Genomic DNA, 41,922 nt, shown 5'->3' with positions numbered 1-41,922 from the left:
CTTGATTTCCGTGCGCATCTGAACGCGCAGTTTTGCATCGAGGTTGGAGAGCGGCTCGTCGAACAGAAAGACCTTGGGATTGCGTACGATGGCACGGCCCATAGCGACGCGCTGGCGCTGCCCGCCCGAGAGTTGACCGGGCCGGCGCTCCAAGAGTTCCCAAATATGTAGCGTTTCGGCCGCGCGCTGGATGCGGGCGCCAATTTCAACTTTGGCAAGCTTCTGCTGTTCGAGGCAAAAGGAGATATTCTGGCATCGTAAACTTAACGCCGCGAAGTCAGGAGCTGGGAATGGTGCTTCGGCGCGCGCGCTGGTAGGGCCGGAAGCAATCCGAGCGGCAGAGAGGCGCCTCCGGCAACGACAAGTGGGATCCGGCCGAAGAAGATGGCCGGAGTGCGTCATGTACACATGTGCACTGCAACAACGATTGCCACTTGCAATGTTTATAAAAATGTCTATCACTAAACATATTGCTAAACATGAGAATTGAGGAGTTCATGTAGGCATTCTCTGAAATTGGTGAGCTTGCACGTCGGCGGGGAGCCGGCCTTTGGTTCTGGGAGGAACTTATGCAAACGATATCGAAAGCCCTTGTCGGGCTGGCCTCGGCATTCATCATGTCGTCAGCGCTGCCCAATCTCGCAAAAGCCGACCAACTTACACTCTGCTGGGCTGCTTGGGACCCGGCGAACGCGCTTGTCGAACTCTCAAAAGATTTCACTGCCAAGACCGGCACCGAAATGAAATTCGAGTTCGTGCCCTGGACGAGCTACGCGGACCGCTTCCTCAACGAATTGAACTCCCACGGAAAGCTCTGCGACCTGATCATCGGTGACAGCCAGTGGCTCGGAGGATCGGCGGAAAACGGTCACTACGTCAAGCTCAACGACTTCTTCGACAAGGAAGGCATCAAGATGGATGACTTCGTGCCGGCGACGGTGGTGGGCTACTCGGAATGGCCGAAGAATACGCCGAACTACTGGGCGCTGCCTGCCATGGGCGACGTGGTCGGCTGGACTTACCGCAAGGACTGGTTCGAGCGGCCGGAACTGAAGAAGGAATTCAAGGAAAAGTATGGCCGGGATCTCGCCGCCCCGAAGACCTACGACGAGCTGAAGCAGATTGCCGAATTCTTCCAGAAGCGCCAAATCGACGGCAAAACCGTCTATGGGGCGTCGATCTACACCGAACGCGGCTCCGAGGGCATCACCATGGGCGTGACGAACGTGCTGTACGACTGGGGTTTCCAGTACGACAACCCGGACAAGCCCTATCAAATGGAAGGCTTCGTGAATTCGCCTGACGCGGTGAAAGGTCTGGAATTCTACAAGGCGCTCTATGATTGCTGCACTCCGCCCGGCAGCTCCAACGTCTACATGGTTGAGGCCGCCGATGCCTTCAAATCCGGCCAAGTGGCAATGCAGATGAACTTCGCCTTCACCTGGCCGGGCCTCTACAAGGACGAGAAGGTCGGCGGCGACAAGATCGGCTTCTTCCCTAACCCTGCTGAAAAGAAGCATTTCGCTCAGCTTGGCGGACAGGGTATCTCCGTCGTCTCCTATTCCGGCAAGAGGGACGCCGCTCTGCAGTACATCAAGTGGTTCGCCCAGCCTGAAGTCCAGGCCAAATGGTGGAAACTTGGCGGCTACTCCTGCCTGAAATCGGTCGTGAACGCGCCGGACTTTGCCGCCAGCCAGCCCTATGCTCAGGCGTTCCTGGACTCCATGGCAATCGTCAAGGATTTCTGGGCCGAGCCAAGCTACGCAACCCTCCTCCAGGATATGCAGAAGCGTGTTCATAACTATGTTGTGGCCGGCAACGGCACCGCTCAGGAAGCGCTTGATGGACTGGTCAAGGACTGGTCGGAAGTCTTTAAGGACGACGGCAAGATCTAGTGTCCACCTCGACGCGCAACATTCTTGCCAGAATGGCGGCCCGGATCGCCAAGACTGCCGGGCCGCCAGATGTCTCACATACGCAAAGACCAGGTGACATCTTGAACATTTCCTCTTCATCCGTGGTCGAGAATGCAGCAGACGCGACCGCAAGGGCGACGCCAACATCGGTCGCTCGCCGCGTCCGCGGCCTGTCCGATCGAGCGATCGCCTGGGTGTTCATCACCCCCACCATCATCCTTCTTCTCGCCATCAACATCTTCCCGCTCATCTGGGCTATCTATCTCTCGTTTACGAACTATCGCGCCAATCGTCCAAATGCGCCGGTCCAGAACGTCGGATTGAACAATTACGAGCGTGTCCTGACCGACCCCGACATCTGGCAGGCGATGCAGACGACGGCGCACTTCGTCTTCTGGACGATCCTGCTGCAGACGGTGATTGGCTTCACGCTCGCCTATCTCATCGACCGCAAGTTTCGCGGCCACGCGTTCTGGACGACGCTGATCCTGATCCCAATGATGCTGTCTCCGGCCGTCGTCGGCAACTTCTGGCGCTTCCTCTACGAGCCACAGATCGGCCTCTTCGCCTACGCCGTCTCTCTCGTCACCGGCATCCCGACAGCCAACATCCAGATGCTCGGCAGCGTCTCTCTGGCACCTTGGGCGATCATCATCGTCGATACCTGGATGTGGACCCCCTATGTGATGCTGATATGCCTTGCAGGTCTGCGCTCTATTCCGGACTACATTTACGAGGCTGCCGAGGTCGATCGTGCCTCTGCATGGCGTCAGTTCTGGTCGATCACCGTGCCAATGGCCCTGCCCTTCATCATGCTCGCGGTGTTGTTTCGCGGCATCGAGAACTTCAAGATGTTTGACATGGTCACGCTGTTGACCGGCGGTGGTCCGGGCTCGACCACCGAAGTCGCCTCCATCACGCTAAAGCGTGCTGCCTTCGAGAGCTGGGCAACAGGTCGGGCCTCTGCCTTTGCCATTGTCCTCTTCGTGGCCGTGTTCGGCCTCGCCAACATCTACGTCAAAGCACTCAACAGGGTGAAGCAACGATGAGCTCCGTCACGTCAGCCCATTCGGTCGTAGAGCCGAGCCCAACTAGCAAACGCGTCGCGGGCGCCATCGTGATCCTCTACACCTTGATTACCCTGGTCCCGCTCGTCTGGATTTTCCTGACCAGCATCAAGTCACCGCCGGATTCCATCAGCTATCCTCCCAAGATCGTTTTTACACCGACGCTGGAAGGCTATTGCAACCTTCTGACGACCAGGACGCGCCAGACGCCGGAATACATCGCCTCCCTGCCCGTACCGACCGGCACCTGCGATGAGGTGACCCGCAAGCGAAACATGGTGATTGCAGGCCCCTCCAACTTCCTGCCGCGTTTCGTCAATTCTCTAGTGATCGCCTTCGGCTCGACGTTCCTCGCGGTCTTTCTGGGAACGCTCGCCGCCTACGGCTTCTCCCGCTTCAGGGTGCCGCTTGCCGACGACTTGCTCTTCTTCATACTCTCGACGCGTATGATGCCGCCCATCGCCGTCGCCATCCCGATCTATCTCATGTACCGCGAGCTTGGCCTTTCCGATACGGCGCTGGGTATGATTCTGCTTTATACGGCTGTCAACGTCTCGCTTGCAGTCTGGCTGCTCAAGGGCTTCATCGACGAGATCCCGCGGGAATACGAGGAAGCCGCTATGATCGACGGTTATACCCGGCTGCAGGCTTTCTGGAAGGTTGTCCTGCCGCAGGCAACCACGGGCATCGCCGCCACCGCGATCTTCTGCCTGATTTTCGCCTGGAACGAGTATGCCTTCGCGGCCCTGCTGACATCGGGCGAAGCACAGACGGCGCCACCCTTCATTCCGACCATCATCGGCGAGGGCGGTCAGGACTGGCCGGCGGTCGCTGCGGGAACGACGATCTTCCTCATCCCGATCCTCGTCTTCACTATTCTCCTGCGCAAGCAGCTCTTGCGTGGCATTACCTTCGGAGCGATCCGCAAATGACGCATCTCATCGAAACACTGCGCCCCTCCCGCCCGAAGCGTCCCTTTTTCCTGCGCCGCGGTCCGATGGAGAACATCGCAACCACACTGATTGCGATCGGATTTCTCATGCTCTTCCAGCCGTTCCTGCTGGTTCTCTATACCTATTCGCTGGTAACGCTGCTCGCGGGCACGGCCATGTTCATCATCGTCTCGAAGTTCCCGGAGTGAGCCATGGCGGACATCAGAATCGAAAATCTCCGCAAGCAATTCGGCAGCTTCGTCGCGGTGCAGGATTCTAGCTTCGTCATCCATGACGGCGAGTTCCTGGCACTGCTCGGCCCGTCTGGCTGCGGCAAGACGACGACGCTTCGCATGATTGCCGGACTTGAACTTCCGACCAGCGGCAAGATCCATCTTGACGGCGAAGACGTCACCTTCAATCGCGCCAGTGCCCGGGACATAGCTTTCGTGTTCCAGCTTTTTGCGCTCTATCCACATATGAACGTGCGCAAGAACATCGGCTTTCCCCTGCTCTCCCAAGGCATGCCGAAGACGGAAATCCGCCAGCGTGTCGAGGAAACTGCGCGGCTGCTGCAGATCGATCATATCCTCGACCGATCCGTCTCCGGACTTGCCGGCGGCGACCGCCAGCGCGTGGCTCTCGGCCGGGCGATCGTGCGCCGTCCGAAGTGCTTCCTGATGGACGAACCCCTCGGCACGCTCGACGCTGAATTCCGCGAAGTCATGGTCCACGAACTGCGCGAACTGCACAACCGCATCCATGCGACGACGGTTTACGTGACGCATGATCAGCACGAGGCCATGGCGATGGCCGACAAGATCGCGGTCATGAACCATGGTGTCATTGAACAATTCGGCACGCCGCAGGAAATCTACAGCAAGCCAGCCACCATGTATGTCGCGGATTTCATTGGTTCGCCGCCGATGAATTTCATGCGCTTCACCTCGGGCCTTCAGACGGGAGCACGGTCGATATCGCTTCAAGGTGTCGATGTCAGCATTCCCGAGGTGCAGCAGGACTTGGCGGAAGCCGAACTGGCGCTTGGTGTCAGGCCCGAACATATTCGCTTCAGCGACGCCTCTCCTTTGCGTGGAGCGGTCTACGGCAGCGAATATCTCGGGACCAATCAGGTTGTGGCAATCGAGACGTCGAGCGGCGTCATCAAGGCCCGGGTCCCGGCAAATCGCAACTTTCGTATCGGCGAGACGGTTGGTCTTGAGTTCAACCCGGCCAAGCTCGCGCTGTTCGATTGCAAGTCGGGCCGGGCCATTGCTTCGGCACTTTATTCGGAGACACAGCATGGCTGACGTCGCTCTCAAGGGCCTCAACAAGCGTTTTGGCGATACACAGGCTCTCGCTGATTTGGACCTTTCGATCCGTGACGGTGAGTTCGTCGTCCTGCTTGGGCCAACGGGCGCCGGGAAAACAACGACACTGCGCCTCATTGCCGGCCTGGAGCGCCCCGACAGCGGCCGCATCGAGATAGGCGGCCGCAACGTCGCAGGCGAAGCTCCAGCCGACAGGGACGTCGCATTCGTCTTCCAGCAATATTCGCTCTATCCGCATATGACGGTCTACGACAACCTCGCCTTCCCGCTACGAGCGCCAGTGCGCAAGCTCAGCAGCGAGGAAATCGACCGGCGCGTGCGGGAAATTGCGCGCATGGTCAGGATCGACCATAAGCTGGAGAACCGTTCGACACGACTGTCGGGTGGCGAGATGCAGCGCGTTGCAATTGGGCGGGCGCTGGTGCGCCGTCCCGCCATCTATCTCATGGACGAGCCACTCTCGTCGCTCGATGCAAAGCTACGTGCGGAACTTCGCCTGGAACTCAAGCGGATCCAGAAGGAGCTCGGCTCGACGTTGCTCTATGTAACCCACGACCAGGTCGAAGCCATGACGATGGCGGATCGGATCGGCATTGTTGCCGGCGGAAGGCTGTTGCAGGTCGGAACACCCCGCGAAATCTATGGCAATCCTGCCAGTCTTCATGTCGCTGCCCGTCTTGGCCAGCCGCACATCAACCTATTGCCCACCGATCTTCTTCCTGGCGCCAATCCGCCCCCCGGGACCAAGACGATCGGCGCGCGAACAGAGCATCTCGATATCATCATCGACCCGAACGCCAATGCCCAAATCGACTGGATCGAACACCTGGGAGACCAGAACCACCTGCACATCCAGGTGCGTGATCACAAGCTCGTCACGCTTGCCGATCCATATCTCGCGATCAGGCCAGGTGATCGAATAAGCCTGACGCTGCGCGATCCGCTCTATTTCGACGCCAGCGGCCAGCGCCTCGGATAAGCGACGGAACGAACAAACGCACCAGCACGAAAAGACGGGTCTCACTCCATGAAACATTTCTTCAATCGCCGGGAAACCATCGTTACCGAAGCTCTGGACGGCCTGCTCCTGACAAGCAGCACCGGTCGACTTGCCCGTCTGGATACCTTTCCCGAGATCAAGGTGATCCTGCGCGCGGACTGGGATAAGTCGAAGGTTGCAATCATCTCCGGCGGCGGGGCCGGTCACGAGCCATCGCATGCCGGTTTCGTCGGCAAGGGCATGCTCACCGCGGCCGTATCCGGCGAGATCTTCGCCTCGCCCAGCGTCGATGCGGTGCTGACAGCCATTCGTGCCGTAACCGGCCCCAAGGGCGCTCTCCTGGTCGTAAAAAACTATACGGGTGACCGTCTGAACTTCGGCCTTGCCGCCGAGAAAGCGCGTGCCGAAGGATTCGATGTCGAGATGGTGATTGTCGCCGACGACATCGCAATCCCTGGCATCAACCAGCCGCGTGGCGTTGCCGGTACGCTGTTCGTGCACAAGATCGCCGGCTATCACGCCGAAGCCGGCGCCGACCTGGAGACGGTCGCAGCCCAGGCGGCGGCCGCCGCACACGACATCGTTTCGCTCGGCATGTCGCTTTCGACCTGCAGCCTGCCCGGCCAGGCGCATGAAGATCGGCTTGGCGCCGACGAAGGCGAACTCGGCCTTGGCATCCACGGCGAGCCAGGGGTGGAACGCATTGTGCTGCAGCCCGTTGCCGATCTGGTGGCCACCATGATGAACCGGTTGGCCGCCAAGATTGAGGAGGCAGAAGACTATGCGCTTCTGATCAACAACCTTGGCGCGGTGCCACCGCTCGAGATGGGCGTTATCGCCAATGCCGTGCTGTCCTCACCTCTTTCCGGCCGTGTTCAACTGATCGTCGGGCCGGGACCGATGATGACCGCGCTCAACATGAACGGCTTCTCACTTTCACTGATCCGGCTGGATGCCGCTCGCGAAGCCGCACTGAAGGCTGCGGTCCAGCCGCATGCCTGGCCGCCGGCCACCGAACGGCACGAGATCGCCATTGTTCCTGCACCGCGAGTATCCGCGCGGCATGCAGCGAGGTCGGCCAGCGACGACGATCGGAATCGTCGCTTATTGACAGCGCTTTGCGAGCATCTGATTTCCCTCGAGGCCGAGCTGAATCGCCTGGATAGCCGCGTCGGCGACGGTGACACGGGTTCCACCGTGGCGACAGGAGCGCGCAGTATTCTTTCCCGCATCGACACGCTGCCGCTGAAGGATCCTGCTGCCACCATGGCCTCGATCGGTGAGATCCTGAGTACGAGCATGGGCGGCTCGAGCGGCGTGCTGCTCTCAATCTTCTTTACGGCCGCGTCCAAGGCCATGGCGGAGAAGGCTGATTTAGCTATCGCTCTGCTTGCGGGGCTCGATCGGATGACGTTTTATGGAGGGGCTGGCGTCGGCGACCGCACGATGGTCGACGCACTGGCGCCAGCGCTCTCTGCCTTGACGTCAGGTGATGTCGCGGCAGCGGCAAGGGCTGCGGCAGCCGGCGCCGAGTCGACGAAGGCAATGCGAAAGGCAAAGGCCGGCCGCGCTTCTTACGTTGGAGAGAAGGATCTGGAGGGAGTACCGGATCCGGGTGCTGTGGCTGTCGCAAACGTATTTAAAGTTGTAGCGTCGCTGACATAGCTGGCGCTGCTGCTGGGAGGGTAAGAGGTGCACGCGGAACCAGTTCTTCTTGCGGGATTGATTGAAGTTTGCCGTGCGACGATTGCGGCAAACAGCGATCATCTCTGCGCACTGGATCGCGCAATCGGTGACGGCGATCATGGAACCAATATGCGGCGCGGCTGTGAGGCGGTTAGCGCCGAAGAGGCCGCGGTTTCAAGCCTTCCCCTGCCTGACGCGCTGGAAAGGATGGGCCTGACGCTGGTGATGAGCATAGGCGGAGCGGCCGGCCCGCTCTACGGAACGCTGCTAATGGAAATGGGACGCGAGCTTCGCAAATCGGATCAAGGACAGGACTTTTCCTCGGCGTTAAAGCAGGCCATTGATGCCGTTGCGCGTCGCGGGCGTTCGCACCCTGGAGACAAGACCCTGCTCGACGTGCTGTACCCTGTGCAAGACGCACTTGCGCACCGCTCGCCATTGACAGATATCGGGCGTCGGGCGGAGCTTTCCGCTGGATGTACCGCCGCCATGAAGGCCATGCGCGGCCGGGCAGCCTATCTTGGAGAGCGTTCGATCGGCCACGTTGATCCAGGCGCATCGAGCTGCGCTCTTCTGACAATTGCTATCTGCCGTTACCTTGAGGAGCATCGCCCGGCATGAGTGTGAAAGCCCCAAACGTCGGGATTGTGATCGTCTCCCACTCGCCGCTGGTCGCGCGAGGCACGGCCGACATGGTGCGGCAGATGGTGGGCGACAGCGTGCCGCTCGCCTGGTCGGGCGGCAATAGTCACGGAGAGCTCGGCACGGACGCGGGCGGTATCCTAACGGCCATAGAGGCGGCCTGGTCAGAGGCAGGAGTCGCCGTGTTCGTCGACCTTGGCGGGGCCGAAACCAACAGCGAGATGGCCATCGAAATGCTTGGTTTGCCGCGCGCAAAGCTCATCTCGATCTGCAATGCTCCAGTGGTGGAAGGGGCGGTCATCGCGGCTGCCGAGGCCTCCGGCGGGGCGTCGCTGGCAAAGGTTGTGGCGACAGCAGAGGAATTGTCACCCTGATGAGCAGCGGATTGCGCATAGGAAACCGGGAGGCCGAACACGTGCATGCCAGTTGCCAGACGGAGGTCGAAGTGAAGCACGGGGTAGGCTTACACGCCCGCCCCTCGGTGACGTTCACGCGGCTGGCAAAGTCGTTTCCCTGCTCGATCGAAGTCGCGGTCAATGGCAGCGACGTCTGGCTGAATGGCAAGAGTATCATCAAGATCATGGGTGCCAGGATCCGCAAGGGATCCATGCTGAAAATCCGCGCCGACGGAATCCTAGCAGAAGAGGCAATCCGGGCACTGAAGGACCTCATCGAGCGCAACTTCGATGAAGAAAAGAAACATGGCCGCACCGCTTAGATTGAAAGCTACGAGCGCCTCTCCGGGGGTCGCATCCGGGCCGGCCTATATCGGGGAACTGCCGACCGCCGCTGCCCCGTCACAATCGGCCGTTTCGGGGCACGCAGAGCTGGCAATGGCCATCGAAACCGCTATCGACCAGCTTCAGAACCTTGCCACGGGCACGGACGCAGAAGGCGGCGACATCATCGATTTTCAGCTCGAAGTGCTTCGTGATCCGACGATCGCCGAAATGGCAGCCGCACGTATCGATGCGGGCGAGAATGTCGTATTCGCGTGGGTCGGGACACTTGACGGGCACATCCGTGAACTGGAGAGTGCTGAAGAAGAACAGATGCAGGCACGCGCCGTCGATATTCTGGACATCAAAAATCGCGTGCTGGCGGCGCTGACGGGTACGCCGGTAAAGGACTTTCCAGCCGGATCTATCTATGTCGGCAAGGACATGGAGCCCAGCCGTTTCCTCGCACATGACTGGTCTGCAGGCGGCGGCATCGCGCTCTACGCCGGCAGTGCCGCGGGCCATGTCGCCCTTCTTGCCAGATCGCGGTCGGTCCCAATGGTTATCGGCGCGGGACGTTTCGTCACCGCTGGCGGCCAACATATACGCGTTGATGGCGATGCGGGCGTGATCGTCCTTCAGATGGACAAGGAGGGCGCAGCGCCAATCCAACCCGAGCTTACAGCATCAAGCACAGTGCCGGCTGAAGACAACGGGATGCTGCAGACAGCAGATGGCGCGCAAATTCTGTTGTCTATCAACCTCAACGCCCCCGACGAACTCGACGGGATCGCGGCAGCGACGGCGGCTGGCATCGGATTGATGCGCTCCGAATTCGCAGTAATGTCACTCTCGGATGCCGCAAACGAAGAAAAGCAACTCGCCATCTACCGCCGCGTCCTTGACTGGGCGGACGGCAGATCGGTGACGATCCGCATGCTTGATGTCGGTGGCGACAAGCCGCTTTCCGGCCTCACGACTTCGTCCGAATTGCGCGGCATCCGCCTTCTTCTTGCCCGGCCTGAGATTGCGCGCGTTCAAGTACGTGCGTTGTTGCGTGCAGCCATCTTCGGCAATCTGCGCGTCATGCTGCCGATGGTGACTTTTCCGTCGGAAGTCGATGATATGCGGCAGATCTTTCGAGAAGAGGCGGCCGAGCTTGCGCGCCGGGGCGTGCCGCACCGCCTGCCTTCGATTGGCATGATGGTGGAAGTGCCGGCCGCCGCGCTGATGCTCGAGCAATTCGAAGGCGCGGACTTTTTTTCATTCGGCACCAACGATCTTGCGCAGTATCTCGCCGCCTCGACTCGCGAAGATGCCGATTTCGCCGCGCACCGCGAGAAGACCGCGCAGGCTGTGCTGCGCCTGCTCGCTTATGCCGTGAAACTTGCCGGCAGCAAACCGCTCAGCATCTGCGGCGACATGGCCGGCGATCCGCACCTGACAGCTGAGCTGCTCGCCGCCGGCATCCGGCATTTTTCCATGGCGCCGGCTCAACTTCCCGCGATAAGATCGGCCATCGTCGGTTTGAATGCCGACGGGACAAAGGCAGCCGGAGAATAAGATGGCGCGCGAAGAAACCGAAGACGCCATTATCGCCTACAAGTCAATTCTGGCGCAGATCATCGACAACCGACCTTCCGGAACCCGTCAGCGGCTGGCTACGGAACTGGGTAAGCATCGTAGCTTCGTCACCCAGATAACAAGCCCGACCTATGCGACGCCTCTTCCTGCGCGGCATCTTGCGACGATCTTCCGGGTCTGTCATGTCAGCGCCGCCGAACAGGAGCGTTTTCTGGAGGCCTACCAAAATGCGCATCCCGGTAAACTGCCTGAGCTTGGCGCCTCGGAAAAACTGCGGCATCTTTCACTCATGGTCCCTGATTTCGGCGACGAGCGGCGCAACCGGCTGCTGGAGGAAGCAATCGCCGATCTGGTGCAGAAGATTGCCGCAATTTCCGGACCACCGGAGTGAACGGCGTTGCGCTTGGAGCAATTCCAGGAAAAGTGCTAGGCGGTTTTCCGTCCGGGATTGCGAAAATACAAAAAAGATAGAGCGGATCAGCGTTCCGTGAAAAGCTGATCCGCTCTGGTGCGACAAGACTGAGACGATTATCGCCTTGGGAGGGGCTTGATGAAGAAGTTCATCAACACGGCAGAAACCATGGTCGCCGAAAGCGTCGAAGGCTTTGTGCGCGCCCATGAGGAGTTCGTTGTGTTCGGCGTCGACCGCAAAATTATCCGCCGTCGCCACATGGTTCCGGGCAAGGTTGCGATCATATCCGGCGGCGGCGCGGGCCATGAGCCAATGCACATAGGCTTCGTCGGCCGCGGCATGCTCGATGCGGCTTGCGTCGGACATATTTTCACGTCTCCCACGCCGAGCCAGATCGCAAGCGCCATCGAGGAAGCGGACACCGGAGCCGGATGCGTGCTGGTGGTGAAAAACTATGACGGCGACGTCATGAATTTCGAAATGGCGGCAGAGATGGCATCCGGCCGCCACAAAATTGAAACGGTGATCGTCGGCGACGACATCGAAACGGCAAGGACAGGCGACGGGCGCGGCCGCCGTGGTATCGCCGGTACTGTGATCGTAGAGAAGCTTCTTGGCGCCGCGGCCGAACGAGGCATGACGCTCGCCGAACTGAAAGCGCTCGGCGATAATCTTGCTCCACGCATCCGATCGATGGGCGTTGCCCTTACTGGCGTGGCGGTCCCGCACACGCAGCGCACAACTTTCGCGCTCGGACCAGGCGAAATGGAAATGGGCGTCGGCATTCACGGCGAGCCGGGCCACTCGAGGGAGCCCTTCTCCAACGCCGACACGATCGTCAGGCATCTGAGTGAAACGGTCTACAATGACATCGCCCGAGCCGCCGGCAAGACGCTGCTTTTCGTCAACGGACTTGGCGGCACGCCACCAGCCGAACTCTATCTCGCCTACAACACTGCCCACCAGTTCATGGTCAACCACGGCCTGCGGATCGAGCGCTCGCTTGTTGGCACTTATGCCACGTCGCTTGACATGCAGGGCCTTTCCGTCACGCTCGCTTTCCTTAGTGACGAGGAATTTTCCTTGTGGGATTCGCCTGTTGCAACCGCCGCGTTGCGCTGGGGATGCTAGGCGCGTCCATTTTGATCGAGGTCATGGTTGCCGCGAAGTCGACCTGTCTTAGGAGGCGGATTCGCTCCGACTCCAATACGCGTGTGGTCATTTTTGAACACTCAGCTCGAGTTGCAAAGCCAGACTACGGCCAATCGACACCGATTTGTCTTCGCTGAGACCCAATCCGGGGAATTGCCGCCAAAATCCCTATCCCAAACCGCGATGCCGCAGCTTGCGCGGACATTCCGCTTGCCGAACTCGCAGGAACATGCGTCGCTTTCCATTTATTTCCGGTCTTCCTCACATTGCGTGGTTAACAGACCGTTAGTAATGACGCCGATATGGGCAGGCATGCGAACGAAATGGTCGCCCGGTCCGGGCATTAATGTGCAGAGCGTCGTATCGAGCGATGAAGGCAAATGGGTTGTGTCTGCTTGCGGGCCAGCGTCTGGCATATGCCCAGAGTGCCGACATCAAACCAGAAGTCGGCGCGGCTGGTCCTACCGCAGTCTTCAGGACCTGCCGATCCAAGGTAATGTATTGTCTTAGCTTGTGGCGTCCCGATCAGACATGAATTGCTTCTGTCAGTTAGAAGCGCATATTTGACCGATGCGCGGCAGCCAATAATTACAATGTTGGGCTAACCTTCGGAGAGTTAAAGGCAAGGAGATACTCAAATGCTTATCGCGATCGTCGACTTTATTGTCGCTCCCGAAAACCGTGACGCGGTCGTGGCGCGGTTGCTTCAAGACAGTGAGGCCATCCGTGCCATGGAGGGAAACCTCGCGTTCAGTCCCTATGTCGATCCCGTCAATGAAAAGGCGGTTCGCATTTGGCACGAGTGGCGGGATGTTGAGCATTTCCGGGCCTATACTGCGTCGGAGATATTTAAGCAGCTCGGTCTCGTGCTGCGCCCACTGATGAAGGCACCGCCTGTTAGCCGACGGATGATATCAGAAGTTCTTGAGACGATCGCCTGAGGTACATGCTGATGGGTCAAACAGCCGAAGCCTACAGCGTTGCTCGGCTGTTTCCACCGACCGACAGGGCTGAATTCCGTTTCGGCCGGCATTACTTGCTTTACTGCACGGCGGGTACAATGCGCCTCGAGGCGGAGGGCAAAGTCTGGTCATTGCCCCCATCGCGGGCGGCCATCATTGCCGCTGGGAGGAGTATTCATGTGACCTTGCCACAGGCCGTGATGGCCTGTTCTGTGCTCTTCGATCGAACCTTCATTCCCGCCCCGGCCGAGGCGCTCACTGTAATCAACATGAGCCCGCTCGCGCGCGAGCTGATCCTCGCCTGCCGCAGTTGGACTGATGTCAATAAGCCGCTCGATCCCTATGCTCGGCAACTCTTCGCGACCTTAGCCGCAGTCGCCAGCCAACTCGCCGCCACACCGTCTAATGCCGCCATGCCGCTACCGCGCTCGAGCGGCGTTGCCGCAGCCATGCGACTGACCGAGCAGCAGATGGCCGAAGCGCCGGACTTTGCCTCGATCGCGCGCGACGTGGCCTTGACCGAGCGATCACTTGCCCGGCATTTCTCCGACGAAATGGGCATGACCTGGCGGCAGGCACTGCGCCGGCTACGCATCATTCGGGCCATGGAACTTCTCGGAACGAACAATACCACTATCACTCAGGCGGCGTACACCGTCGGCTACGCGTCGCTATCGGCATTTAACGCCGCATTTCTAGAGATCAGCGGCCAGACACCGACGGCCTACCGTATCGGAATACAGGGCGCCAGCCTGCCGCACGCCTAGCTGGCGCGGTGTTGCTTTCCGCAACACTCTGACCCATATTTCCATCTGACGTTAATCCATTCAGTCGCGGAGATGCCATTGACGAATTGGCGACATCTATAACTGAGCGGGGTTACCGCGAAATGCAAAACTGGGTGAAATCGCGACGCAAATGAACAGATTACTGGCTATTACGGCTTTCCGCGATTCAGGCCGATGTCCAATACCTCGATTTTCTACGCACGGTTCGTAGTGGCCATGAGAACGTTACGACCCAAAATGTACAAATCGTGGCACAGACCTATTTCAGACCAGAGAAATTCTGGAAACTGGAAGCGTTGCCTGGATCCCCGTGCTCCACGGTAGATTCGCATGTCAATATTGCGAGCGGCGACCACGGATAATTCTATCTCGAGTAAGTCGCGCAGCAATCCGGGGCAAATCGTTCGGTACGACGCAGGCCTATAATTTCGAACAACGAGCTACAAATACGCTCCGCATAGACTAGGTGAACCGTTTGGTGCCGTGCACGCCAGATAATCACAATGCCGTCATCTCGCCATCTACCGTCGCGGGCGCCATGGGGCGACGCAATGCTTCCGCTATCGAATAGAGGGCCACGACAATCACGTTCGGAATCCAGGAGGTGTAAGCAAGCCATACCGACATTGCCGAGTAAGTGGGGTATCCCAGAGCGAACCCGAGGGGAATTTGCAGCCGCAACGTCACCGCGCCAAACGTCATCGCGTAGCTGAACCGCATCAACAGGCGATGCAGCGCGTATTGGCGTTGCACTGCGGCACGCCATGCGCCGAGCGTTGTACCGAGCCAGAGTACCGCTAGAATGCCGAAGCCAAGCCCCGCGACCGGGCCGCCGGACGCATATGGCGAGGCAGCCAATCCTCCGGTTCCTGCAACCACGCAAGCTGTGACATAGACACGACCCGACCAGCGATGTGCTTGCGGATATTTTGCGCGCAGCCCCGGAATGAACTGGAAGGGGCCGAGAAGGAGGGCTATGGGCGCGATCAGCATATGCATCAGCGCCTGGATGGGCACGTGTGCAATGACGGTGCGGATTTTTGGATCAACATCAAGCCAACGATCAACCAGCACGCCGTAGTAGCGAAGCGAATAAAGCGCGACGCCTGTGGCCAGTAATATCATGATTGCGCGAAACGATGGCGCGAAATACTTCCCAACCATGAACTTGCTCGCTATGATCTTAACGGTGTTTAATTACGATAGGACATGATTTGAACAGTGTCAAGATCAAGCCCGACCGACAGCAGGCGGCCAAGTCGGTCAGGAAGACCTATCATCACGGTGACCTGCGACGTCAGCTTATCGCCGCGGCGGAGCAAGTTATTGTGGAACGCGGCGTTGACGGCTTCACTCTGCGTGAGGCGGCGCGCCGCGTCGGCGTTTCGCCCGCCGCCCCATCACACCATTTCAAGGACGCCAAGGGACTGCTCACGGAAGTGGCGCTGCTTGGCTTCCGTGACTTCGGAGAGGCATTGGCGGCCGCTGACAAGCGAGGTGGTCAGGATCCGATGCGGCGGCTCAACGAACAAGGGATTGCTTATGTGCAGTTTGCACTCAAATTTCCGGCACGTTTTCAGCTCATGTTCCGCGTCGATAAGCACGACCACACCAATGCCGAATTCGTGCGCGTTTCCCAGGAGGCCTATTGCATACTCGAAAACGCGATCCGCGCCGCCACCGGCACCCCAGCAGATCGGCCGCTAGGCCCTGACGGCCAGGGATTACTGGTCGCCGTATGGTCGATGGTGCACGGCTACTGCCATCTCGCATTTGGCGGAGAACTTAACAATCCTGCGCGCGGGGGCGGAAATACGGACGTGATTCTCGAGTCCCTTTTGCCTTTGATGCTCAAATATCTGCCGTTGCCAATCAAGAAATGAGATCTTCGCGGTATTGATTTCCATCGCCTGGGGGCGGCCGATCGCGGTCTGCCAGAAGTCACTTTGGAGGGTTCATCCTCAATTTCTGTGGTCAACAGAGTGTTAGCGCCGCGCTTGCTATCTACGGGGATGCCAACGCAATTGAGATGGTCAGCCGGCCCAGGGGTCAAAGTTCTGGGTATCACCCTTCAAGATGAAGAAAACTGGGTTGTTTCTGCCGCTGCGAAACCTATCGGTATCTCCCTGGATCGCGGGACGCGAAGTCGGCACTGGCACGGCTGGCATAGTGTCGGAGCATTCCCGACGAACTCTCGCCGCTCAGTTGGGAGAAAGCTTACCGGGATCTATTCCTGGGACGCGGAGCAGCAAATGTCCGAAGGCTTGAGACTCTTGCGACTTGCCGGACACCTTCTTCGGGTTGCAGTATGCTCATCATTCGTTCGACCTTAGCGTACGATTTAGAGCAGTTCTTGTTCTACCCCCTAATTCAAGTTCATTCGCTGATGGCGTCGCTCAAGGGCGCCGCAGCCCCAGACGATGCCAATCAGCATGTAAAGATGGCGCCAATGGTCGGTATCGATGACGTTGCCAATGCCGACATGGCCGAGAATGACGATCCAGGCAATCATCCCGAAGGGCTGCCATGGCCTCTCTCTCAGGAGGTTGCGAAAGCCGATGTAAATAGTCCAGCAGATCATGCTAACCCAGCAGAAGAAGCCGAGCCAGCCATAGGTAGTCAGCGTCTTCAGCCAAGTATTGTGCTCGTCTTCTTCGAACATCTGACCAAAAACCAGCGGCCCTATGCCGAGCGGCCGCTCCATCGACAGCGAGAAGCCGAGACTATGGCGCTCGAAGCGGCCGAGATGTCCGCCGTCATATTCCTGCACGAGCTGTAGGCGCGTGGAAAACAGGTCGCTGACCTGCGGGAACTGCAGCGCAATGACGAGCAGCACGACCATGAGGATGATCGCCGTCAACGACATTACCAGGATGCGCAGCCGGAACTTGTTGCTGCGGTACTTCAACAGCATGCAGAAGATCAGCATCACCGAGGAGAAGGCAAACAGGCCCCATGCCGCGCGCGAGAAGGACAGGAAGATGCCGAAGGCCAGAACGAGAAGACAGACCGCCTTGATAGGCGCCTTTTTCAAATCGCCGATCAAGAGGCCGTGGATCAGATAGAGACTGGGCGCTGCGAGATAGGGTCCGAAGACGTTCGGATCCTGGAAGGCGCCCTTGGCACGGTCATAGAGGGTGAAAATGTCGAAGCCGGGAACGGCGTGGAAATAGCCGAGGATGCCGAGGCTCGCAGTGATCAGCGCCGCCGCCACCCACGAGTTGAAAATCAGCTTCAGCCGTCTTTCGCTGTCTTCGATGATGGCCGCATAGAAGATTGAGCTCAACGCGAGGAAGGTCGAGACGGCAATGTAGATCGGGCCATCGAGATGATTGCCGGCGGCAAGGTTGTGCATCTGCGTGATCGAGAGCATCCCGCCGACATTGAACGTCAGGAACAGGGCCAGAAGCGGCGCGACGCGGCGCGAGATTTTCAGGCCGAGAATGAACCATGTGCCGATGAGAAAGGCGAGCCACAGCTCGTAGGGTGCAGGCTCCGCGATGACGAAACCCGACAGGAATACCCCTATGGCGACACACGCCGTACCGATCAGCCGCCAAGCGGCGAGCTGCGGCTGCGCGACGCGGGACGGTTGGAGCTCCGTGGCGGTCAATAGGCGTTTTCCGTATTGAGCAAACGGAACGGCGTCAGAAATCTGATCCTGTTTGCTATGCAAACCTCATCCCGGCAGCCGTTGAACTCAGCGTCTACGGTAGATGCCAAGTACCGGACAATATTTCGCTTTGACAAGGGCATTATTTCATCGCTCTCACCTTGAATAGTACAGTACTCATCATTGACGATTTGAAGTTAACGAACGTTAAAACAGGTTCGAAGACTATTCCGTCCGGCGGCAGGAAGGAGCTCAGCCGGAAAACGGCTGAGCCCCAGGGCGGGAAGATTACTCAGGGATTTGCACGATTCATGCCGACGGTGAGTGGGCCGGAACTCGTCTGGGTAGCATTGCCATAATCAGTGTTCGGCGAACCGCCATTCTTGTCTCTTTGGAAAGAGGATCCGTCAAAACTGTACGAGACGATCGCGCCTGAAATCGGATAGTTGGGATCAGCCACGTTAGAGATATCGCGATAACCTCGCACGACATTGGAACTCACAAGGATAGATGAAGCGGAGTTGTTGGTCGAATACGCGATTCCCATCGGGCAATTGTTAATCAAGTTGCCTGTCGCCATGATATCCTTCGCGGCGTCGTTAACCCCAAGCCCTATAGCTGCGCCAACTGTTAGGGAAATGACGTTGTTAGTAACGATCGTGTCCGTCTCCACCGTAATACCACGCCCGGTTGTCAGTGATGTCGAACCATCGGGATAAGGAATCGCATTGTTAGTAATGTTGATGATATTATTGTTCGACACGACACATCGATCTGCGATGCCATCGCCGTAAAGTCCGGAGTTGGCGACACTTATGCCAAGTCCGGCGGTATCGATGTTGTTTCCACTGATGATGCCGCCGCTCAGATTTTCGCCGGCCCCGGGGGCTTCGATAAAGATCGCCACCTCCCGCATGTTCCAGCAGTAATTGTTGACGACATGACCGTTGTTTGCCGCGTTCAGCCGGATGGCGGAGAATTTTGTATTGAAGACATTATTTTCGCTGATCTTAACATTGCCTGCCCTATAGACTAGGATGCCATTTCCGTATTGGCCGGTGCCCCCCGAAGCGTTATCGACCCAGTTGACCGTGTTACCGGACACCACCGAACCATTGCCGCCGACCGTGCTGGCCCAAACACAAATGCCATTGTCGTTCAGTGTGCTCAACCCGTTGTTTTCAATGAAGACTTGAGAATCGATAGCAAAAATCCCAATCCCACAATTGGAGATGCGATTATCTGCTATGCGGCCACGCGCGTTGTTAACCGCCACGACCCCTGTCGCCATCGATTTCGAGACGTTACACTCAGAAAAAATGAAGTCCGTGGTGGATGATCCGTCGAAGCGGATCAGCCCCGCGATTCCGGAGCCATTGATCGTCTGGTTGCTGCCGTCGAAATTGATGCCGCGAACGACAACATCCGGAACGTTGTTGACGTTCAGCAGGTAGGGAGCGGCGGCGCTGAGCCTAACGGTTACGGTGCCTTGCTCTGCAAACAGTTCAAGGCGGTTGCCACCGCCGCTCGCAGTGTCGACGAGGATCTGCGAGGTGAGATATACGCCGGGGAGCAGTTGAAGCGGCTTTGCACTACTGCGTGCATTATTAATAGCCGTTTGCAGATTTGAAACAGCTGACCAGCCAGTGCCAGGCGAGGAAGACGACTGGCTAACAACAAGCAAATTGTCCAACGATTTTTGATAGAGGGTCATAATTTCCGTTTTCCAACTTATATTCAACCAACTCGCCTTTCAGTATCGAAAGACAAATCGGATTGTGTTGTTCAAACATGGCAAGAACGTGCCGGTTGTAGGTATTTATTCCTATTTTCTTGACAAGACACCTTTAGGATGTGCGTACTAATGTATGGGAACTACCGTGTGCGGCCGCAGACGGGCTGGAAAAAGACCCGATCAAAGGCTGAGTTTATCAAACGGCGGCGAAGACCATCTCCGAAATCGCATTCCGACGAGTGCTGCCGTGTGATTGAGCCGCATCACGTAGATGCGGCTCAATTTGCTTTGCTTCATTCCGCTCCGGAAGTACCTTTCTTCGGCCGCGATAGATAAAATCCATTGTCGAATAGCCGCGTCAAAACTGACCTGATCAGCCGTCGAGACGGCTCGTCGAAGAAGCGCCAAAGCAAATATGAAATGCATATCAAAAGCAGCACGGTCACCGCTATAACGGCTTCCGGCGAAGCTGTCGCCCCGACCTTGTTGAAGATCACGTAGCCGATGTGCTGATGCAACAGATAAAGAGGATAGCTGATGCCGCCAAGCGCGAGCATCATGCCTCCAGGCAAAAGCGAACGCTGTCGCTTTATCGCCAAGGCGACAATTGCCACAATGGCAAGACAGGAGATGGAGACGACCAGATCGCTATAGCCCACACCGTAATTTTCCCGATTCCATTGAGCCATTTCCAGGGATTGGTGCAGAGCAACCGCAACGGATAAGACAAGCAAAACGAAATTGCGAAGTGTGTAGCCTTCACGAAACACAGCATAAAAAACCAAGCCGATACAGAAAAAGCCGCTTTCGTCGGTCAGCGCGAGATGGCGCATCAAAGGATTGGCAAAGAAAGCGCGATCTATTATTGAAACAAGTAGCCAGCCAACAATAATGGCCGGATACAGCCGGCGCTTGAAGCCGCCCAATGTCATCAGAACGAAAACCCAGCCGTAAAACACGACCTCGTATGAGATCGACCAATAGGAGCCGTCTATGACCTGTTGCCCCAGCAATTCGGGCTGGACGAGCAGATTAGCGGCCCATTGCGAAACGGTCGCGTTGATTTGCGGCGCGCCAAAAATGACGACAATCAGGAAAGTCAGCGTCATGCACAACACGAACATCGGATAAATTCGCGCAAAGCGTGCGATAGCAAATTGCATCGGTGTCCGCCCTTCGGCCGAGTAGGCGATGACGAAACCGCTTATCACGAAGAACATCTGCACGCCCAGATACCCGTATTTCAACACTGATATCCAGGCTGGAAGGGTCATCTCGGTAACACCAAGCGTTTTGCCCCGAAACCCGAAATGAAAGAGCATCACCGCAAGTGCAGCCAGGAGCCTGAGTTCATCAAGTACGCCGACCCGCTCGCCGGGAGCCACATGTTGCACCTGCGTCATACCGATGTCCAAGTCATTCAGTGAGCCCTGCAGTAAAGACAATCCTAAGCTTCATCAACATTACACTCAACCGAGAGTCGGAACAAGAAGGTCACTATCCGGAGAGCGTAAACGCAAAACGTTGTGAGATTGAACAGTCTGCATTCTGAAGGGGACCGGTAATTTCCCTGGGTTCAGGCGGCACGCAGCAGAGGCGGCTTCGGCTTGCAAATTGGTGGCGCGTTCGGATTGGGATCGAGCGACATGATCGGCGATCTGCTGCATGGGCTGGATCTTCATGGCGATGTGGAACCAGTCTATGATATGGGCCGTCGGTTGCGGCATGGCGCGGGGAAACCGCTTCAGGATGTCGGCGCCGTCCGAAATCACCGTTACATCACCAAAGCCGCGATATCCGATTTCTTGGAGAGCATGAAGAGCGCGATCGCGGATTGCATATTGCTCAGTGCTGCTCGTGACGAAATAGCGGCTACCGGTTAATCCTCAGGCCCCCGCGCGCGCTTTTGATTGTGATGTTAGGCGCGTTGCGTCAGTCAGAACTCTTCCCAACTACCATTATCGACCGCCAGCGCGGCGGAACCTTGCACCTGAAACTGCGGTCGAATCCGTCGGCCGGCGCTTTGAGCGGCAGATTGAGAAGCTGGGATTGCCATCTTGGGAGCCTCCGAGGCTCGCCGCTGCTCACCATACTTGAACTGCTCGAGCAGTTGGAACAAGGCGGCCGCCTCGCGTGCGAGGCTATGGCTGGCGGCTGTCTGCTCTTCGACCATGGCTGCGTTCTTCTGCGTGCCCTGATCGACAGTATCAACTGCCTGATTGATCTCACCGAGAGCAGTCGACTGCTCCCTCGCCGCATCCACGATCGCCACCACATTGGTGTCGATTTCCTGGACTTGGCTAGCAATCTCCTGCAGCGCGCCGCCTGCATTGGTAACAAGGGCAACACCATTGGCAACCTGAGCGCCGGATGCCGTGATCAACGTCTTAATCTCTTTTGCCGCCTTTGCCGACCGCTGAGCCAGCTCGCGCACCTCCTGTGCCACAACGGCAAATCCTTTGCCTGCGTCTCCGGCTCTGGCCGCCTCGACCCCGGCGTTCAACGCTAGCAGGTTTGTCTGGAACGCGATTTCATCGATAACGCCAATAATGCTTGAAATCTCACGTGATGACGCCTCGATCTGATCCATGGCATCGATCGCATTTCGCACGACATCGCCAGAATGCTCGGCATGGTTCCGCGCCCGGGCAACAAGTCTTCCGGCCTCTTCCGCCCTTTGGCTGGAATTCTTGACAGTCGTCGTGATCTCCTCAAGCGCGGCCGCAGTCTGCTCTATCGAAGCTGCCTGCTGCTCGGTGCGCTTGGCAAGGTCGTCAGCCGCAATCCGTACTTCATTCGAGCCAGAAGCAATCGCGTGCGCGTTGTCCGCGACCGTCGACATGGCGCGCTTCAGTTTATCGGACGCGCTATTGAAGTCCGTTCGCAGCCGCTCAAGCGAGGGGATGAATGGTTTCTCAATCCTTTGCGACAAGTCGCCCTCGGCGAGACTTGTGAGACACGCAGCGAGTTGATCGACGTTTTCGACGCGGCTTGTCACATCCGTCGCAAACTTGACGACTTTGAAGACCTTGCCATCAAGTCCGAAGATCGGGTTGTACGAGGCCTGGATATAAACCCTCCGACCTCCCTTACCCAAACGCATGAATTCATCCGCGACCAATTCACCGGCGGCCAGTTTCTTCCAGAAGTCCTGGTACGCGCCCGATGCCGTATAGGAAGCCTCACAGAACATCGAATGATGCTTGCCCCGGATCTCCGCAAGCGAATAGCCGAGGGCTGACAGGAAATTTTCGTTGGCAGTCAGAATTTCGCCAGCTGGAGTGAATTCGATGACAGCTTGTGCCCGCGATAGGGCTTCGATCTTGCCGGCGTCCTCGGCAGCCTTCAGCTTGCTGGCGGTAATATCGGTGGCGATCTTGATAACCTTGACCGGTTTGCCTCGACGAAAGACAGGATTGTATGAGGCCTCGATCCAAACCTCCCTGCCGCCTTTGCCAATACGTTTATACTGCTGTTGGTCAAAGTTTCCGGCCGCGAGCTTCGACCAGAATGCCTTGTATTCCGGGGACCGCGCATAGGCCGGCTCGACGAACATGCTATGGTGCTTGCCTTTGATTTCAGAGAGCTCGTAACCGAGTGCACCGCAAAAATGCTCGTTGGCTGTGAGAATCTTGCCAGAAAGATCGAATTCGATCATGGCCTGCGATTTGGACAATGCAGAAATAATAGCAATAGCATTTGCGCCGCGATCAAGAATAGACATTACGACACTCCAATGACAACCTAAGACACCTGAAGTTAATCAACAGTATAATTCTATCGTATGCTGCTTAACTCATAGTTAATATTAAATTAATCAATCCTAATATTAGGTATCGTTTTCATAATATTAGAGCCGGCTTTATGACGAAACGTCCGGACTGTCAGGCGACCTCGATCCTGTGGTTGTATCGTAGCCGTTTTACTAAGAACCTTGTGATCTGCTCGGTGTCCAATCGAGGCAGTTGCTTTTCAAGGGACAGTGCTCCGGTGGGCTGATGGTGGCGCTTGTCCGAAACTTGTGTTGTTGTCCCCTTCCGGTGTTGAATTCCATACTAAATTCACCCCAATTACCGTTTCGCGATGACCCACAGCTGGTTCAAAATAACGAAGCATTTCATAGGTCTGTCTCCACCCGGCTTGGTCGCCACCAGGCGGAAAGAAGGGTCAAATCAGGACGGAATGCAACACAAATTGGACGCAGCAGGCGACCCTTGCCCGTGTCGCGTTTTATATCCGCAAAGGGAAATTCTACGACCGATTCCGCGGCCAGTTCAACGAACGCCAGGACAAGGTCGTCGCTCGCATGTTTCGCGAAGGGATTGAAGGCTTCAAAGGCGGTTTGAGCGCAGAAAACTACATCTCGACCACCGGGACCTCCCGAGCGACAGCAACACGAGACCTTCACGATATGGTGGAGAAGGGAGCGCTGAGCCGGAGCGGCGAACGCCGCCATACGCGATATGCATTGAATATGCCCGAAGCCAAGAAATAGAAAAGCATCTACTGACATGACTTTCACGCACTCGACCCCGAAGATCGCTGCCTTCGAGGCCCTTGCCAGATCGGCTTGATCTGGCAAGGGCTGACCGTTAGGTTGCCACCGCGATCAAACCGCAACGACATGAGGATTGTTATGCCGACAGGCAAGGTTAAGTTTTTCAACACTGACAAAGGCTTTGGTTTCATCACGCCGGAATCCGGAGGACCCGACGTTTTCGTTCATGTCTCCGCCCTGCAATATGGCGATGTGCTGAGAGAGGGGCAGTCCGTTTCCTATGATCTCGGCCAGGATCGAAAGACTGGAAAGTCAAAAGCGGAGAACGTCAGACCGCTCTGACGCGATAGACAAATTGCTACCCGATATCTCGGGTAGCAATGAGCAAGAACACGCAGTTGACATCAGAAGGCCCTGGTCGTCACTTTACATTTGATTCATCGATCACAGGACGCACCTAGTCCGTAGTGTTTGAGAGTATGCGCTTACAAATTCAGGCCTTAATCTATGCCAGTTTTGATATCAGTGAGGGAATTCGCCAGCCTTCATGCCAAAAGCGGCCACGGCGTACCGCGTTGAGTGGGTCGACGCTAAAGACGTATCCACTCAATCACGCATATCAGTGGATCATGTCCGGCTTTCAATACGAGCATAATCGCAGAACTCTACCCTGCGTCACAATGTCATCACTCGCGCAGACTTCAGCCCTAAAGGGGTGGCAATTTGGAAATTAAAATCTAGACGTAAAAGGAGCGCTTTGTCTCTTCTCGAAACTCACGAGCGCATTAATCGGATTCAGCTGCGCTTGAACAGATTCCAACCGGCGGCGATCTAGTTTGATGATACCAACGCCCTGAATGTATGTGACAATGTACATTGCCTTAGATATCGGCGTCGGTATCCGATATGCGCCCAACGCCTTCGTTAGCAGCCGAAATTTGCCGGCTGTAACGCCATGGCTTACTGGATCATGCAATCTACCACGGTTCGTGGGCAGATATGCACCTTATGAGAGCGTTATTAAATAATTAATTCTATCGGTTGTTAAAGGTGGAGCAAAATCCCGCCACGCCTCGGAGTAGCAGTCGGCCACGGTTTGCGCACGCAGAAACCTGCGTGAGGTTCTCACGCATGATCTTGCCGAACTGTTCGATCACCTCCGGCGGTATTTCCCTGGCGGCGGCAGCGCGCGTGCGCACACGGTCGAGGGCGGCGCGGTCGTAGCCTACAGAGCTGCGCGGCGGTCATCGACGATTGCAGACAAAAGATCTTCAAGGCTGGTGATCTCTTGGCTCGAAACTTCGTGCGAGCGGTCAGGCAGGACGTCGCAGCGCAGACGCGCCCGAGCTCGGGCTAGGTTTTCCACAGCTCCACTAAAAGCTTCGACGGGAATCCAGGGATCCTTGTCCGAGCCGGTCAGATAGACCGGCATACGGTCAAGATCGGCAAAGGGCCTGTCGCACTCAACCGTGCCGACACGGCAGCCGGTGAGGTTGGCCATGGCGCCCTGCCATGGCCCGTATTTCATCGCATATTCCAGTGCGAGGCACGCTCCTTGGCTGAAGCCGCCAATTACCAACGGCGTAGCATGACGTCGCCGCGAAAGATCGTCCGCGATGCTGCGGACGTAAACGAGCGACCTGTCGAGCTCCTCGCGCGTCGCCGGTGTCAGCCGTTCGGTGGCCCGCGCGCCGTACCAGCTGTTGCCAGCGGCTCGCGGCAGCACGAAAGCCACGCGCGAGACCTTGAGCCTGCTGATCACCTGTTCCCGCATGTCTTCGGGGGACTGGGTTCGCCCATGAATAAAGATGCAGTGGATTTGCGCCTCCTCGGGAGTAACGCCGAGGAGTAGAGGTGTGTGATGCGTCGTCATCGATCCGGCTCAGAAGCTTGCGGGTTCCAGGCCGGCGATCAGTTCCTCGCGACGGTGCTCGAACATGGAGTAATCGCGGCGCGATCTCGCCCTGGCTTTTTGGGCTGGCGAGGGTGGTTGCCCCCGATAAGATGGAAAAACGGGCTCTCGATTGGAACCGGGCCCAAACATCGGATGGAGGCAACCATGAACCAGTATATTGGGCTTGATGTTTCATTGAAAGATACCGCGATATCGATCCGGGAGAACGGCAAGCGGATCTGGCGGGGGAAGTGCCCTTCGGATCCAAAACTTCTGGCAGAGATGATCCGCAAGCATGCTCCGCGCGCTCGGCGCGTCGTATTCGAAACGGGACCGCTGTCGACGTGGTTCTATCACGCGCTGACGACCGAGGGGGTTCCTGCGATCTGCATTGAAGCGCGGCACGCGCAAAAGGTATTGAACGAGACGCTCAACAAAACTGATGTCAACGATGCGGACGGCTTAGCTCAACTCGCTGAAGCAGGCTTTTACAAAACGGTTCGCGTCAAGTCGTTTGACGCCATGATGGCCCGCACGTTGGTGGCTGCCCGCGAACAGCTCCTGAACATCTCAACACGACTCGGCAATCAAATCCGCGGTCTGATGAAAACCTTCGGTTTGATCGTCCCGAAAGCGAAGGGTCGAGTATTTGATGGTGATGTACGGAAGCTTTTGGATGGGAACAACGAGCTTGCGAAGATTATCTTGCCTCTTTTGGAGGCGTGGCACGATATCCGCAAACGTGCAGCCGATCTTGGTCGCCAGCTGCTGATTGCGGCACGTACGAGCGGCGCCACGAAGCTATTGATGACAATTCCGGGAATCGGCGCGGTTACCGCGGTGTCCTACGTTACGGCAATTGAAAATCCGGAAAACTTTCGAACGTCGCGCTCGGTGGGCGCTTGGCTTGGGTTGACAACCCGGCGCTACCAATCAGGCGAGGTCGATTATGACGGCCATATCTCGCGCAGGGGTGACAATCGCTTACGTGGGTTGCTTTACGAAGCAGCGACAACGCTGCTGACGAGAACCAGTGCCAGGACCGAGAGCAGCCTCAAGCGTTGGGGACTTAAGCTGCGCGAGCGACTTGGCTTCAAGCGGGCCGCTGTGGCCGTCGCCCGGAAACTCGCGGTCATCATGCACAGCATGCTCAAGACGGGAGTAGTGTTCAACGCATCGGCTGGCGCGACGCTATAGGCACGCTCAGCCTTCGTCCCTCAGCGCGCCACTTAACTTTGGTGCTGAGCGTCCCTGCTGCGGACGTGGGCAGGATCATTCCGCTTCTAGTGGCTGCAGCTCGTTGAGACTGCGCCTCGAACATTAGGAAGATCCCACCTGCGAAGACCATTGTGCGGCGGCATTTGTCGACCGCGGAGACAACCCTGCTCCCAGCACTGGATAGCTCAGAAGGACATGGCCGCAGAGGGCAGATCCACTCAATCGGTTCAGCCGCGTTGCCTAAACCCGCAAGCCGGCAAGGTCGTTAAATGCCAAAACCAGCTTGACGGATGCAATGCGATTAGACAACCACGGCGGGAAGACCAGCGTCGAGCCGATCTTGTCCGCGGGCTCGTCGAGCGCCCAGCCGCCCTCCACTGACCAAGCGATCTCGAACAGCGCCCCGCCCGGCGAGCGCACGTAGCAGGACTTGAAGTAGTTGCGGTCCTTCTGGTCGGAGACGTCGGTGAAGCCGAGGCCTTCCAAATGCGCCTTGAGCGCCAGCTGGTTCTCCTCGTTGCCGGTATTGAGGGCGAGGTGGTGGATGGTGCCGCCGGCAAGCGTCCAGGTGCCCTGCGGGCCGTTCGCCTCGTGCAGGATTTCCACCATGCTGCTCGGGCCGCCCGCGTTGGGCACGGAGAACATCAGGCCCTCGTCGCTGTCGGCCTCTTTCTTCATCGCCAGACCAACGCTCAGGAAGTCATCCATCGAGGTGCGGTCGAAGACTGCGATCGCTGCGCCGTAAATGCCTTTGATACCGTGCGAGTCAGAGACACCCTGCGCTTCGTTGACAATCGAGGGACGCCTATCGGCCGGGCTTTCCACCAGCTCGTGCGGGATGCCGCATGGATGCTTGAAGGCGACGCGGGTGATGCCGAAGCGCGAGATCTTGGCTGCCTCGATGCCACGGCTGTTCAGCCGGTCCACCCAGTAGCCGGCGGCACCGACCGGGATCGCCTGCAGGATGACCTTCGACTGGTTTGTGCCGCGCTTGCCGAACACTGCAGGCTTGCGGAATGGGAACGTCGTGATGATCGTGGAGGCTTCGCCGCTGCGCGATCCGTAGTAGAGATGATAAACAGGTATCGTGCCGTCGAACAGCACGGTGCGCTTGACCGAATAGAGGCCCAGCGCCTTGGTGTAGAAATCGTAATCTTCCTGCACACCGTCGGTGCAAAGCGTCAAATGATGATAGCCGCTGACAAGTGCCATCGTTCTCCTCCTATGAATGACCCATTGTCCCCGGGGCACGGCTCCTCCACCGTGTCCTTCCCCTGGGTTGCGGTTTCGCAAGCAGTCTCCAAAACGCCCGCCAACCGCTTAACGTTTGAAAACTATAGCCGATCCAAAACGGCTGTTGATGAGATTATTCATAAATACTATAGCATTCTGCTATGAAGCTTGTGGAGCATCATCTCGTGCAGCTTGCCGCCGTCATCGAGACGGGTGGTGTCACCGAAGCGGCCGCCATGCTGGGCATGACCCAGTCGGCTGTGTCGCGGACCATCTCGATTCTCGAGAAACGCATCGGCGAGCCGCTGTTCGTCTCCGGCCGCCGGCCGATGCAGCCGACGCCGCTCGGCGAGCAGTTGGGCCTGCAAGGCAAGGCCATTCTCGCCTCTTCGCGCAAGGCAATGGAGATCATCCGCAGCTTCAAGTCGGGCTCGTCCGGCCGGGTGCGGATCGGCGGCGTACCCTTCTTCATGGATGCGGTCGTCTCGCCGATGATCGCTTCCTTCCAGCGAGACGAGCCGGGCATCATGGTGCACCAGTCCTATGGCAACTATTCCGATCTCGTCAGCGAGCTGGAGTCCGGCCAGATCGACGTGGCCGTAACACCCACGGGTTCGAACGACCTGATGGTGGATCAGCAATTCGAGCCGCTGCTGCCGGCTCGCAACGTGCTCGCTTGTGGCACTGGTCACCCGCTGATGCGCAAGCGCAATCTGGCGACGGAAGACATCGTCAACTATCCCTGGGTGGCGCCGCTGCCCGGCTCGCCGCTGGTGCTCGACCTGCACAATATCCTGCTCACGCTCGGGCTGGAGGAGGTCTCTATCCGCTATGCCGGCGGCTCGCTGCTCAGCGTACTCAACTATCTGAGGGGCACCGACGCGCTAACGATCCTGCCACTGTCGGTCGCCCATTCCTTCCGCCGGGAAAACAAGATCAGCGTCATTCCGCTCGCCATTCCTCAGCCGGAACGGGCGCTTGGCATCATGACCAAGAAGAAGCCCTACTCCAACCCGGCCGGCCGTAAGTTCATGGGCCACCTGCGGCGGGAATTTTCGGAACTACGCCGGGCGATCGAGAAGCATGAGCGCGACATCCAGTGGGCGCATGGTCCGTTCATGGCCGAGCGCGAGCGGAAGGGTGAGGCTTAAGCGTGCGGCAACGCGCATGAGGGAGAGGCTCCTCCCCGCAAGGGGCAGGAGAATCGCATATGGCTTTTACGGGGTTGAATATGCGAGGAAAAAAGATTCTTCAGAGGTCCTCAAACTTTGGCTTCAGGAGACCTTGATGGAAGGCTTCACGTCGTTTTTCGGACATGGCCGACTTCGGAGAAGGCGGGAAGTCGCAAGGATCACGCCCGCAGACCCTCGCAACCTTACGCAACATCGCCCTCAACCTCATCAGGCTCGATCCCGACAAGGCATCCATCCGACGCAAGATCAAAAGGGCCGGATGGGATGACCAGTTCCTTACCGAGCTCCTCGCTAGTATGCGATAGCCCTAGAATGTCGCCGAATCGTCCGGCCACAACAAGAGCGGTGCCCGGCCGGCGTCGGCGATCGGCTTCAGTCCGTGCCAGGCTCGGTTGGCATAGATGAGGGCGTCATCGCGGAAGGCGGTGGGAGGATCCGGCGAGGCCTCCAGAAGTTCTGCGGCGACTAGACTGGCGCCAGGAACCGGAAACAGCCCACGGATCGCCGCCCGGAACCACAAGCCGACCTCGGGATAGTACGGTTCGCCGCCTTCGAGCCGCGCCCAGCGAACATTCGGGCCGAAGCGTTCCTTGCCGGGGGTCGCGCAGAGCCGAGCAAGCTCCATGTCTCGGCGACGCACGAAATGGACGACCACCGTTTCCGACCGACGCACCGCGCCGGCACTCGAGGAATGGTCGGACAGCGAGAAGGCGACCGTCGGCGGCGATGCGCTGACCGAGATCAGCGAGCTTACCGTCAAGGCCACCGGCCCGTCCCCGGAATCGGCGGTGATGATGGCGACGCCCGCAGGATGATGGCGGAAGGCCGTCATGAAAGCCTCCGCCACACCGGCATTGCCGCTCCCCGAAGCCGCCGGAGGGCTTTCCCCTTGCGTTTCTGGCCGTACCGTCATTTCTTTTCGACCAAATCGTAAAACTGCCAGACGCGGTCGCTCCACAGTCCGCCGATCTCGCGGCCAGCCGCCCCGACGATGTTGTTGTTGATGGTAAAATGGTTGGCGGCCACCAGCATCTCGCGATAAGTGCGCTGCATGACACCGTCACGCAGCGACGCGCCGCCGGCTGCACGATAGACGAAGTGGCAAGCATCGACGCCGGCTTCATGCACCTCCGACTTGGCGAGGTGCACGAGGGTGATCTGGCGTGTCGACACACGCTCGCCCGCCTCGATCGAGGCCTCGACATCGCGCCAGGCCTCGAACAAAAAGGCGCGGGCGGCGCGCACGCGGGCTTCCGCTCGGCCGTAGTCGAACCAGAATTTGTCACTCTCCCCGAGCATGCCGGCACGACCGGTCTTGGTCACGGCGAACCTGGCCATCTCATCGAGCATGCGGCGGGACGCGCCGATCGCCCAGCCCGAATGGCCGATGGCGGCGAGCCCGACGACACCGAGGCTGAAGAATTCCTTCTGGCGTTGCGGCTCGGCTGTCATGATCGGGAAAACCATGTCGTCGGCGACGAAAACATCCTTGGCGTCGTAGTCGATGCTGCCTGTGCCCTGCAGGCCGAGCACGCTCCAATTGCCGAGAAGCCCGTGCTCGCCTACCGGCGCATGGGCGCAGAGGACGACGACGTTACCGTTCTCGTCTTTGGCAGGTTGACCGTTGCCGTCGTCCAAAAGGGCGGCCGTGTGGGTAAAGGTGGCGTGATGGATGCCGCTCGCATAGGACCACTTGCCATTCAGCAGATAACCGCCATCGACCTTCTTCAGCATGCCGGTTGGCGTGCCCTGACCGGAGAAGCGATTGTCGGCGTCGCTGCCGAACAGGCGCGAAATCGCGGTGTCGGGGAGGAAGGCGGCGGACATCGCGCCGATACAGGCATGAACCATCGATACCCAGCCGGCAGCACCGCTCTGATAGGTGATCGCCTCGATCAGCTGAAGGCCCTGCGTCGGCGACAGCTGCGCGCCGCCGAGCTCTTCGGTCGCAAAAATATGCGACATGCGCAGCGGCTTCAGCGCCGCGAAAGTGGCATCGTTGAGCTTGCCCAGCTCTTCGCTGGCCACGGCGTTCTCCTGAAGGACCGGGCCGATCTTGTGGATATACTCAAGAAGGTCGGCGAGCTTCGTCTTGGTGCCCCAATAGCCGATGCCATGTTTCAAAGGTGCGTTCATCTTTGTTTCTCCTGAAAATAGGTCTGATCTTGCTGCAAGCCGTTCAGCCCGCGAGGAAATCGCCGATGGCGACCACCACGTGAGGGTCCTCCTGCACTGCGAAGTGGCCGACGCCCGGCACTATGAAGGTGCGGGCGTTTGGAATGCGCTTCTGCCAGATTGGCGCCTGGGAAGCGGGCAGCATGCGGTCCTTCTCGCCCCAGACGATCAGCGTTTCGTTCGGGATGCGGGACAGCCAGCGGCCAAGATTGGGATGGCCCATGCCGTGCGCCTTCAGGATATTGCCGAGCGCAACTCCCTCCTTCTCGCGAGCGGCGAGGAAGGCGTCGAGCGGCCGGCATTCCGCCCCGCCCGGGAAATAGCGGAGCGCAACATCGACCTTGTGCGCGAGGTAGCTCGGGAGTGCCTCCGGGCCGATTGCCGACAGGTCGGCGCCGGGATGGTCGGGATCGTTGAGACCGGCGGGCGCGTTCAACACCAGTTTGCCGAAACGCTCGCCGGCGACGGCGGCCATCTCGGTGGCCATCCAGCCGCCCATCGAGTGACCGACAAGGTGCGGCCGATGAAGGCCGAGGGCGGCAACCAGATGCAGGTTATGCACGATGATATCCTGCATGCCGGCGATATGCGGCGCCTCGCCGCTGTCGCCGAAGCCGGGGTGATACGGCAAGTAGACGCGGAAGCGATCGGCAATACCGCGTGCCCACTCCGTGCCCTCAATGGTGGCGGCGCCATGCAGCGCGACCACTGCCGGGCCATGACCGATAACGCGCACGGCGGTGTCGACGCCGTCGATGTTGTATCGCTGGGTTTCGAATTCCATTCCATTCCTCCTCGAATAGGCTTTTCAGCCGCCCGCGGGCGTAATCAACACCTTGCATTGCGTGGTGCGCCGTCTCAGTGCCTCGAATGTGTCGGGGACCGCGGTGAGACCGATCCGGCCGGTCACCAGTGCCTGCGGCCGGTAGCGGCCCGGACCGAGCGCCTGCAGCGCCATGTCGAATTCCGCCATGGTGAAGAACACGGCGAAGATCACCTGTATTTCCTTGGAAATCGCCGCAAACGGATCCCATTCGTCGCCGCCGACGCAGAGCCCGACTGCGACCACTGCGCCGTGCACGCGCACCAGCCGACAGGCCGCGTCGATCAGCCCGCGCTTGCCGACGCATTCGAAGACGATGTCGGGTGCGCCACCCGTCGACGCGTGGAACTCCTCCGCTAGTCCCGGACCTGAGAGCGCGAAGCCGGTGGCTCCGATTTCGGCCGCGCGTTCCGCCTGATGGCGGTTGAGATCAGCGACGACGACGTGAGTGGCGCCGAGCCGCCGCGCCCAGAAGGCGACGAGCAGGCCGATTGGGCCGGCGCCGAGGATGAGCACGCGCTCTCCGGGCTTCAACCCCGAGCGCACAACTGCATGCAGGCCAACGGCGACGGGTTCGGCAAGCGCGCCCTCCTCCGTCGGCAGGTCGTCGGGCAGACGCCGGCATTGCCGGGCGGCGACGGTAACGAAATCCGCGTAGCCGCCACCGATCAGCCGCATCTCGACGCACCAGGCGGGCTCGCCATTGCGGCAGCTGTCGCAATGGCCGCAGCCCCGCATTGGTGCAACCGCCACCCTGTCGCCGGATTTGAAGTCCGTGACGTCGCCGCCGAAGGCCACGACTTCGCCAGATATCTCGTGGCCGAGGATGCCGCCTTTTGTTAGCCCGAAGGTCTTCGGGTCCTCGGTCATGTGCAGGTCGGAGCCGCAAATGCCACAAGCGGCGACCCGCAACAGCACCTCGTCGGCACCCGGCTGCGGCGCCCCGGTCGTCGTGATGGTGAGCGGCCGCCCGGCCGCCTCGAACAGGGCCGCCCTCATTGCCGGTCTTCCAGAAGCGTGCGTCGCGTTGGGAACCAAGACGCGTTGGTTGCCTTCTGGATCAGCCCCCATAGACCGCCGCGCGCAAACAGCGCCATGATGAGGGTGAGCAGGCCGAGCACGACCAGATAGGTGGCGCCGTACTGGCCGAACAAGCGGTCGGCGACGAAATAGACGAGCGCGCCGATCAGCACCCCTTCCAGCGATCCGAGCCCGCCGACCATGACAATGAAGATCGCCACGTTCGCCCAGGTCGGGCTGTAGGCGGCCGGCGGCGTGATGCGCAGCTGCGCCATGAAATAGATGGCGCCGGCAAGGCCGGTACCGACCGCAGCCGCTACCCAGATCAGGAACTTCAGGAGGCCGACGTTGACCCCCTGGCTTGCAGCGGCAACCGGGTTGTCGCGGATGGCAACAAGCGCAAGGCCGTAGCGCGAGCGCAGCAACAGATAGCTGCCGCCGACGGCAACGAGCAGCATGAGGGCCGCCAGCAGGGAGATGCCGACCGCACGTTCGGTCGGCGTATAGCTTGACATGACGCGCAGGCTCATGCCGGCGCCGGCATTGACGTAACCGAAAACAGAGGTGGCTAGCCGCATCACCTCCGCCACGACCCAGGTGCCGATGGCGAAATAGGGACCGTCGAGACGATGCAGCAGGCCGTAACTGAGCGCTGCAAGGATAGCCGGCGCGATCACCGACAGAGGGACGGCGAGAAAGGGATTGAGACCCCAGATCTGTGCCATGATAAACATCGCATAGGCGGCGACGCCGACGAAGGACTGCTGGCCGACGGAGACAAGCCCGCCATAGCCGGCAAGCAGGTTCCACATCTGCGCCACGGTGATGTAACAGCACAATTGGACGACGTCGCGGATCAGCCCCTGGCTCGCCCAGAGCGGCATGGAAGCGACAGCGGCGAGCAGCGCGATGCTGATGACGAGCGCAATCAGACTCGACCGGGTCTGGCGCTGCACGCGCACGGTTGGTTGCGGGATGGTTTCGGTCGAAGGAGCGGCGAACGCGTTGGTCACGGCTTCAACCCTTTCCTAGGAAGCCCTGGGGACGCAGGGCGAGGATGACAAGAAAGACGAGATGCCCGGCGAGGATGCCGAAGCCAGGATCGACACGGAACCCGACCGACTGGCTGACGCCGAGCGCCATGGCGCCGAGGAAGGCGCCCCAGATCGAGCCCATGCCGCCGATGATGACCGCCTCGAAGGCGTAGATCAGCTGGAAGGCGCCATCGGCCGGTGCCACGGTCGAGCGCAGCGACTGGAAGACGGCGGCAAATCCGAGGATCGCTATGGCGATCGCCGTTGCCCCGGTATAGACCGTCTTCGGATTGACCCCAGTCAGCGCCGCGGCCTCCACATCGGCCGAAGCCGCCCTCAGCGCCCGGCCGAAGCGCGTCGAGCGCAGCGCCGCATCGAGGCCGCCGGTCAGGACCGTCGCCGTCAAAAGCACGATCACCGGCAAAACGCCGACGAAGAGCGGCCCGACCTGGAATGAGGCGTGAACAATGTCGCCGCCCGCCAGCGAACGGGTGTCGGCCGACCATATCTGCAGCATGGCGTTCTGCAGTGCGATCGACAGGCCGAAGGTGGCGATCAGCGAGGGCAGAGGATCGGCGCCGACGACACGGTTGAGGATCAGCCGCTGGAGGATCACACCGATAACGGCGCCGAGCACCACGAGGATGACCAGCACCGACCATGGCCCGAGCGAGAAGGTGGTGGCGAGGCTAATGCCGATCAGCGCAAGCAAGATCACCAGATCACCGTGGGTAATATTGACGACCCGCATGACGCCGAACATCAGCGCCATGCCGAGCGCGTATTGGGCGTAGAGGCCGCCGAGAAGAATGCCCTGGACGAGCCCGTCAAGCCACTGCATGGGTCCCTCCGAAATAAGCTTCGCCGATCGCCTCGCGCGAGATGTCGGCCGAGCGGCCGGTGAGGCTGACGCGGCCTTCGAGCATGCAATAGAGCCGGTTGGACGAGGAGCGGGCGAGACCGACATCCTGCTCCACCAGCACGATTGCAGTGCCGGCCTGCGAAATCGACGGAAGTGATTGATAGATTTCTTTGACCACCTTTGGCGCCAGGCCGAGGCTGATTTCGTCGCACAGGAGCACGCGCGGCTGGCTGAGCAGCGCCCGGCCGATTGCCACCATCTGCTGCTGACCGCCCGAGAGCGACTCCACGGGCACGGCCTGTTTCTCCTTCAGGATTGGAAAGAGCGCGAACAGGCGTTCCAGCGTCCAGCCATTGGCAGCGGGTTTGCCGGCATGGTCGATGGCGACGCGCAGATTATCGATCACCGACATGCCGACAAAGAGGCGCCGGCCTTCTGGTACGATGGCAACGCCATCGGCGACCATGCGGTGCGGCTTGGAGCCACCGACCGGGCGGCCGTCGAGCCTGACCATGTCGGGGGCAACACGAAGCAGGCCCATGACCGATTTCAGCAGCGTCGACTTGCCGGCGCCGTTGGCGCCGATCAGGGCGACGACCTCGCCGGCGGCAATCTCGAAGTCGATGCCGTAAAGGGCCTGGAAATCACCGTAGCGGGCGACCAGCCCGTGTGTGGAAAGAAGCGGAACGCTCATGCTTCGACCCCCATGTAGACCCTTCGCACCTCCGGGCTCTTGATGACGTCGGCCGGCATGCCCTCGGCGATCTTCTCGCCGAAATTCAGCACCATCATACGGTCGGCAACGGCGAGCAGCGCATGCAGCACGTGTTCGATCCAAACGATTGTGATGCCGCTGTCGCGGATGCGCCGGATGAGCGCGACCAGCGCCTTTCCCTCCTCGTCGGTGAGCCCGCCGGCGATCTCGTCGAGGAGCAGCAGTTTCGGCGAGGAGGCAAGCGCGCGCGCCAGCTCCAGCCGCTTGCGATCGAGCAAAGTCAGCGATCCGGCCGAGCGGTTGGCCTTGTCGGAAAGCTCGCAAGCCTTGAGGATCTCGGCGCAGCGCGAGTAGCTGTCGGCCTGCCTTTCGCTTGTACCGAAGAAGGCTGCGACGAGCAGGTTCTCGAAGGTCGTCATGCCGACATAGGGGCGCGGGATCTGGTAGGTCCGGCCGATGCCGATCTTGCAGCGTCGATAAGGCGGCTGACCGACAAGCTGCTGCCCGTCGAAAACCAGTTCGCCGCCATCGACGCGCAAGTCGCCGCTGATCAGATTGAATAAAGTGGTCTTGCCTGCGCCATTCGGCCCGACAATCCCTAAAACCTCGCCAGCCCCGACCGAAAAGCTCACCTCGTGCAGAACCTTGAGGGCCCCGAACGATTTGCTCAGGTCGTGCGCTTCAAGTAGTACGCCGTTTGCCATGCTCCTCCACCCCGGCCTTTTCCGGCCGGTGGCGCGGTTTATCCGCACCCGTTCCTATTCGCCTTCCGCCCGGCCCGGCCCGAAGGCATCGGGCCGGGCCGGCATGTCGGTTCGTCTTGGGTTGAGGCCTTGGTCAGGCCGTCCGCCAGGGCAGCGGCACGATCTTGCGTTCCGGCTGAAAGAGCTTGTTGACGGTATTGTCGACGATCTTCAGGTCGTAGGGCCACTTGTCACCCTTTACCCACTGCCCGCCGAAGATCGGCGAGGTCGCTACGTTGGCATGCGGCCCGCCGGCAAACTTGACCGGACCAATCAGCGTGTGCATGTCGGTGGCGATGATCGCCTCCAGATTGGCGGCGCGGTCTAGCGGGTTTTTCGAACGCTTGAGAACGTCGATGGCGACTTCGAGGATCGCGTGGCTGTAGCCGAGCGGCTGCGTCCACTGCTTCTTCTTTTCCGCTTCCCACTGATCAGCGAGATCGCGGCTCACCTGGCCGGTCAGTGTCGACTTGAAGGGAAAGGCCGGCGTCCACCAAACCTCGGACGACATCCCCTCGCCGAGCGAGCCCATGGCTTCGACGCCCGAGGAGAAGAGCAGCGCCGCCGCCACCGTGATCGCCTTTGGCTTGTAGCCTTGCTGGGCGCACTGGTTGACGAAGGTCTTCAGGTCGGCGGGATAGGCGATGCCGCCGATAATGTCGCAGTTAGCTTCTTTGAAAGCGGTGATCTGCGCGGAAAAATCGTTGGTGCGCGGCTGGAAGAAGCCAGGAACGACGATCTCGAAACCGGCCTTCTTGGTCGGTGCCGGCAGGCCGTAGTCCATGTTCCCCCAGGTCTCGCCGTCGGCGTTCTGCGGGAACAGCATGCCGACCTTGCGGTTGCTGTCCAGCGTGTTCCACAGGCCGACATAGGTGTTCAGCGCTTCATCCAGGCCCCAGAAAAAGTGGTAGGTCCATTTGAACGGCTTGTCCTTGCCACCGCGCGGGAAGATGATTGCCTGCCAGGGCGCGCCCGTCGAAATGCACGGGCATTCGTTGAGTTCCGCCTGGTCAGCGGCAGGGCTGACGGTGTCGGTGGTCGAGGCCGGCAGCAAGAGATGGACGCCCTCGTTCAGAATGAGATCGCCCGCTACTTCCGCCGACTTGTTGGGATCGGACTGGCTGTCGCGGAGCAGGAATTCCACGTTGAAACGGCCGGCGGCTGTATCGAGGCCGCCCTTCAGTTGTTCCTTCACCTTTTCGAGTGCCCAGCCGTCAGTCTCGCCGAAAAGGGCGAGCGGTCCGGTCGCCGGCGTGACGAAGCCGACCTTGATCGTACCAGCCGATTGCGCGCGGGCAATCATCGGCGCGCCGAGCGCGGAGGCAGCAAGGCCCGCACCCAATCCCCTTAGCACCGTACGGCGCGAAGGCCTGAGCAGACTGTTCTTCAGTTCCATTTTATGTCCTCCCTCTAGAGTTCAAGCGTCGGCCGCTGGTTCCTCCTCCCGCGACCGACGACATTCAATTCATTTGATCCGGTGCATCGAGCCCCCGTCGATGACGATCTGGCTTCCCGTCACGTAGGACGAACAGGGCGAGGCGAGGTAGAGCGCGAGGCCCTTGATGTCCTCTGGATGCCCGATCCGTCCGATCAGGGACTGCTGCTCGAAGGCCAGGCGGTCGGCCGGTATCTGGAGCCTGCCGCCGGCGATGTTGGTCATGAACGGACCGGGCGAGATGCAGTTGATGAGAATGCCGAACTGCCCCAGTTCCATCGCCATCTGGCGCACGAAGTGATCGACGCCGGCCTTGGCCGGCATATAGGGAGTGCCAACGATCGCCTCGTTGATCTGGGCGGCGATGGACGAGGTGACGATGATGCGGCCGCCGCCCGTCCCCTTCATATGCCGTGCGGCATGCTTGACCGTGGTGTAGACGGAGGAAAGATTGACCTCGATCACCCGGTCCCAGTGATGATCGTCGAGAACATCGATGGCGCCAGCTTCGATCCGCTCGCCGGTCGTCGACAGGAAGCCCGGTCCCGCATCAATACCGGCATTGGCAAAGACCACATCGATCCTCCCATGGCGCTCGGCCACAGCATCGAAGGCGGTCGCCATCGCGGGCCGGTCTGAAACGTCGATGGCCTGGCCCCAGACCTCACGCCCGCGCGCGGCGATTTCCGGCACAACGCGCTCGAGATTGCCCGCATCCATATCGAAAATGCAGACACGTCCTCCGTTGTCGGCCATCACTTCCGCATAGGCACGGCCTATGCCGCTCGCGCCGCCGGTCACGATGACCGACTTTCCACGAACGTCGAACATGTCCTGTAAACTCGCCATTTTTCCCCCCGCAACGCCAAGGCGGCATGCCCGAGCCTTCGCCCGAACTCCTCCTTTTCTGCCTCGCCCTCCCCGGCGCAGCAGAATTGCTCCATTAGGAGAAGAAATCGGGACCGCCTGTCAAACGCCCCTGTGGGACGGTCGAGAAAGTTTTGCGAGCCATAACCAAAGCTCTGAAATCCAACGGGATTCTTTTTTCTTACCGCCCCTGCCCCGGACTTGCCAGCGAGGTCGCATACTGAAAAGATAAAACGACTTCATGAAATGATAAAACGTGCATTCGCTTGTGGGTGGCCTACCGCTCATGGCTCAAGGGGGGACAGATGCAAGGACTGGCAGAATCGTCGAAAATGCTGGACCGGGGCGGCGATCCGACGGTGCGGCAGCTTCTCTCCAGCCTGATCTTCAACCCGAACGACGGAACGATACGGCTGAATGGCGCGCGCATCGTCATGCAACGGGCGTCCGCCCTTTCGGACCTGCGGCGGGAACTCGTACGCCTTCTCGGCGAAAAGGAAGCGCGCGTCTTCCTCCTGCGCCTGGGCTTCATGTCCGGCCGCGCCGATGCGCGCTTCGTGCGCACCGGCTGGCCGAATCTCGACTTGGGCGATGCCTTCACGGCCGGCACGCGACTGCACACCTTCAGCGGCGTCGTGCGGGTAGAAACTGTCTTCAACTCCTATGATTTTCGCAAAAAGCGGTTCTCTGCCGAATTCCTCTGGCACGACAGTGTCGAAGCCGCCGAGTTCAGCAAGACCCGTCTTGCCTCCGACCCAGTATGCTGGACGCAGCTTGGCTACGCGTCTGGCTACGCCAGCGAGTTTTTCGACACGCTGATCGTCTATAAGGAGGTGGAATGCGCGGCGCAGGGACACAGCCATTGCCGCGTCGTCGGCAAACCGGCGGACGGCTGGGGCGCCCAGGATCCCGAGGTGGTTCTTTTCCGCGAGCGTATCGACGTCGCCGACGACACCCGGCCCATACCGCCCTTGCGCGGCAGCGCGGGGCGCGTCACGGAAGCTTCGCTATCCGGCATGGAGAGCCTCGTCCTGATGCCGGTGCTCGAGAAGCTTGATCGGATCGCAGCCATGGCCCTGCCCGTCCTGATAACTGGCATGCCGGGTACAGGGCGAGGCAGCGCAGCGCGCTATCTCCGCCGCATGTCCGGATTTCCCGCAAACGACACGCGACGGATTGTCGGGATGCAAGTCGACCTGGCGCTGTGCACCGAAGTCGCGCGTGCGGAAAAGACAGCGCGCCGGACACCCTCCCGTGAGCTCATTCTGATCGATTCTGTCGAAACGATACCCGCCGAAATCCAGCCCCACTTCGCCCGCGCAATCGAGGAAGGCATTGCGGCGGGCGGGCCTCGCATTGTCGCAGTGGCTGACGAGCGCTGCGCGGCTGACGCGCCAAGCCCTCTAAGGGAACTTTTTTCGGTACTCTCCCCAATAACCGTTCGCATGCCGACACTGGCCGAAAGAGAAGGCGAGCGAGTGGCGCTGGCGCGCTCCATGCTGCCGGTGCTTGCAACACGAATGAACCTGGAGCCTCCCTGCTTCGAAGCTGCGGCCGAGGAATTGATCGAGGCAGAACTCTGGCCCGGAAATCTGCGCCAGATGCGTAGCGTCCTTATCGCCGCGCTCGACACTCAGACCAACAGCACAACGATTTCCGCTGCCCAGATCGAAGCTCAGCTGACGCGCTTCAACGGCAGTTCGGCAAGCGACAGCCATCAGCCCGGAGGTGCGCCGATCCATCCCCATCAATTGCTGGAATCCGAAGGATTTTCCCTCAACGCTCTGGAACATGCGCTATACGCGGCGGCTATGGAACGGGCGCATGGAAACCTTTCGGCCGCCGCTCGCATGCTTGGACTGACGCGGGCCCAGCTCGCCTACCGCATGGAAAATGCTCCGCATTGCAAAACTACAGGTCACAATGAACAAATGGGGTTTCCCCCTTCGGGCGGCGTCGTATAAAGCTTGCTCAGTGCCGCGATGGCATCGTGACCAGCAGTGTCAGGCGTTAACTGGCTATCAGATCAGGCGGCACACCATTATAGCGTCGTCGATTTCCTTGCCGTCGTGAAGAAAGCCGCCGGGAATTCTGCCCGTTACAATCAAGCCTTCTCGCTCATAAAACCGAATTGCCGCCGGGTTCACCGCGCCGACAGCGAATTCCAACTGTAGAATCCCAATGTCACGTGCATACCGGTTTGCAGGGGTACCCCAAGCTAATTTGGTGGCCATCGTAACGACCAATTATCAGTCCCCAGATTGTGAAGTTTGGATACCTAACTACGTTTTGGAGGAGGAATGGCTGGTTGCGCGCCGCATCGCGCGGGAACCGGACAAAACCTTGATGGGGTCGGACCACGGCCTACTTCTCTGGATCGGGCGGCGTAACCGGTTCCGCGTCAACGTCACCTAACATTACAGTTGCATTTTCGCCTTCAAATGCGCTCGTCGAGCGGCAGCCTGATGGGCGCGCCTCCAGCATGACCACGCGATGACGTAGGCGGGCTTTATGCGACGCTGGGCAAGCCTTGTGGCGATGCGCCGGACTTCCTGGATAGACCAGCGGATTAAATCCTGATGGTCGGCATCCGCGGTCTTTTTTGGGGCGTCACGTCATTGGCGCGATACCGGATCACCGCCATCATGGCGAAGGCGAGCATGACGAGCATGA

37 protein-coding genes and 4 pseudogenes are annotated in these 41,922 nt (G+C 59.4%); 21 read left to right on the top strand and 20 right to left on the bottom strand.

Going from position 1 to position 41,922, the window contains the following annotated elements:
- A pseudogene (locus tag QD409_RS29260) lies at positions 1–216 on the bottom strand (ATP-binding cassette domain-containing protein); the annotation flags it as partial.
- Between the two features lie 353 nt (positions 217–569).
- On the opposite strand from QD409_RS29260, the gene QD409_RS29255 reads away from it, so the two are divergent.
- The 15 genes from QD409_RS29255 (at position 570) to QD409_RS29185 (ending at position 14,170) form a co-directional block, all read left to right on the top strand.
- A complete protein-coding gene (locus tag QD409_RS29255; protein WP_092852981.1) occupies positions 570–1,895 on the top strand; it encodes an ABC transporter substrate-binding protein in 1,326 nt (441 codons plus the stop codon).
- Positions 1,896–1,996: 101 nt separating this feature from the next.
- Positions 1,997–2,965, top strand: coding sequence for a carbohydrate ABC transporter permease (locus QD409_RS29250; protein WP_208858680.1), 969 nt, complete (start codon positions 1,997–1,999; stop codon positions 2,963–2,965).
- The gene (locus tag QD409_RS29245) at positions 2,962–3,915 is read left to right on the top strand and encodes a carbohydrate ABC transporter permease (protein ID WP_430764380.1); all 954 of its coding nucleotides are present in this window, start codon (positions 2,962–2,964) and stop codon (positions 3,913–3,915) included. Before QD409_RS29250 ends, QD409_RS29245 begins: the two co-directional genes overlap by 4 nt.
- Complete coding sequence (locus QD409_RS29240) at positions 3,912–4,124, top strand: hypothetical protein (RefSeq protein ID WP_430764379.1); 213 nt, start codon at positions 3,912–3,914, stop codon at positions 4,122–4,124. Before QD409_RS29245 ends, QD409_RS29240 begins: the two co-directional genes overlap by 4 nt.
- Before the next feature lie 3 nt (positions 4,125–4,127).
- The gene (locus QD409_RS29235) at positions 4,128–5,225 is read left to right on the top strand and encodes an ABC transporter ATP-binding protein (protein ID WP_430764378.1); all 1,098 of its coding nucleotides are present in this window, start codon (positions 4,128–4,130) and stop codon (positions 5,223–5,225) included.
- Entirely contained in the window at positions 5,218–6,225 is a 1,008-nt protein-coding gene (locus tag QD409_RS29230; RefSeq protein WP_430764377.1) for an ABC transporter ATP-binding protein, read from the top strand. Before QD409_RS29235 ends, QD409_RS29230 begins: the two co-directional genes overlap by 8 nt.
- 48 nt (positions 6,226–6,273) lie before the next feature.
- Positions 6,274–7,911: a dihydroxyacetone kinase subunit DhaK gene (locus QD409_RS29225; RefSeq protein WP_430764376.1), complete on the top strand. Its 1,638-nt coding sequence runs from the start codon at positions 6,274–6,276 to the stop codon at positions 7,909–7,911.
- A gap of 27 nt (positions 7,912–7,938) precedes the next feature.
- Positions 7,939–8,553, top strand: coding sequence for a dihydroxyacetone kinase subunit DhaL (dhaL, locus tag QD409_RS29220; protein WP_430764375.1), 615 nt, complete (start codon positions 7,939–7,941; stop codon positions 8,551–8,553).
- Entirely contained in the window at positions 8,550–8,948 is a 399-nt protein-coding gene (dhaM, locus tag QD409_RS29215) for a dihydroxyacetone kinase phosphoryl donor subunit DhaM (RefSeq protein ID WP_430764374.1), read from the top strand. Before dhaL ends, dhaM begins: the two co-directional genes overlap by 4 nt.
- Complete coding sequence (locus tag QD409_RS29210; RefSeq protein WP_430764373.1) at positions 8,948–9,292, top strand: HPr family phosphocarrier protein; 345 nt, start codon at positions 8,948–8,950, stop codon at positions 9,290–9,292. Before dhaM ends, QD409_RS29210 begins: the two co-directional genes overlap by 1 nt.
- A complete protein-coding gene (locus tag QD409_RS29205) occupies positions 9,276–10,856 on the top strand; it encodes a putative PEP-binding protein (protein WP_430764372.1) in 1,581 nt (526 codons plus the stop codon). Before QD409_RS29210 ends, QD409_RS29205 begins: the two co-directional genes overlap by 17 nt.
- A gap of 1 nt (position 10,857) precedes the next feature.
- Positions 10,858–11,268, top strand: a complete 411-nt coding sequence (locus QD409_RS29200) for a hypothetical protein (RefSeq protein WP_037198054.1) — start codon at positions 10,858–10,860, stop codon at positions 11,266–11,268.
- Between the two features lie 159 nt (positions 11,269–11,427).
- Positions 11,428–12,420 (top strand): dihydroxyacetone kinase subunit DhaK, encoded by a 993-nt coding sequence (locus tag QD409_RS29195; protein WP_430764371.1) that lies wholly within the window; start codon positions 11,428–11,430, stop codon positions 12,418–12,420.
- Between the two features lie 659 nt (positions 12,421–13,079).
- Positions 13,080–13,382, top strand: coding sequence for a putative quinol monooxygenase (locus tag QD409_RS29190; RefSeq protein ID WP_430764370.1), 303 nt, complete (start codon positions 13,080–13,082; stop codon positions 13,380–13,382).
- Positions 13,383–13,582: 200 nt separating this feature from the next.
- Positions 13,583–14,170 (top strand): helix-turn-helix transcriptional regulator, encoded by a 588-nt coding sequence (locus QD409_RS29185; RefSeq protein ID WP_430764369.1) that lies wholly within the window; start codon positions 13,583–13,585, stop codon positions 14,168–14,170.
- A gap of 519 nt (positions 14,171–14,689) precedes the next feature.
- Here QD409_RS29185 and QD409_RS29180 read toward each other — a convergent pair.
- Positions 14,690–15,355 carry a DUF2306 domain-containing protein gene (locus tag QD409_RS29180; protein ID WP_430764368.1) on the bottom strand — a complete coding sequence of 222 codons (666 nt, stop codon included), beginning with the start codon at positions 15,353–15,355 and terminating at the stop codon, positions 14,690–14,692.
- Between the two features lie 50 nt (positions 15,356–15,405).
- Between QD409_RS29180 and QD409_RS29175 the strand changes: the two genes are divergently transcribed.
- Positions 15,406–16,074 (top strand): TetR/AcrR family transcriptional regulator, encoded by a 669-nt coding sequence (locus QD409_RS29175; protein WP_430764367.1) that lies wholly within the window; start codon positions 15,406–15,408, stop codon positions 16,072–16,074.
- A 482-nt stretch (positions 16,075–16,556) separates the two neighbouring features.
- Here QD409_RS29175 and QD409_RS29170 read toward each other — a convergent pair whose 3' ends face one another.
- From QD409_RS29170 to QD409_RS29150, 5 genes and pseudogenes are all read right to left on the bottom strand, one after another.
- A complete protein-coding gene (locus QD409_RS29170; protein ID WP_430764366.1) occupies positions 16,557–17,804 on the bottom strand; it encodes an O-antigen ligase family protein in 1,248 nt (415 codons plus the stop codon).
- A gap of 292 nt (positions 17,805–18,096) precedes the next feature.
- A complete protein-coding gene (locus QD409_RS29165; RefSeq protein ID WP_430764365.1) occupies positions 18,097–19,518 on the bottom strand; it encodes a TIGR03808 family TAT-translocated repetitive protein in 1,422 nt (473 codons plus the stop codon).
- A gap of 314 nt (positions 19,519–19,832) precedes the next feature.
- Positions 19,833–20,942, bottom strand: coding sequence for an acyltransferase family protein (locus QD409_RS29160; RefSeq protein ID WP_430764364.1), 1,110 nt, complete (start codon positions 20,940–20,942; stop codon positions 19,833–19,835).
- Between the two features lie 222 nt (positions 20,943–21,164).
- Positions 21,165–21,425, bottom strand: a pseudogene (locus tag QD409_RS29155) (ISKra4-like element ISMet1 family transposase); the annotation flags it as partial.
- A 50-nt stretch (positions 21,426–21,475) separates the two neighbouring features.
- Positions 21,476–23,263: a methyl-accepting chemotaxis protein gene (locus QD409_RS29150; protein WP_092853020.1), complete on the bottom strand. Its 1,788-nt coding sequence runs from the start codon at positions 23,261–23,263 to the stop codon at positions 21,476–21,478.
- Positions 23,264–23,740: 477 nt separating this feature from the next.
- Here QD409_RS29150 and QD409_RS29145 point away from each other — a divergent pair.
- Both QD409_RS29145 and QD409_RS29140 read left to right on the top strand, forming a co-directional pair.
- Positions 23,741–24,034, top strand: a pseudogene (locus QD409_RS29145) (DUF4172 domain-containing protein); the annotation flags it as partial.
- Positions 24,035–24,175: 141 nt separating this feature from the next.
- A complete protein-coding gene (locus tag QD409_RS29140) occupies positions 24,176–24,379 on the top strand; it encodes a cold-shock protein (protein WP_430764363.1) in 204 nt (67 codons plus the stop codon).
- An 883-nt stretch (positions 24,380–25,262) separates the two neighbouring features.
- Here QD409_RS29140 and QD409_RS29135 read toward each other — a convergent pair.
- Positions 25,263–25,910: an alpha/beta hydrolase gene (locus QD409_RS29135; RefSeq protein ID WP_430764362.1), complete on the bottom strand. Its 648-nt coding sequence runs from the start codon at positions 25,908–25,910 to the stop codon at positions 25,263–25,265.
- A gap of 186 nt (positions 25,911–26,096) precedes the next feature.
- Between QD409_RS29135 and QD409_RS29130 the strand changes: the two genes are divergently transcribed.
- On the top strand, positions 26,097–27,128 hold the full coding sequence (locus QD409_RS29130) for an IS110 family transposase (RefSeq protein ID WP_430764361.1): 1,032 nt from the start codon (positions 26,097–26,099) through the stop codon (positions 27,126–27,128).
- A 261-nt stretch (positions 27,129–27,389) separates the two neighbouring features.
- Here the strand turns inward: QD409_RS29130 and QD409_RS29125 are convergent, their stop codons facing one another.
- Positions 27,390–28,361, bottom strand: a complete 972-nt coding sequence (locus tag QD409_RS29125) for a VOC family protein (protein WP_430764360.1) — start codon at positions 28,359–28,361, stop codon at positions 27,390–27,392.
- A gap of 182 nt (positions 28,362–28,543) precedes the next feature.
- Here QD409_RS29125 and QD409_RS29120 point away from each other — a divergent pair, with 182 nt between their 5' ends.
- Positions 28,544–29,533 carry a LysR family transcriptional regulator gene (locus tag QD409_RS29120; protein ID WP_430764359.1) on the top strand — a complete coding sequence of 330 codons (990 nt, stop codon included), beginning with the start codon at positions 28,544–28,546 and terminating at the stop codon, positions 29,531–29,533.
- A 349-nt stretch (positions 29,534–29,882) separates the two neighbouring features.
- On the opposite strand, the gene QD409_RS29115 is transcribed toward QD409_RS29120, so the two are convergent.
- The 10 genes from QD409_RS29115 to QD409_RS29070 all read right to left on the bottom strand — a co-directional run bounded on the left by QD409_RS29115 (position 29,883) and on the right by QD409_RS29070 (position 39,231).
- Positions 29,883–30,407, bottom strand: a complete 525-nt coding sequence (locus tag QD409_RS29115) for a flavin reductase family protein (RefSeq protein WP_430764358.1) — start codon at positions 30,405–30,407, stop codon at positions 29,883–29,885.
- A 77-nt stretch (positions 30,408–30,484) separates the two neighbouring features.
- Positions 30,485–31,711 carry an acyl-CoA dehydrogenase family protein gene (locus tag QD409_RS29110; protein WP_430764357.1) on the bottom strand — a complete coding sequence of 409 codons (1,227 nt, stop codon included), beginning with the start codon at positions 31,709–31,711 and terminating at the stop codon, positions 30,485–30,487.
- Positions 31,712–31,754: 43 nt separating this feature from the next.
- Positions 31,755–32,534: an alpha/beta fold hydrolase gene (locus QD409_RS29105; RefSeq protein ID WP_430764356.1), complete on the bottom strand. Its 780-nt coding sequence runs from the start codon at positions 32,532–32,534 to the stop codon at positions 31,755–31,757.
- Between the two features lie 24 nt (positions 32,535–32,558).
- A complete protein-coding gene (locus tag QD409_RS29100; protein WP_430764355.1) occupies positions 32,559–33,572 on the bottom strand; it encodes a zinc-dependent alcohol dehydrogenase in 1,014 nt (337 codons plus the stop codon).
- Complete coding sequence (locus QD409_RS29095) at positions 33,569–34,606, bottom strand: branched-chain amino acid ABC transporter permease (protein ID WP_430764354.1); 1,038 nt, start codon at positions 34,604–34,606, stop codon at positions 33,569–33,571. Before QD409_RS29095 ends, QD409_RS29100 begins: the two co-directional genes overlap by 4 nt.
- A 4-nt stretch (positions 34,607–34,610) precedes the next feature.
- Positions 34,611–35,468: a branched-chain amino acid ABC transporter permease gene (locus QD409_RS29090; RefSeq protein ID WP_430764353.1), complete on the bottom strand. Its 858-nt coding sequence runs from the start codon at positions 35,466–35,468 to the stop codon at positions 34,611–34,613.
- Positions 35,455–36,183 carry an ABC transporter ATP-binding protein gene (locus QD409_RS29085; protein ID WP_430764352.1) on the bottom strand — a complete coding sequence of 243 codons (729 nt, stop codon included), beginning with the start codon at positions 36,181–36,183 and terminating at the stop codon, positions 35,455–35,457. The genes QD409_RS29090 and QD409_RS29085 overlap by 14 nt, the downstream gene beginning before the upstream one ends.
- Positions 36,180–36,908 carry an ABC transporter ATP-binding protein gene (locus tag QD409_RS29080; RefSeq protein ID WP_430764351.1) on the bottom strand — a complete coding sequence of 243 codons (729 nt, stop codon included), beginning with the start codon at positions 36,906–36,908 and terminating at the stop codon, positions 36,180–36,182. Before QD409_RS29080 ends, QD409_RS29085 begins: the two co-directional genes overlap by 4 nt.
- A gap of 133 nt (positions 36,909–37,041) precedes the next feature.
- Complete coding sequence (locus QD409_RS29075) at positions 37,042–38,343, bottom strand: ABC transporter substrate-binding protein (RefSeq protein WP_430764350.1); 1,302 nt, start codon at positions 38,341–38,343, stop codon at positions 37,042–37,044.
- 69 nt (positions 38,344–38,412) lie between these two features.
- On the bottom strand, positions 38,413–39,231 hold the full coding sequence (locus QD409_RS29070; RefSeq protein WP_430764349.1) for an SDR family NAD(P)-dependent oxidoreductase: 819 nt from the start codon (positions 39,229–39,231) through the stop codon (positions 38,413–38,415).
- Between the two features lie 323 nt (positions 39,232–39,554).
- Here QD409_RS29070 and QD409_RS29065 point away from each other — a divergent pair, with 323 nt between their 5' ends.
- Positions 39,555–41,213, top strand: coding sequence for a XylR N-terminal domain-containing protein (locus QD409_RS29065; protein WP_430764348.1), 1,659 nt, complete (start codon positions 39,555–39,557; stop codon positions 41,211–41,213).
- A 57-nt stretch (positions 41,214–41,270) separates the two neighbouring features.
- Here the strand turns inward: QD409_RS29065 and QD409_RS29060 are convergent.
- A pseudogene (locus QD409_RS29060) lies at positions 41,271–41,444 on the bottom strand (GNAT family N-acetyltransferase); the annotation flags it as partial.
- Positions 41,445–41,922 lie beyond the last annotated feature (478 nt).

Origin of the sequence: Rhizobium sp. BR 315, assembly GCF_050577975.1 — a bacterium.
GTDB lineage: Bacteria > Pseudomonadota > Alphaproteobacteria > Rhizobiales > Rhizobiaceae > Rhizobium > Rhizobium miluonense.
The sequence above is the reverse complement of the archived record's forward strand: the minus strand, read 5'-3'. Positions and strand labels throughout refer to the sequence as shown.

Coding starts and splice junctions, on each gene's coding strand:
- QD409_RS29225 (WP_430764376.1), top strand. CDS start 6,274: ATGAAACATTTCTTCAATCGCCGGGAAACCATCGTTACCGAAGCTCTG.
- QD409_RS29130 (WP_430764361.1), top strand. CDS start 26,097: ATGAACCAGTATATTGGGCTTGATGTTTCATTGAAAGATACCGCGATA.
- QD409_RS29075 (WP_430764350.1), bottom strand. CDS start 38,343: ATGGAACTGAAGAACAGTCTGCTCAGGCCTTCGCGCCGTACGGTGCTA.
- QD409_RS29235 (WP_430764378.1), top strand. CDS start 4,128: ATGGCGGACATCAGAATCGAAAATCTCCGCAAGCAATTCGGCAGCTTC.
- QD409_RS29240 (WP_430764379.1), top strand. CDS start 3,912: ATGACGCATCTCATCGAAACACTGCGCCCCTCCCGCCCGAAGCGTCCC.
- QD409_RS29135 (WP_430764362.1), bottom strand. CDS start 25,910: ATGACGACGCATCACACACCTCTACTCCTCGGCGTTACTCCCGAGGAG.
- QD409_RS29160 (WP_430764364.1), bottom strand. CDS start 20,942: ATGACGCAGGTGCAACATGTGGCTCCCGGCGAGCGGGTCGGCGTACTT.
- QD409_RS29065 (WP_430764348.1), top strand. CDS start 39,555: ATGCAAGGACTGGCAGAATCGTCGAAAATGCTGGACCGGGGCGGCGAT.
- QD409_RS29140 (WP_430764363.1), top strand. CDS start 24,176: ATGCCGACAGGCAAGGTTAAGTTTTTCAACACTGACAAAGGCTTTGGT.
- QD409_RS29230 (WP_430764377.1), top strand. CDS start 5,218: ATGGCTGACGTCGCTCTCAAGGGCCTCAACAAGCGTTTTGGCGATACA.
- QD409_RS29210 (WP_430764373.1), top strand. CDS start 8,948: ATGAGCAGCGGATTGCGCATAGGAAACCGGGAGGCCGAACACGTGCAT.
- QD409_RS29200 (WP_037198054.1), top strand. CDS start 10,858: ATGGCGCGCGAAGAAACCGAAGACGCCATTATCGCCTACAAGTCAATT.
- QD409_RS29205 (WP_430764372.1), top strand. CDS start 9,276: ATGGCCGCACCGCTTAGATTGAAAGCTACGAGCGCCTCTCCGGGGGTC.
- QD409_RS29100 (WP_430764355.1), bottom strand. CDS start 33,572: ATGAGGGCGGCCCTGTTCGAGGCGGCCGGGCGGCCGCTCACCATCACG.
- QD409_RS29165 (WP_430764365.1), bottom strand. CDS start 19,518: ATGACCCTCTATCAAAAATCGTTGGACAATTTGCTTGTTGTTAGCCAG.
- QD409_RS29180 (WP_430764368.1), bottom strand. CDS start 15,355: ATGGTTGGGAAGTATTTCGCGCCATCGTTTCGCGCAATCATGATATTA.
- QD409_RS29120 (WP_430764359.1), top strand. CDS start 28,544: ATGAAGCTTGTGGAGCATCATCTCGTGCAGCTTGCCGCCGTCATCGAG.
- QD409_RS29195 (WP_430764371.1), top strand. CDS start 11,428: ATGAAGAAGTTCATCAACACGGCAGAAACCATGGTCGCCGAAAGCGTC.
- QD409_RS29150 (WP_092853020.1), bottom strand. CDS start 23,263: ATGTCTATTCTTGATCGCGGCGCAAATGCTATTGCTATTATTTCTGCA.
- QD409_RS29070 (WP_430764349.1), bottom strand. CDS start 39,231: ATGGCGAGTTTACAGGACATGTTCGACGTTCGTGGAAAGTCGGTCATC.
- QD409_RS29105 (WP_430764356.1), bottom strand. CDS start 32,534: ATGGAATTCGAAACCCAGCGATACAACATCGACGGCGTCGACACCGCC.
- QD409_RS29110 (WP_430764357.1), bottom strand. CDS start 31,711: ATGAACGCACCTTTGAAACATGGCATCGGCTATTGGGGCACCAAGACG.
- dhaM (WP_430764374.1), top strand. CDS start 8,550: ATGAGTGTGAAAGCCCCAAACGTCGGGATTGTGATCGTCTCCCACTCG.
- QD409_RS29090 (WP_430764353.1), bottom strand. CDS start 35,468: ATGCAGTGGCTTGACGGGCTCGTCCAGGGCATTCTTCTCGGCGGCCTC.
- QD409_RS29115 (WP_430764358.1), bottom strand. CDS start 30,407: ATGACGGCCTTCCGCCATCATCCTGCGGGCGTCGCCATCATCACCGCC.
- QD409_RS29190 (WP_430764370.1), top strand. CDS start 13,080: ATGCTTATCGCGATCGTCGACTTTATTGTCGCTCCCGAAAACCGTGAC.
- QD409_RS29080 (WP_430764351.1), bottom strand. CDS start 36,908: ATGGCAAACGGCGTACTACTTGAAGCGCACGACCTGAGCAAATCGTTC.
- QD409_RS29245 (WP_430764380.1), top strand. CDS start 2,962: ATGAGCTCCGTCACGTCAGCCCATTCGGTCGTAGAGCCGAGCCCAACT.
- QD409_RS29085 (WP_430764352.1), bottom strand. CDS start 36,183: ATGAGCGTTCCGCTTCTTTCCACACACGGGCTGGTCGCCCGCTACGGT.
- QD409_RS29125 (WP_430764360.1), bottom strand. CDS start 28,361: ATGGCACTTGTCAGCGGCTATCATCATTTGACGCTTTGCACCGACGGT.
- QD409_RS29255 (WP_092852981.1), top strand. CDS start 570: ATGCAAACGATATCGAAAGCCCTTGTCGGGCTGGCCTCGGCATTCATC.